Raw genomic sequence first — 56,559 nt, forward strand, 5'->3', positions numbered from 1 at the left:
GCCACGCTGCCGGTCATGCGGTACGCGATGCCGAACAGCCTCGGCCGGGCCGCCGCGAACACCGACTCGGCCTCGTCGAGCTGCTGCGTCATCAGCCACCCCTCTCCTCACGGCAACGTTAGCGCCGATCGGAGGGGGCGGTGATGTGGCGCCTCACACGGGTCTAAGCGCACGTCCAGCGCAGTGGCCCGTAGTAACCCGCGTCGCCGAAGAGGTTGTTGTCGTCACCCACCACGACCAGCTCGGAGACGTACGGGATGTCGGCGATGTGAGGCAGTTCGCCCAGGAAGGCCGTGTCCCGCCAGACCGACACCCGTCCGACCATTGTGGACCGTTCACCCGTGATCAGCCCGTTCGCGTTGATGGCGAACGCGGTGCCACCGTCTTCGATGTGCCGGACGGCGCCGTCGCGGTCCCACAGCAGGGCCTGCGACTCCGGCCACGTCCCGTCGACCTGGTAGCCGATCGCCTTGCCACCCCGGATCGCCTGCACGTAGGCGGGCTTGCCCTCGTCTGCCAGCAACGTCACCTTTCCGGACCGCCACAGGGCTCCCGGCTTGCCTTCGCGGCCGCGCAGCAGCACGGTGCCGTCGTCGTCCAGGTCCTGGGGCGTGCCGGCGGACGTGTCGACGATCTGCGGCGCGACCGCGATCGTGGACCACACGATCCCGACCTCCTGACCGTCCGAGATCCGCTCGCCGGACGCGAGCACGTCACCACGTTCGTTGATGGCGGTCGCGGCGGATAGGCGGTAACCCTCCGGAGCCGCGTACTCGGTGACCACGCCCGAAGGCGAGTAGGACGCGACCGCCCACCGCTCCTCGGCGACGATCCGGCCGCTGACCAGCACGGTGCCCGACGAGTTCTGGCCGGCCATCGACAACCACAGCAGGTGCCGCAGCTCGTGGACCACCCGCGGCACGCCGCCGGTCCAGATGATCAGGTCGTCGGTGTTCGCCGACATCCGCAACGAGGTGCCGGCGTAGCCGCCGTGGCTGTCCGTGCCCTTCACCCTGGTGAAAGTCGGTTCGTACCCGTCGGGTACCGCCACCTTGGACACGACCCAGGTGCAGGGCGCCGGGTCCGCCGCGGCCACCCCCGGCGCCGCCAGGACCGTGCCGGCCAAGCCGATCGCCGCGATGAAAGCGCGTCCGCGCATGATGATCCCCCCGAATCAGCTGAAGACGTCACGACCACGCGGGACCGCTGCCGCCGGTTGCCCGCGTCACCCGAACGGACCAGGGCAGACTGATCACGTGACCACCGAACGCCCCAGCCCTCCGATGCGCGGCGGCGAACGCGAGACCCTGCGCGCGTTCCTCGACTTCCACCGCGCCACCCTCGCGATGAAGTGCGACGGCCTGTCCGACGACGACCTGCGCCGCCGCTCGATGCCGCCGTCCACGCTCACGCTGCTCGGCCTCGTCCGGCACATGGCCGAGGTGGAGCGCACGTGGTTCCGCAAGGTCATCAACGGCGAGGACATCCCGCTCGTCTGGTCGGACGAGGGCGACTACCAGGTCGCCTACGACGCCTCGAGCTCGACGAGGTCCGAGGCGTTCGAAGCGTGGCAGGCGGAGGTCGGGCACTCGCGCCGGATCGAGCGCGAGGCCGAGTCGCTGGACGTCACGGGCTACCAGCCGCGCTGGGGCGAGCAGGTGTCGTTGCGGCTGGTGATGAACCACCTCTGCCACGAGTACGCGCGGCACAACGGCCACGCTGACTTCCTGCGCGAGGGCATCGATGGCGTCACCGGGGCCTGAGCCGTCGCTTCGATCGCGGCCGCTGCGGGTATTCCCCGTCACGGCGGCGCGAGGAGCCGCCGGCCACGCCGCTGCGCCACGGCGGCTACCTGCACCCGCCGGTCGGCCAGGGGCTCGAACTGGACCCCGCGGCCGTCGCGGCCTTCACCAGGAGGTGACCGTGCTCTTCCACGTGCGGATGGACGTTTCCCTGCCCCACGACATGGACCCCAACGACCGCGCCGAGTTGGTGCGCGCCCAGAAGGACCGCGAGCTGGAGCTGCAGAAACTGGGCGTCTGGCCCCACCTGTGGCGCGTCGTCGGACAGCACAGCGACATCAGCGTCTTCGACGTGCCGTCCAACGACGAGCTGCACGCGTTCCTGTCGTCGTTACCGCTGTGGGAGCACATGCGGGTGCAGGTGACGCCGCTGGCGACGCATCCCTCCGACCTCGCGGCCCAGCCATGACGATTTACCGCCGGCTAACCGGCCCGCGCCACCGTGGGGCATGCGCAAAGTGATGTTGTTCCTTCCCGCGGTGGCGCTGTCGGCACTGGCCTGCGTGGGCACGGCCCAGGCCGAGTCCGCGCCGGGATGCGCGAGCACCGAGCAGATCGGCTCCACGGGGTACGTGAAGAAGAACGGCACGATCATCGCCTCGGTCAAGCAGTTCAAGGGGTGCGGCAAGAACTGGGCCTACACCTACGTGTGGGACTCCTACGCCGCGCAGCCCGGTGGCTTCAGCTCCAGCGCCGCGATGGTCGTGAACGGCGACCGCGACTACGGCAGCAACGTCAACGGGCGCAACAAGCAGAACGTCTGGTCCAAGGGCACCAACACGCTCACCAAGTGCACTCGCGCGTACGGCGAGGTGTGGGGCGACGGCAACGTCTACTGGGGACAGACCGACGAGCGCTGCTAGGGCGTGTCCCGTAAGTCTCGTTCGCGATAGTCGCGGCCGAGGGCCCCGGAGGCGGCACCGCCGCAAAGCCCGAATACGCCCGGTATGAGGGCATTGCGGCGGCACCGCCTCCGGGTCTCTCGACCGTGACTCTCATCGAACGGACCTACGGGACACGCCCTAGTCCCCAGGCGTGGGAGACATGGGCCTGCGCTTGTCGGTGCTGGACACGTCTCCGATCGTGCGGGGTTCGACGCCGCGCGAGGCGTTGCGCAACACCACCGATCTCGCGGAGCTGGCGGAAGAGCTGGGGTTCCACCGGTACCGGGTACCGGAGCACCACGGCATTCGAGGGGTCGCCAGCTCCGCACCAGCCGTCCTCGTCGCCCATCTCGCGGCCGTCACCGAACGCCTGCGCGTCGGCGCGGGCGGCGTGTCGGGCACCTCGGCGCTGGCCGCCGAGCTGGGCGTGCGGTGCGCGTTCGCCCGGCACCTCCCGCCCACAACCGTGTCACCGGCCCCGATGAACTTCGTGGGCGTGATCGCCGCGGTCGCCCCGCCTATGAGTCTGCCCACTGCGCGGCCACCTCCGCCCGAGCGGTGCGGCCCTCCGCCCGGTTCAGCTCCTGCGGCGTTCAGCCGGGTCGTTCGCGAGCAGGAACTCCCGCAATCCTGCGAGGTCGTCGGTGTTGATGTGGTCGACGCCGGCCGCGAGCAGCTCACGCCACACCGCGTTCCGCGCCTCACCCGCCACGTCCGGGGTGGCCCAGAACCGCACCCGGTAGCCGGCGGCGTGTGCCTGCGACACGATGCGGCGCAGCTTCTCCCGCTCGGCCACGGGCATGGCACCGACTCCCTGCCACGTGAAGTTCTTCGTCCAGTTGTCGCTGACGAGCGGCATGAACGTGGCGGGGACACCACTGCCCAGATCGCTCAGCCGTCCGTCGTACCCGGCCCGCCGGATCCGCTGGGCGAGCATGTCCTCACGCGGCCGGTTCCCGCTGATGACCACCTCGACCGCGCCACGTCGTTCGTGACCGTTGACCCACTGGGTGAGCATGGGACGGAACTCGCGCAGCGCCTCGTCCACGGCCTGGTAGGTCGCCGGACCATCGCTCTTGATGTCGACGAGCAGCTGGAAGGAACCGCGCCAGTGCGGGTAGACGCGACCCCCGTTCGCACGCACGACCTGCGCGAGCGGTTGGAGGTAGAGGCTGCTCAGCGTGCGGCCCGGCCGCGCGTCGACCAGGTCGTGCGCCACCCGGAGTTCGCCGTCCACCAGCCACACGTCGGCCTCCACCGACGTGAACCCGCGGTCGCGGGCGTCGGCCAGCGGGCGGTCGTGCTCGTAGTCGTTGTGCGCGTGCGCACGTTCGAGCGGCTGCACCCGGCCTGGCGCGGCAACGGCACCCGGCAGCGGGCTCGCCACGACGGTCACGAGCAATGCCAGCACAACGGACAACGTCGGTCGCTTCATCGGATCCCCTTCTCTGCGCTCACACGCGAACCCACGCCGGCGCGAGCGGTGGGCATGCACAGTGTCTAGCCGCTGCCGGTGGAAACAGTGCTTCTTCCGGGCGAACACCGCTCGACGCGGCGGCAACCAGCTCGCACACGTGTCAGAGGTGAGAACCGGGACCAGTCAGACGACCTCACCCCAGAACGGCACGCTGACGTCGGCCGGGGCCGCCTTCACGAGGAAGGCGGCCCCGGCTCTGCCGTCATGACGCCAGGGGTTTGTCCCCCTGCACGCCCCACGCGACGGTGAACTGGTTGCGCACGAACCACTGCCCGGTCGACGGACGCCAGACCGCCAGGTCACCCACCCCGTCGCCGTTGTAGTCGCCGGGCACCGGGATGTCGCCCTGCTGACCCCACTGCGTCGAGCTGACGCCGCGCACGTGCCACTCACCGGTCGACGGACGCCACACCGTCAGGTCGAACCCGCCGTTCCCGTTGTAGTCACCTACCACGGGAACGTCACCGCTCTGTCCCCATTGGACGGAGACGACGACGCCGAACGCGCCGATGTAGTGCCAGGTCCCGGTGGACGGACGCCACACGGCGGCCTGTGCCGCACCGTCACCGTCGTAGTCGGCGGGCACCGGGATGTCGCCCTGCTGGCCCCATTGCCGGGTGAACTGGTCGTGCACGAACCACTGGCCCGTCGACGGGCGCCACACCGCGACGTCGGTGATCTGGTCGCCGTTGTAGTCGCCCGGCACCGGGACGTCACCCTGCTGACCCCACGCGACGGTGAACTGGCCGTTCACGAACCACTGACCGGTGGACGGACGCCACACCGCCACGTCGGACACGCCGTCGCCGTTGTAGTCGCCCGGCACCGGGACATCGCCCTGCTGACCCCACGCGACGGTGAACTGGTTGCGCACGAACCACTGGCCCGTCGACGGACGCCACACAGTGGTGTCCGTGCGCTGGTCGTCGTTGTAGTCGCCGTCCGGCCCGCCGAAGGTGTAGCGGGAGTTGAGCAGCAGGTTCGGCGAGCCCGCGCCCGGGTTCACCACGACGTCCCTGGTGGCTTCGACGAACACCATCTCGAACCAGACGGTGGTCGGCGAGGCGTTCGCGTTGCGCTGCAGGTACAGCGCGGCGACACCGGCGACGTGCGGCGCGGCCATCGACGTTCCGCTGAGCGACCTGGTGGCGGTGTCGCTGGTGTTCGACAGCGAGGTGATGTCGTCGCCGGGGGCGAAGAGGTCCACGCAGCTGCCGAAGTTGCTGCCGCCGCTGCTCCAGTTCGTCGGTCGCACGTCGTTGCGGTCGGTGGCACCGACGGTGATCGCGTTCGGCGCGCGGGCCGGCGAGGTCTGGCAGGCGTCGCGGTTCGCGTTGCCCGCGGCGACCGCGTACGTGATGCCCGCGGCGATCGAGGCTTCGACAGCCGCGTCCAGCGTCGCGCTGGCGCCGCCACCGAGGCTCATGTTCGCCACGGCCGGGCGCACGGCGTTCTGGGTCACCCAGTTGACACCGCTGATGACACCGGCGGTGGTGCCCGAACCCGAGCAGTCGAGAACCTTCACCGCCACCAGCCGCACCGACTTCGCGACGCCGTGCGCGGTGCCGCCGATGGTGCCCGCCACGTGGGTGCCGTGGCCGTTGCAGTCGGTGTTGTTGTTGTCCCCGGTGGTGTTCGTACCCCAACTCGCGCGGCCGCCGAAGTCGGTGTGCGTCGTGCGAATGCCGGTGTCGATCACGTACGCGCGCACGTCGCGAGCACCGGAACCGGCGGAGACGTACTGGCCGTTGGACCGCCCGGTGATCTGGTCGAGCCGGTCGAGGCCCCACAACGCCGACGGCGTCGGCTGGTTGGCGTCCGCGGTGATCTCGGCGTCCTGTTCGACGTAGGCGACGCGTGGGTCCGCCGCGATCCGCCTGGCCGTGACCTCGTCGGCCCCGAGCGCGAAACCCTTGAGCGCGTGCCGCCAGGTCTCCCGCACCTCACCGCCACCGTTCTTGGTGACGATGTCGGCCGCGTCCGCGTTCTCCTTGAGCACCACGATGTATCGGCCCGCGATGGTCTTCGCCCCCGTGCCCACGCGGATCTCACCCTGTGCCGCCGTCGCGGGTGTGGCCAGCCCCGCGGAAGCGAGCGCCGCTACGGCGAGGGTGAGCACCACCCGTCTTGATGAGTACGACAATTCCGTCCTCCCCAACGAAATCCTGGACATGTCCCCCGACGTCCGGCACCGACGATGACTGCCAGGTCCGGGCGGAGGCCAGTTAATCCGCCGGAGTTTCCGGTGAACTTCCGCTACGGTCGGCCCGGTGTCCGCGTTCGCCGAACTGCTGTGCCGTCACCGGGCCGCCGCCGCGCTGAGCCAGGCGGAGCTCGCGCGGCTCAGCGGGATCAGCGACCGCGCGTTGCGGGACCTGGAGCGGGGCAGAAGGGTTCCGCGATCGCAGTCGGCGCGGCTGATGGCAACGGCGCTGAAGCTGACCGGTGACGATCTGACCGCGTTCCTCGCCGCGGCACGTCCTTCGACGCCGTCGGCCTCCTCGGTCCCTGCCGGCACGGACGGCCTGGTCGGGCGGAACGACGAGCTGCGGTCGTTGCTGGACCTGGTGCTGCGGGCACGGCACCGACTCGTCTCGATCACCGGCCCGGCGGGCGGCGGCAAGTCGCGCCTCGCCGCCGAACTGGCCGAGTTGCTCGGCGGGCGCACCGATCTGGTGGTGTGCACGCTCGACCTGTCCGCCGTCAGCGACGTGGCGCTGGTCGGTGATCTGCTGGCAGACGCGCTGGGCTGTGGTCCGTCCCGGCTGGCGCCGCCGGACCGGGTGGCCGCGCACCTGCGCGACCGGCGGGTGGTGCTGGTGGTCGACCGGTTCGAGCAACTGGTGGATGCCGCAGCGGAACTCGCCGCCCTGCCGCGCCGCTGCCCCGGCCTGACCGTCGTGGTCACGAGCCAACAGCCGCTGCGGGTGCGCGACGAACACGTGCTCGCGTTGAGCGGCTTGTCCCGTGAGGCGGCGGCAGCACTGTTCGTGCGACGAGCCGGGCTGCAGTTCGCCGACGACGCGGTGCACGCCATCTGCCAGAAGGTCGAACACCTGCCGCTGGCGATCGAACTGGCGGCGGGCTGGGTGCGGCTGATGAGCCCGGCGGACCTGGCCACGCGCCTCACGCACCGGCTGCGCTACCTCACCGACGGGCCGCGTGACCTGCCCGCCCGGCACCGTTCGCTGCGCGCGGCGATCGAGGCCACGCTGGACCTGGTGACCGCCGAAGCGCGCACCACGTTCCGCTTCCTGGGCGCTTTCCACGGCGGCGTCCGCCTGGAAGACCTCGAAACGCTGCTCGGACAACCGTTGCCGGAGCTGACCGAGCTGGTCGACCTCAACCTGGTCCGGCTCACCCCGGACGGCGACACCTCGCGCTACACGCTGCCGGACACCGTCGCCGAACTGGCCGCCGAGCAGCTCGACTCCCCCGACGCCCGCGCCCGGATCGCCACGCACTACCTCGACAGGTTGCGCGCCGGTTCGACGTTCGGTGCCCTCGACGCGGCCAACGTCCGTGCCGCGTTGCACTGGGCGGCGGCCGAGGACCCCGCACGGCTCGACGCGGCCGCGGCGATGGCGCTGACCCGGTTCTACGAGGCCACCGGACGGCTCGGCGAAGGCGCGGAGTTGCTCAGCCAGGTGGGCACGGGCGGGATCCCGCCGTTGCTGATCAGATCGGGTCAGCCGGGGGCGTTGCGCGGCGACCTGGACGCGGCGAGCGAGTCGGCGGAACCTGCGCCGGCCGTGGCGGCGGACGACGATCACAGCACGCGAACCGCCGGTCTGAGCCTGCTCGGCATGGCCGCGGCGGAGCGGGGCAACCCGGCGCCGCCCTGGCACACCTGCGCCAGGCGCCGGCCGTCGCCCGCCTCTCCGGCGACGACGCGACGCTCGGCCGCGTGCTGAACAACCTCTCATCGGTGCTGGCCGAGATCGGACGCCCGCGGCAGGCGATCCGTCAACTGGAGGCGTCACAGACGGGCCCATCGACGATCCGGCGCCACACCCCGTCCGCGGTACCGCTTCACCACCAAGCGCCAAAGCCACCGACCGGCCAGAATTCTCTCCAGGACACCGACCGGGTGACCGGTGCGGTTGAGGAGCGAGAATGGTGCGACCGGGCGAGCTGCGACGAGAACCGCTGATCACCGCAGCGGTGCTGTGGATGTCGGGAAGTGCCTGGTACCTGATCTCGGAGGCCGTCGCAGCGTCCGCATTCCCGAACTACAGCTATGCGCACAACTACATCAGCGATCTCGGCGCCGTACGAGAGGACGCTCTCGACGAGCGGCGGATCGACTCACCCTTGGCGGAGGTCATGAACCTCGGCTTCCTGCACCAGGGCCTGTTCTTCCTGCTCGGCGCGGTGTTCCTGGCCCGGGCCCTCCCCGCCGGCCGGGGGCGTTCGGCCTTTCTGGTCCTGGCAGTCGTGCACGCAGTCGGCAACGGCCTGGTCGGCACCTTCCACAGCGGACACGCCGACGACGTTGCCGCAGCCCTGCATCCCGTCGGAGCGGTGATGGCCATCCTCGGCGGCAACCTCGCGACCATCGCCGCGGCTCTCCTGCTCCGCGGCCACGCCGCAGCCCGCTTCGCCCGGATCGCGGGCTTCGCGTTGAGCGGCATCGGCCTCACCTCGCTGCTAGCACTCGGCTTCGCCACCGCCACCGGGACATCCCTGCTGCTCGACAACGGCACATGGGAACGCGGCTCCGTCTACGCCATCACCACCTGGCAGCTCGTCGCCGCGACGGTGATCCTCACCGCCAGGTGCTCCCGGACCGACGAGGTTCTCGCTCCCGCGAGATAGGCGGTCAGACCGTCTGCACCGACGGCCCGAACTCATGAGCGCACAGATCCAGTGAAGCGGAATCCGTACCGCAGGTTCCGGCCACACCCACCTCGGTCCCGAGTAGCGCCAGAGTCGCATGGGCCGGTCGTTGCCCCGGCCTACGAGTAGCAGTGTCACCGCGATCACATTCCGCCCTCATCGGTGACCGTCCAAGCATTTCCACTGAGCACGTCGGCCGCATCGCCCACTGCGCGGACGACCAGGGCACCCCGTTCGGCCTGCACGAACCGCAGGCCTGACCCCCGCCCGGCAAGGCGTGCCGAGTTCGTCCGTCCTCTTCGGACTCGGCCGCCGCCGGGTTAACATCGTCGCCATGCCAGACGTCGGCGTCCTTTCCGCGCACCTGCTCTCCGGGTTCCAGAAGGAACTCTTCACCCGCCTCGCCGAGGCGGGCCACGAGCACCTGCGTCCCCGCCACGGCGCCGTCATGGCCTACATCGCCCAGGACGGCACGCGCGCGAGCGAGCTGTCCGAACGCTCCGGCCAGCACAAGCAGGTCGTCGGCACGCTCATCGACGAGCTCGAACGCCTCGGCTACGTCGCCCGCCGGCCTGATCCCGCGGACCGCAGGGCGAAGCTGGTCGTGCCCACCGAACGCGGGCTCGACCAGATGGTCCAGGCCAGGAGGATCATCTCCGAGATCGAGGCCGGGCTCGCGGAACGCGTGGGCCAGGAACGGTTCGCCGAGTTCAAGAAGGTCTTCGCCGAGGTCTCGCGCGGCTACTAGCCGATCACGATGTCCTCGCGGTGCGCGGCGAGGAACTCCTTGAGCGTCAGCCACGCCGGCACGAGCTCACGGGTCTGCCCGGTGTCGCGGCGCGGCAGGATGTGCGTGTCGAACTCCGTGTAGTACTGGAGCATGTTCCCGATCTCCACCGCCTCGCGGAAGCCGAGCGCGCGGAAGTCGTTGTGCGACAGCGGCTCGTACCTGACGTCCTCACCGAGCACGTCGCTGAACGCCTGCGCGACCTCCTGGCCGGTCAGGTGCTCGACGCCGAGCCCGATCGTCTGCCCGATCGTCTTCTCCGGGTGCTTGAGCACGCTCACGATCGCCTTGCCGATGTCCTCGGCGGCGATTCCGGAGATCCGGCTCTCCCCCATCGGCAACGAGAGCACGAGCGACCCGTCGGCCGCCCGGTACGGGGCCATGCCACTCAGCAGGTTGTTCCAGTAGAACGACATCCGCACGTACGTCGTCGGAAGCCCCGCCTGCTCGAACAACGGGTCCGCCTCGCCGCCCTTCACGTCGAAGTGCGGCACCTTGTACTTCTCGTCGAGCGTGGGCATCCGGTCGTCGTCGAGCGAGATCACCTCGCGGGTGTCCTCCAGCGTCGACCACACGACGTGCTGCAGCCCCTTCGCGGCGGCTACGAGGTTCTTGACCTCTTCGAGTTCCTTGGCAGCCGACATGTGCGTGAAGAACGGCGTCACCAGGTAGGCGCCGTACGCCCCGTCGAACGCCTTCCGCAGGCTTTCGACGTCGTACAGGTCCGCCTGGACGACCTCGGCCCCCAGCGCGGCGACCTTCTGGGCCGCGGCCGACTCGGGGGTGCGAGCCAGGGCCCGCACCGCGAACTCGCCGTCGGCCAGCAACGCCCTGGCCACCGCGCCGCCCTGCTCGCCGGTCGCTCCCACCACAGCAATGATCTTCTTCTCGGTCATGCCCACACCATATAGTCACTTCTCAGTGACTATCAAGAAGAGTGACCAAAGCGACTGCGTGCCTCCTCGATCTCGCTCAGATACCGCGTCGTCCAGGCGCACATGGCGTCCACGGTCGCCCGCAACGCCTGCCCCGGCTCGGTGAGCGTGTAGTCGACCCGCGGCGGCACGGTCGGGTGCACGACGCGCGACACGAGGCCGTTGCGCTCCAGGAGCCGCAGGTTCTGGGTCAGCATCTTGTGGCTGATGCCGTCGACCTCCGTCTTCAGCTCGGTGAAGCGCTTCGTGGTGTCGCCGATGGTCTCGACTATCAGCAGCGCCCACTTGTTGGCGATGTCGGAGAAGATCTCGCGTGCCAGGGAATCCGCGCGGGCCAGATCGCCGCTGAGCTGCTTGCTCACCTCGTGGTGCCCCACTCTCGAAAAAGTGCGTTCTTCCAGGTTGGCTATCACTCTCCTACGGTGAGTGAGTAACCACAAGAGAGCCAACAGGAGAACCGCAATGGCCGTCACGCTCATCAACTCCGAAGAGCTGCCGCAGATCGACGTCTACCACCACGTGGCCGTCGCGAGCGGCGCGAAGACGATCTACCTGGCCGGGCAGGTCGCCTGGGACGCCGCGCCGGACCTCGCCACCCAGACCGAGCAGGCCTATGTGAACGTGCACACCGCACTGAAGGCCGCGGGGGCGTCGTTCGCGGACCTGGCCAGGGTCCGGGTGTACGTCGTGGACTGGACGCCCGACAAGATGCCGGCGCTCCTCGAGGGCCTCGAGAACGCCATGAAGGAGGTCGGTGAGACCGCGAAGCCGCCCGCCACGCTGATCGGCGTGGCCGCGCTGGACGTGCCCGAGCACCTGGTCGAGATCGAGGCCACGGCCGTGATCGACTGATCTGCCCACGGCTGCCGTCAGAACCGCTCGTTGGTGTCCGGCGCGATGAAGAACCCGTGTCCGGAGACGTCCTGCCTGCAACGGATGCCGGTCCGCTCAGCGCCGCAGGTGTAGCCGAGCGCGGTGAACGACGTGCCCGGCCGCAGGACGTCGCGTTCGTCCGGCGCACGGTCCGTCGGCGCGTACATGATGCCGCCGGCGCAGACGAAGTCGACCTTTCCTGTCGCATCGACGAACAGTCCGTTCCCCCAGCTCGGTCCGCCCTCCCGCGCACAGGTGGGCGGCGCGGGCGGCACCGGGTTCGTGCGTCCCTGGCACACGGCCTGGTCGCTGACGATCGCGCAGAGGTAGGTGCTGTCCGCCGAGGTGAAGAAGTAGAAGGGCGTGCCGCTGTACAGCTCGTGCCGGTACCGGTCCGCGGGCACGGCCGAGACGGTCGGGCTGGGCGGTGCGGTGACGCGTTCCGATCCCGGGTCGATCGTGGTGACCAGGCCCCAGTGGTCGGACTCGTGGCTCTTGATCTTCGCGGTGTCCCTGGTCTTCAGCCCGCGCGCGAGGATGTAGTCGATCCGGGCCGCGAACAGCTTCTTGAGCTCGTTGTTCGGCTGGCGGTTGCTCGTGGTTCCCAGGTCCTTGGCGACGTCGGTGTACCCGTACTTCTTCATGAACTCGGTCAGCGCGAAGACGGTGTCCGGCGACCGGCTCGGGACCGGGTACAGCTCGCCGGGGCTCTCCGGTTCGATCGACATCGAGTCGATCACCTGGTTGAAGTCGCCGGTGATGACCGCCGGGTTGGTGCGGGACTCGGTGAACCGCTGGAGGGCCTCGACGTCCTTCGCGCGGTCGGCGTCGCTGAAGTCCCGTTCCAGCGCCAGGTGGGTGTTGTAGACGTCGATCTTCCCGTGCTCGGTGGTGATCTCCGCGCCCTGGAACGACCGGCGGCCCTTGTCCGGCTTCGTCGTGGGCAACAGGATTCCCTGGTCCGGCTCCCCGTTGGGCAGCCCCTCGCCGTCGAGGGTGATCGGCCGTTGCGACCGGATCCCGGCACCGATGCGGATGAGCTGGGCGTTGCCGGCGGAGACGTCCCTCCAGATCGGTTCCTCGTTCTCCGCCTTGCCCTCGTAGTAGCTCGCCACGGTCGAGTGCGCCCAGTTCAGCTGCCACTCGGCCCCGGTCCGCTCGCTCAGCAGCGCGCGCAGGTCCCTGGCCGCGTTGACCGCCATCTCCTGCAGGTGCACCACGTCGGCGGGGTGCTTGAGGACGTCGTCCGCGAGCAGGCCGATGTCCTCGGGCGTGGCGTCCGTGCCGTCGGCGTTGCCCGGCTTCAGCTCGAACCCCATGGCGGCGTTCAGGTTCAGCACGGTCACGGACGTTTCGGCCGGTGGTGGCGCGGGTGGCGTGACCTCGTCCTTGCACCCGGCGACCAGTGCGACCGCGACGGCGAACGCCGCGTACTTCCTCGACCCCATGGCGGAACCCCCTCTGCGGGGCATGGTGCCATTCGGCGGAGGCCTCCCGCAGCCGATTGGAGGCCGGTCACTCATCTGCGCAGGCTGATCAACAACGCCAGCGCGGCCGACAACGCGATGAGCGTGCCGACGACCAGTTGGTTGAGCCAGACAGCCGCGCTGCCACCGTCCGTGCGCACCAACGCGACGACGATGAGGCACAACGCCAGCGTGATCGTCACGGGCCGGATGAGCGGCACGTCCAACGGGGCCATCGCGCGCACCATGCCGAGCAGCATGATCACGACGGCGATGCCCATGGACACCCAGTACGGGCGAAAGGCGTGCAGCGACGCGCCGAAGTGCAGGACCGGCGGTGCGGCGATCAGCCACACCCCCGCCAGGAAGGCGGTGACACCGGCCCTGCTCTCGACGGTTCGTCCGTGAAGGTCCCCCACGCGAGCAATTCTCACCTCTCGACGCGGTTCTGGGAACACCCACTATTCGTTCCGGTACGCCTTCATGTTGCGCAGCAACAGATAGGTGTCCTGCAGTTGCGCGGAGTCGTTGACGCTCCGGTAGATGCCCCACTTCGGATGCGCCTGGTCACCGCCCAGCCACGTGTCGAAACCGGAGCGCGAGGCGTTGACGATGGTCGTGCCGCCGTCCTTCAGCGAGTATCGCAGGCTGCCGGAGTCGGCGACCTTGATCTCGATCTCGACGTCGATCCACCGGTTGCGCAACGGCGCCAGCGGCGTGCTGCCGAGTTTCGCCTGGCCCGCGCCGAACAGTCTCATCTCGACGGTCTCCAGCGACCCCGAGCGGAACAACGACATGGTGACCACGGGTGAGTCCACGCCGGTGTGCTTGACCTGGAAGATGTGCGAGAAGCTGGTGGTGCCCTTCAACGAGGTCGGGATGTACATCTGGTAGTTGAAGCGCCAGGTCTCGCCCTTCTTCATGTCGTGCCGGGTGCCGCCGGTCTGGATCGCGCGCACCTCGTTGCGCTGCCGGTCGGCACCGTCCCGATCGGACTTGTGCATCACGAACCGGTACTGGTTGCTCTCGGCGAAGATGTGCGTGGCGGAGGGGTGCGAGTTCGAGCGGTCGTCCTCGATGCCGGCGAACGCGCCGAGGCCCGCCGAACCGGGGTTCGGGGCCCACTTCTGCACGAACGCCATCGCACCCACATCGGCTGATGCCACACCCGCGGCCAGTGGCGTGGCCGCGATGGCGAGCATCGCGGTGCGGCGGTTGAACAACTCCATCGGTGTTCCTCCTCGAACCAGGGCGGCGATTCGAGGCAGCGGTAGGCACACGATCTGCGACGGGCCTCCGGCGTGTCAAGGGCTCACGTCTGTGGAGAAATGGTGCAGATCCGGTGAAGGTGTTGCCGGGAAACGGGAGATGCCTCGGCGATCGGATCTAGCGTCGGCTGCATGGACACCGTGGACGTGCTCGTCGTCGGCGCCGGGCTGGCCGGCCTCAACACCGCGCGCCTGCTCGCCGAAGCAGGCCTCGACGTGGCCGTTTGTGAACGCAGGACCAGTCTGGAGACCGGCATCCGCACGACCGGGATCTTCGTCCGGCGCACCCTGGACGACTACGAGCTCCCGCACCTGGGCCCGGCGGTCCGGCGCGTGCTGCTCTACCCGCCGTCCGGCGAAAATCCGGTGGAGCTCCTGAGCCCGCGCGACGAGTTCCGCGTCGGTGACATGGAAGGCATCTACGCCACCGCGGTCGAGGAAGCCGAACGGGCGGGCGCGCGCGTCAGCCTGAACGCGAGCTACCCCGCGAAGTCCACGAAGGCCCGCTTCACGATCGGCGCGGACGGCGCCCGGTCCACCGTCGCCAAGAGCCTCGGCCTCGACGTCAACCGGCAGCTGATCACGGGCATCGAGGAGGTCTACCCGGTCCGCACCGGTGCGACGCCGACGTTCCACTGCGTGGTCGACCCGCGGCTCGCACCCGGTTACATCGCCTGGGTCATCGACGACGGCGAGCACGCGCACGTCGGGCTGGCGGGCCGCCCCGACCGGTTCACCGCGCCGCTCCCCCAGCTGCTGCGGCGGTTCCGCGACAGCTTCCCGACACCGGAGCCCACCGGCCCGGTGAAGCGCAGGGGCGGGCCGATCCCGGTCGGCGGGCTGCTGCGCCGGATCGTGTCACCACAGGGGTTGCTGGTCGGCGACGCGGCGGGTGCGGTCTCGCCGCTCACGGCGGGCGGGCTCGACCCGTGCATGCGGATGTCCGAGCTCGCGGCCTCGGTCACGTCCGACTACCTGCGCAGCGGCAACAGGTACGTGCTGGAGCACTACGACGGCGCGGCGATGCGGCGCCGTTACCTGCTGAGGTCCCAGCTGCGGCGCGGTCTGTCGCTCGTCCGCGGTCCGGGCCTCGCCGAGTTCGCGTTCACACTGCTGCGCACGCCGCCCGGGAAGGCCGTCGCCAAGAAGATCATGTTCAACTAGGAGATCCACCGGGACGCGCGTCGAGTGCGCGTCCCGGTGGACCGATCAGGCGGTCAGCAGAGTCAGCCCGTACGTGCGCAGGATCTCGTTGACGGGCTGGAACCAGGTGCGGCCACCACTTCCGCAGTTGCCGTAACCGCCGGACGTCACGCCCTGCGCCTGGTCACCGGTGATGAACGAGCCGCCGGAGTCGCCGCCCTCGGCGCACACGCTCGTCCCGACCATCTCGTAGACCGCGCCCTGCTGGTAGTTCACGGTCTCGTTGCGGCCCTGGATCACGCCGCAGTGCCAGTGCGTGGTCGAGCCCGAACGGCACACCGAGGTGCCGGGCGGGGCCTCCCACGAACCGCGCACCAGCGCGTCGCTCGTCTGGCCCCAGCCGAGCACGACCGGCACGTTCCACCAGCCGCCGCCGGTGCGCACCCAGCCGTAGTCGTTGGCGGGGAACGAAGAGCCGACGAACTCGCCCTGCCACGAACGGTCCCAGCCGTAGACGTTCCAGGCACCGACGTTGCAGTGGCCGGCGGTGACGTAGCCGCCGTGCACCGAGAAACCGATCGAGCAGCGGACGTTGCCCGTGTAGAACGGGTCACCGCCCACGGTGCCGGCCGCGAAGGTCTGCGGCCGCTGGACACCGGTCGTGTTGACGACGACGTCCTCGGGCAGCGCCGAGACGTCGGCACCCGGCAGGGCGTCGACGACCACGGCACCGCGCTGGACGTCGACCCGCCAGCCGGCGATGTCCTTCGACACCGCACCGGCCTTGGACAGTCCGTCGATGCCGGTCTTCACCGCGTTCAGGGACGCGAGGGACTTCGTCCGCAACACCGGCTTGGCACCGGTGGCGCGGACCGCATCGGCACGGGCCGGATCGGTGACGGCCACCTGGAGCTCGCCGTCGGCGTACCAGCTGCCGCCGTACGCCTCGGCGGCGGCCTGCTCGGCCGCCGGCGCGATCTTCAGCGCGACCTTCTCCTGGCGGATCCTGGTCAGCGCCTGCGCCTGGGTGATCCCGAGGTCGCGGCTCATGGCGTCGACGACGTCCGCCGACGCCGTCACAGCAGGGATGGTGATCGTGCTCAGCACGATCGCGGACACGGAAACCATGCGTAGCAGCATGTTCACTCCTACGGTGCCCAAGGTGAGCTCACGGCCCAGCTCACGTCTTGGTTGTACGAGGCAGGGTTGTCGTACACGTGCGCGCCGCCGTTCGAGGCGACCCAGACCTCCTCCTGGTAGTGCCGGATGTTGGTGCCGAGCTCGTTGACCGACTCCAGCCGCACACCGCCACTCCCCTGCTGCGCGCAGAAGGTCGCGTCGCGGCGGAACAGGTCGGTGTTGTCGTTGGCGCCGAGCCGCACGCGGAAGTCCGCGTGCCGCAGGAACTGCCCGGAGATGTTCCTGGCCTCGAACGAGTAGCAGGTCGGGTCGGCGAGACCACGGCGGACGACGAACGTCGCGTCCGACTTCAGCAGTGCGGCGCTGGAGGCGTTGACGACGTCCGTGCGCGCCAGGCCTTCACGGTGCCGCAGGTAGCGATCCGTGAAGCCGGGCGAGGTCACGCGGAACGAGCGGGCCTGGTCCAGCGGCAGGTCCGCACCGCTGCGCCACAACCCGGTGCCGATCGCCCAGGTGGAGTCCGCCGCGAAGGAACTCGCCGTGTCCCAGGGGTTCGGGCCGCCCGAGCGCGCCAGGTAGACGCCCTCGTTGAAGTGCCGCACGAAGGAACCGCGCACGTTGAACGACTCCAGCGCGGTGCCGCCCGAGCCTTCCCGCGCGCAGAACGTGGCATCGGCCGCGATCGTGCCGTTGTTCACGTCCGTGCGGATGCGTCCGTTGCTGTGCCTGAGGAACTGGCCGGGGAAGTTCCGCGACTCGAACGAGAGGCAGGCCGCGTCGGCGAGTCCGGGACGCGGGTGGAACGTGGCGTCCAGCCTGGCCAGGTCCGTGCTGATGACGTCGGTGCGGGCCAGTGAGTCCTGGTGGCGCAGGTAGCGGTTGGTGTAGCCGGTCGTGGTGACGCGCAACGACACCACGTCGTCCGGGCTGACCGCCGTGCCGCGGGCGACCGCGAGCACCCTCTGGTTGACGTCCCGCACCCGCGACTCGGTCATCTTCAGCACGCGCCGGTCGTAGGTGTAGAAGCCGTTGACCTCGTTCTCCACGTCGTAGGGCTCGGTGTAGACCATCGCGGACAACCCGCGTGTGTGGACGAGCCGCTGTACCTGCTTGATGACCTCCTCGTACCGCTTGGTGAGCGACTGCTCGTCCGGGTACAGGGCTCCGTAGGCGAATCCGGCGCCCGGCTGGTACTCGTGGCCGGCGACCCTGCGGCCGAGGCCGCCGAACTCGCCGAGCATCGCGACCCGGTTGCTGTCGGGCAGGCGGGTGTTGGCCGAGATCTGGTAGTGGTGGTCGTCGATCACGTCGCCGTTGCCGGGGTCGGGATCCGAGACGCAGCAGTTGGAACCCGAGTTGTGGTTGATGAGCCGGGTGTTGTCGATCGAGCGGACCAGGTTCACGATCCGGCCCGCGTCGTACTCGCCCCAGCCCTCGTTGAACGGCACCCACTGCACGATCGACGTGATGCCCTTGAGCTGGTCGATCATCCGGCGCAGCTCGGACTCGAAGTTCGCGTGCGAGTTCGGCGCCTCGTCGATCGAGTCGACGGACGGCATGTCCTGCCAGACCATCAGGCCGAGCCGGTCGGCGTGGTAGAACCAGCGTGCCGGTTCGACCTTGATGTGCTTGCGGACCATGTTGAACCCCAGCGCCTTCTGGCGTTCGAGGTCGAAGCGCAGCGCCTCGTCGGTCGGCGCGGTGTAGATGCCGTCCGGCCAGTAGCCCTGGTCCAGCGTGCCGCTCTGGAAGACGAACTTCCCGTTCAGCAACGGCCGCATGACGCCGCCGACCATCGCCTTGCCGAGCGAGCGCATGCCGAAGTAGCCCGTCACGGCGTCCCCGCCGGCCAGCGTCACGCGCAGGTCGTAGAGGAACGGGTCGTCGGGCGACCACAGCCGGGCGTTCGGCACCGGCACCCGCAGCGAGCTACCGGTCGTGCCGGTCTGCCTGCCGACCACCTGACCGCCGCTGAGCACCTCGGCGGTGACCGGCTGGCCCGCGGTGCCCTGCACGACCAGGTCGAGCGCGCCCGCACCGACGTTCGGGGTGGTGTCGAGACGCGTGATGTTCGCGGCCCGCACCGGTTCCAGCCAGACCGTCTGCCAGATGCCGGACGCCGCGGTGTAGAAGATCCCGCTCGGGTCGCGACGCTGCTTGCCGATCGGGTAGCGGCTGCCGTCGACCGTCGAGGTGACGCCGACGACGATCTCGTTCGTGCCGGCCGCCAGCGCCGAGGTGATGTCGAACGAGAACGCGTCGAAGCCGCCGGTGTGCGTGCCGACCTGCCTGCCGTTGACCCAGACCCGCGTCTCCCAGGTCACCGCACCGAAGTTGAGCTTCACCTGACGACCGTTCCAAGAGGACGGAACGGTGAAGGTGCGGCGGTAGAACATGTTGTCCTCGTGCCGCTTGATCCCCGACAGCGCGGACTCGATCGGGTACGGCACGAGCACGCCCTCGGCCAGTGGCCGGCCGATGGGCGGGTTGCTCAGGTTCGGTGCCCCGGCGAACTCCCAGACACCGTTGAGGTTCTGCCACTCCGGGCGCTGGAGCTGCGGTCGCGGGTACTCGGGCAGGGCGTTGGCCGGCGACACCTGGGAGGTCCAGGGTGTCGAGAGCGGAGGGACTTTCGGTACCCACTCCGCGGCGTGCGCTGTGGGTGTCAGGAAGGTTGCTGTGATCAGGATCGAGACCATCACGCCCAGGACGCGTCTGGTCATGGCTCTCCTATCTTCGCAATATTCGCTGCAGGACGACGACGATGAGCAAGAACACGCCGCTGACCACCGACTGGTAGTTGCTGTCGAGCGTGCCGATCTGGTTGATGACGTTCTGGATGACCTTGATCAGGCCGACGCCGATCACGGTGCCGAGGATCGTGCCCATGCCACCGGTCAGCAGGGTTCCGCCGATGACGACGACCGCGATGGCGTCCAGTTCGAGGCCGACGCCGATGACCGTGACGCCCGACTGCAGATAAGCGGCGGTCAAGGCGCCGGCGAGACCCGCCAGCGTGCCGCTCATCGTGTAGACGAGGACCTTGGTCTTCGCGACGGGCACGCCCAGCAGGACCGCCGACTGCTCGGCGCCGCCGGTCGCGAACACGTTCTGGCCGAAGTTGGTGCGGTTGAGGACCATGCCGCCCAGGACGGCGAGCACGGCCGCGACGAAGATCGGGTAGCCGAAGCCGAAGACCGTGCCGCGGCCCAGTTCGACGAACGCGCTGTCCGCCGGGATCTGGTAGGTGTTGGCGCCCTCGTCGGTGATCGCCAGCAGGAGGCCGCGGGCGAACAGCAGCGACGCCAGCGTGACGATGAACGGCGCCATGTTCGTTCGGGCGATCAGCAGGCCGTTGATCAGGCCGATCAACCCGCACACCACCAGTGGCAGTGCCAGCGCGGCCAGGAACCCGTACTGAGAGCCCCAGGCCGCGAGCACGCCGCCGAGGGCGTAGAGCGAGCCGACGGACAGGTCGATGCCGCCCGTGATGATCACGAACGTCATCCCGATCGCGATCACCACGAGGAACGAGCCCTGCAGGGCGAGGTCGCGCAGGTTGTCGAGGCTGCCGAAGCGCGGGAAGACCAGCCAGGACACCGCGACCATCAGCACGAGGGCCACGGCGGCGCCCTGGCGTTGCAGGACCTTCGTCCTGGTCGCCTTGGGCAACACCGCCCCGTGCTGCCTACTCGTTTCAGACACAGTCATCGGCGCTCCCGTGCCACGTACACGGCGGCGATGATGATCGCGGCCTGGATCATCTGCGCGATCGAGTCCGGCAGGTTGTGCTTGATCAGGGTGGCCCGGACGAGCTGCATGAGGATCACGCCGAACACCGTGCCGAGCACGCGGACCTTGCCCCCGGTGAGCGGGGTGCCGCCGACGACCACCGCGGTGATCGCGGACAGCTCCATCAGCAGCCCCATGTCCGCCGGGTCGCTGGCGGCGAGCCGGGAGGTGGCCAGCACGCCCGCGATCGCCGCGAGCACGCCGGTGATCGCGTAGACGCCGATCAGCACCCGGTTGACCGGCAGTCCCGCGAGCGTGGCCGCCTTGCGGTTGCCGCCGATCGCGACGAGCTGGCGCCCGAACGTGGTGCGGTTCGTGAGGCCCGCGACGACGAGTGCGAGCAGACCCGCGATCAGCACGCTGATCGGGATGCCGGCCACGTCACCGGTGCCGAGCTCCAGGAACGTCTCGTCGTGCAGCTGCACGAGCTGCCCGTCCGCGATGACCAGCGCCAGGCCCCGTCCGCCGACCAGCAACGCCAGTGTGGCGACGATCGGCTGGATGCCGACCCTGGCGACGAGGAACCCGTTGAACGCTCCCGCCAGCACGCCGACGACGAGCGCCATCACGATGGCCACGAGCGGCCCGGCGCCGAGGTAGAGCGGGATGACCGCGGCGGCCAGCGCCATCACCGCGCCGACGCTCAGGTCGACGCCCTCGGTGCCGATCACCAGCGCCATGCCGAGCGCGACGATCAGCACGGGCGCGGCCTGCACGAGCTGGGTCGTGAAGTTGCCCAGCGTCAGGAAGTTGGCCGTGAAAAGGGCGTTGAACAGCAGCAGCACGGCGACGGCGACGTAGACACCGTTGTCCTGCAACCAGCGCGTCCGCGCCGCGGTGGTGCTAGCGGCTGTCCTGGTGGCTGCCTGCGTGGTCTCCTGAGTCATCCATCACCTCCGCCGCGATGGCCGCGAGCACGTGTTCACGGGTGAGCTGGTCTCCTTCGAGTTCGCCCGCGACGGAGCCGTCGCGCAGCACGACGAGCCGGTCGGCGCCGTCGAGCAGTTCGTCCAGTTCGGAGCTGATCAGCAGCACCGCCAGGCCTTCCCCAGCGAGTTCGTCGATCAGCTCCTGCACCTCGGCCTTGGCGCCGACGTCGATGCCGCGCGTCGGTTCGTCGAGGAGCAGGATCTTGGGTTCAGTGCACAACCACCTGGCGAGCAGCACCTTCTGCTGGTTGCCGCCGGACAGTTCCGCGACCTTCTGCTCCGGGCTCGACACCTTGATGCGCAGGCGCTTGATGAAGGTGTCGACGATCCGGTCCTGCCTGGACCTGCTGGTCACGCCGAATCGGCTGAGCCTCGGCAGTGCCGCCAGCACGATGTTCTCGCGCACGGACAGGTTCGGGATGATCCCCTCGGTCTTGCGGTCCTCCGCGAGCATGCTGATGCCCGCCCTCATCGACGCCTTCACGTTGTGCGCCACCGGCTTGCCCGCCACGAGCACGGTGCCGCGGTCGAGCGGGAGCGCGCCGATGATCGCCTTCGCGGTCTCGGTGCGGCCCGATCCGAGCAGACCGGCGAGGCCGACGACCTCACCGGGCCGGATCGACACGCCGACGCCACCGATGCGTGGCTTGCTCGTGAGGTCTCGAGCTTCCAGCACCGGCTGCGTGTCGGCCTGGTGACCTTCGCCGAACGCCGTGGTGCCGTGTTTCTCGATCTCCTTGACCGACCTGCCGAGCATCAGCGAGACCAGTTCGATGCGCGGAAGTTCTTCGAGCGGGCCGCTGTGAACGTTCACACCGTCTCGGAGGACCGTGACGGTGTCGCAGATCCGGTAGAGCTCGTCCATGCGGTGGCTGACGTAGATGATCGCGATGCCCGCCTCGTGGAGCTTCCGCACGACGCCGAGCAGCGTCTCGACCTCGCGCGGTTCCAGCGACGACGTGGGCTCGTCCATGATCACGACGTCCGCGTCCGCCGCGACCGCCCTGGCCAGCGCGACCATCTGCTGCTCACCGACCGCGAGCGTCCCGAGCGGACTGCTCACGTCCGCCGTGATGCCGTAGCCCCGCAGGAGCTCCGCGGCGTCGGCGTCGCGGCGGGCTCGGTCGATCAGCCCGAACCGGTTGCGCGGCTCGCGGCCGAGGAACAGGTTGGCGGACACGCTCATCAGCGGGACGAGGTTCACCTCCTGGTAGATCGTGGAGATGTGCCCGTTGCGGGTGACGGAGCCGGCATCCGGGGTGTGGATGCCGGTCAGCACCTTGATCAGCGTCGACTTGCCGGCTCCGTTCTCCCCTACCAGCGCGTGGATCTCGCCGCGCTGGAGCGTGAAGTCCACGTCGCCGAGTGCCCGGACGCCGGCGAACGTCTTCGTCACGCCGGCGACCTCGATCACCGGATCAGTAGGCATTGCCGAGCTTCTGCGCCGCGTTCGCCGAGTCGTACTCGTCGTCGGAGATCACGATGTTCTGCGGGATCTCGTCGCCCTTGCCGAACTTCTCCAGCGTGTCGAACGCGAGCGGGCCGAAGCGCGGGTTGGACTCGACCACGGCGGTGTAGCTGCCGTCCGCGATGAGCTGCACGGCGTTGCGCGTGCCGTCGACGGACACGATCTTGATGTCCTTGCCCGGCTGCTTGCCGGCGGCCTTGAGAGCGGTGACGGCGCCGATGCCCATCTCGTCGTTCTCGGCGTAGACGGCGGTGATGTCCGGGTTGCTCTGGATCAGCTGTTCCATCACGGCCTGGCCCTTGGACCTGTCGAACTCGCCGGTCTGCTCGGCGACGACGGTGAGGCCGGGGGTGCCGGCGATGCCGTCCTTGAAGCCCTTGGTGCGGTCGACCGTGACGTTGTTGCCCGAGGCACCGAGCAGGATCGCGACCTTGCCCGTGCCGCCGGTCGCCTTGATCATCTGCTGGGCGGCGCGCTTGCCCTGTTCGACGAAGTCGGAGCCGATGAACGTGAGGTAGTCGGTGCAGGGCTTCGACGTGACCTTGCGGTCGATCGTGATGACCGGCACCTGCTTGGCCTTGGCCGCGTCGAACGCGGGCTGCAGGCCGTCGGAGTTGAGCGGCGCGACGATCAGCAGCTTCGCCCCGCGGTCGATCATCGACTTGATGTCGCTGATCTGCTTGTTCAGGTCGCTCTGCGCGTTCGTGTAGAGCAGTTCGGCTCCCCGCTTCGCGGCCTCGTCCCTGATCGACGCGGTCTCCGCGGTGCGGAACGGGTTGGCTTCCTTCTCCGACTGGGAGAAGCCGACCACCGCGCCCTTGACGTCGACCTGCGGGTAGCCGGTCGTGCTCCGCGCACAGCCGGGGCCGGCACTCTGGTTCTGCGCGGCAGACGCGGCGGGCCCTCCACTGGTCGCGGTCGTCGGGGTTTCCCTGCTGGTGCACCCCGTCACGAGCAAGGCTGCGACGGCGATGAGCAACATGCGAGACATCGTTGGCTCCTACACGGCGGGCTATGCGTGGACGCGCTCTCAGGCGCTAGATTTGCATCGTTGTTCCAACGTTGTAAAGACTGGGGACTTCCCGGTACTTTTCCCGGTACTTCTTTGGAGGCTGTGTTGGCCACGCTCAAGGACGTCGCTCGGCTGGCGGGCGTCTCGGTGAAGACCGTGTCGAACGTGGTCAACGGCTACTCGTTCGTGAAACCGGACAACCGCCGCCGCGTCGAGGAGGCGCTGGAGGCGACCGGCTACCGCCCGAACCTGGGCGCCCGCAATCTGCGCCGCGGCCGCACCGGTTTCATCGCCCTGGTCCTGCCCGAGCTCTCGATCCCGTACTTCGCCGAGCTCGCCGGTCTCGTCATCGCCGCCGCCCAGGACCACGAGTGGAACGTGCTGATCGAGCAGACGTTCGGCACCCTGGCAGGCGAACGCTCCGCACTGGCCTCCCTGGGCCCGCACCTGGTGGACGCCGCGATCCTCAGCCCGGAGGCCCTGCAGGTGGACGACTTCCAGCTGCCCGTCCCCGCCGTCCTGCTGGGCGAGCACGCCGTCGACGTCCCGATCTCCCGCGTGGGCATCGACAACGTGGCCGCGGCCCAGGCCGCCGTCCGCCACCTGATCTCGCTGGGCCACCAGCGCATCGCCGCGATCGGCGCCCACCCCCACCGAGGCACAGCCGCCCTGCGCCTGGAGGGCTACCGCCGAGCCCTGGCCGAAGCCTCACTGCCGTTCGTCGACGAACTCGTGGTCCCCGCGCTGAACTACCACCGAGCGGACGGCGCCGCCGCGATGAGGTCGTTGCTGGACCTGCGCAACCCCCCGGACGCCGTGTTCTGCTTCAACGACCTCCTGGCCATCGGCGCCATGCGAGCGGCCGGCGAACGTTTCGTGCGCGTCCCCCAGGACCTCGCCGTCGTCGGCTTCGACAACAACGAGGAAAGCGTTTACAGCTCCCCGTCGCTCACGTCCGTCGCCCCCGACAAGGCCGCCATCGCCCAGGCCGCCGTCGACCTGCTGCACCGGCGCGTCGAGTCCGGCGACGCCCTCGAGAACGTGGAGACGCCGTTCTCCTTGCAGGTGAGGGAAAGCACCGTGGCCCGGTGAAGGTCGCCCGGGCCACGTCGTGATGGCTGCAGCAGGATCACGACAACGGGCAGGTGGCCACGTCGGCCGGCCGAGGCAAGGTCGCCGACCGAGGCGGCTCCACCCCGTCCAGCCACCGCTCCAGAGCCACGAACGCCGCCCGATGACAAGGCGCAAGGGGCCGCAACCGATCCGGATGGGCGTCGACCAGCCCATCCACGTGCGTCCCCTGCTCCACCCGGTAGTACCGGTGCAACCGGGCAGGCGTCATACCCGCGTACACGTCCGAGTCCTGACTGATTGGCAACAGCACGTCATAGGTCCCGTGCACAGTCAGCAAAGGCCGCTTAACCTTCCCGGTCAACGCAACCTTCGACACCGCAGGCCCAGCAACACGACGCCGCGCCGCGTACGAGTAGTCCGCATCGCAGGCAGGTGCACCGGGAGCGCAGAAAGGCACGCCGGCCAGCAGATCCCCGTCGAACCCGGGATCGAACTCCTCGCGGTAGATCCGCTGCGTCAGGTCCCAGTAGTAGCGGTAGTGGTAGTCCCACAGGAACTCCGTGCCGGCTGGAAAGCCCGCCGCGACCATGGCCTCGTGCGCGCCCGGTTCGCCCGCCAGGTAGGCCGGGTAGGCGCGGAGCACGGGTGGCAGGAACGTCAGCGGGTTCGGGCCCTTGACCGTCCACAGCGTCCCCTCCCAGTCGACGCCGCCGTCGTAGAGGTGCGGGCGGTTCTCCAGTTGCCAGCGGACCAGGTAGCCGCCGTTGGAGATGCCGGTGGCGATGGTTCGGCGCGGGGTTCGGCCGTAGCGTTGCGAGACAACGGACTTCGCCGCGATGGTGAGCTGGGTGAAGCGGTGGTTCCACTCCTCCATGGCGCGGCCGTCGCGGTAGAACTGGGCTCCGGTGTTGCCCTTGTCGGTGGAGGCGAAGGCGTAGCCGCGGGACAGGACCCAGTCGGAGATCGCGCGGTCGTTGGCGTACTGCTCGCGGACGCCCGGGGCGCCGGTGACGACCAGACCGCCGTTCCAGTGGTCGGGCAGTCTGACCACGAACTGGGAGTCGTGCCAGCCGTGGTTGGTGTTGGTGCGCGAGGTGTCCGGGAAGTAGCCGTCGATCTGGATGCCAGGAACCGCGGCGGGGACGGGCAGGGCGGTGCTCGTGAGGCCCGCCCAGTCCGCCGGGTCGGTGTGGCCGGTGGCCGTGAGGCCGGTCGTGGTGAGGTCGGCGAGACGGGCGAGTCGCTGGTGCTCGGCGCCGGGGACCGTCATCACGGACGTCGGCGGGGTCAGTGCGAGCACCAGTACCAGCGGGAGCAACATAGCTGGTCAAGCTAGTGGTGAGGGGGCGGCGGCGACATGGTCGTCTCCCACACAAGACCTGCTTTGAAAGTGGTGAAGCCGAACAGGTCCAGCACGCGGCGGACCTGCGGCTGGGTGTGGTGCACTGTGAACGACTTGCCGTTGTGGTGGGCCGCGCAGAGCAGGAGCAGCAACGTGCGCAGGCCGCCCGCGGACAGGAACGTCACCTCGGCCAGGTCGATCGCGACGCGGTCTGTGGTCGTGTCCGTGATGCCGGGCAGCACGGCCGCGAAGAACACGTCACAAGTTGTCATGTCCATCTCGCCCTGACAGGTGGCCACGAAGCGGGTTCCGGAGCGTTCTGTCCGCACGGTGAACGGACTGGTCTCGCAGGCGGTCATGAACCACTTCACCGCACTGCGAGCGCGGACGATAGCAGCGGAAACGAAGTCCGGAACCGGAAAACGAAGCGCCTCAACCTGACCGCAGGGTCTTCGACGGCGACACGTCGTACGCGGCACGGTAGTGCGCGGCGAAGACACTCGGACGGGCGTAACCCCATCTGGCCGCGATCTCGGTGACAGAACCGTTGCCCGCCCTCAGGTCTTCATGGGCGCACGACAGACGCACACCCCGCAGATAGGCCATCGGTGTCGTGGCGAGGTGGCGGCGGAAAGCGAGTTGCAGCGCACGGATGGACACGCGAGCCGCACGCGCTATGTCGGCGGCCGAGATGTCCGTCTCGGCGTTGTCCTCGATGAACGTGACCGCACGACGCAGGCTTCTCGGGTGCGCGTCACGCCGGTCACCAGGTGTCGGCGCGGCGTGTGCGGTGTTCGGAAACGCGGCGAGGGTGGTGCTCACCAGCAGGCGGATCGCGTTCGCCGTCACCAGTGGGTTGTCGACGAAGTGCGGCAGCACCTCGTCGCGCAGGTGCGCGCAGGTGGACCACCACAGTGCCGCGTCCTGGGCCGAGGCCGGGCGGAAACCGTCGAACCGAACACCGTCGGCCACCTCGTCGATCAGCGACTGGGTGAGCGTGACCGTCGACAGCCACGGGTTGCGGATCGCCCCGATGAAGGGACTTTCGGGTGGTGCGCACAGGAACGCGTCACCGGACATCCAGAAGCGGTCCTCGCCACCCGAACGGTAGTAGACCATCCCGGCGCCCAAGTGCCCGAAGACGAAGTTGTTCATCGGGTCGACGCTGACCTCCAGCGCGATGCGCCCGTGCAGCTCGTCGAAGCGGACGTGCCCGTGTATTCGCGACGACATCCACATGTGGGGGTTCTCGATGCCGGCGTTGAGACGCATCTGGCCGTAAGCCGCGTTCAACACCTCGTGCGCCGCGTCCAAGTCCGCCACCTCGACGACCCGTTCCACGTGCTGCACGATCCTCGCCCGTCCCCCCGGTGTCCATCGCCAAGACGGTTGCTTCCGCTCACCCGCTGGGAGGGCGGAAGCAACCGTCATCTGACTAGGCCCGGACGAGCGAGGCCAATGCGGTCTGGCCCTGCTGGTTCGGGTGGAAGACGGCCTCCGGCCCCTCCTGACCCGGTGCCAGCGCGTCGAATCCGCGCAGGAACGGCGTGCCCGACTCGCACAGCGCGTGGCCTTCGAACGTGTCCGGGCGGGAGAACGGGCTCACGAACGTGGCGTTGACGCCCTTGTGCGCCGCCTTGGCCACGGCGGTGCGCAGGGTGGCGTCGATGCCGTCGGCCACCTGGTTGCCCTCGCTGCGCTCCGCGGTGGTCATGATGCCCTCGCCGCAGATCGGGTCGAGCGTGGCGCCGGGCGGGTTGTCCGAAGCGGACACCTGGCGGCCGTAGCCCACGACGACCACTCGCGCGTACGGGCTGCGCTTGCGGATCTCGGTGAGCAGGGCGGTGACGTTGCTGCCCATCTGCGGCAACCTGGCCAGGATCGCCTCGGTCGGGGCGCCCGTGCAGTCCGCCTGGATGCAGGTGCCGCCGTACGTCGAGTAGTCGACGTCGTTGGTGCCGACGGTGAGCAGCACCAGGTCGGTGCCGCGCCGCAGGGCGTCCAGCTGGGCCGGACGGTCCTTGAACGGGCGGGAGAAGTCCGCGGTGGCGGCGCCACTGCAGCTCACGTTGGTGAACGAGCCGAGCCGGCCGGCCGCGCGCAGGCCGGCGGCCACCTGCTCGCCGTAGGAGTTGTTGCTGCGCCAGCAGTTGCCGGCGGTTCCGTCCTGGTAGGACCCCGCACCGGTGCCGGAGGCGTACGAGTCACCGAGCACCACGAGCGAGGTGGAGCGGGCCGCGTTGGCCGTGGGAGCGATCCCAAGCGCAGCCAGAACAGCTGTGAGGACGACGATCGTTCTTTTCACAGGACCCCCGAAGTCGATGTCATCGCCACTCCATGGTGCCCGAACCACCACGTCGTGCGCCGCCAAACGAGATACCGGGACGTTCAGCCGACCGACGACAGGACGTTCGCGATCTCCTTCAGCAGCGGCGTCTTGCGGTCGTTCGGCAGGAACGAGGCCAGCACGGCGTTCTCCGCCAGCCTCGCGATCTCCGCGTGTCCGAGGCCGAGCGCGGTGGCCACCGCCAGGTACTCGCCTTCCAGCGTCGCGCCGAAGAACGGCGGGTCGTCGGTGTTCAGCGTGACCACCACACCGGCGTCGAGCACCTGCCGCACGGGATGCGCCTCGATGGACACCACCTGTCGAGTGCGGACGTTGGACGTCGGGCACACCTCCAACGGAATCCCCTTCAGCGCCAGGTGTTCCAGCAACGCCGGGTCCTGGTGGCAGCTCGTGCCGTGGCCGATGCGCTCGGCCCGGAGGTCGAGCACCGCCGACCAGACGGTCTCCGGGCCGGTGGTCTCCCCCGCGTGCGGCACGCTGTGCAGACCTGCTTCCCTTGCCGCGTCGAAGAAGGGCGCGAACTGGGCACGGCCGATGCCTTCCTCCGGCCCGCCGAGACCGAAGGAGACGAGACCGTCGGGGCGTTCGGACAGCGCGAACGCCAGCGTCTCCCGGCCGGCCACCAGGCCCTTCTCGCCCGGGATGTCGAAGCACCAGGCCAGGTCGACCCCCAGCGCCGAGGCTTCCGCGCGACCGGACTCGAGTCCCGTGAGGAGTTCGTCGCCGGACATGCCGTCCGTCAGGTGGTTGTGCGGTGTCACGGTGACCTCGGCGTACCGGACTTTCTGCCGTGCCAGTTCACGGGCCAGGCCTACGACGAGGGTGTGGACGTCGGCGCGGTCCTTCAGCATCGACTGCACCGCCCAGAAGACCTTCAGGAAGTGGTCGAAGTCGCGGAACGTGTAGAAGCGCTCCAGTTCGGCGCGGTCGGTGGGCACACCCGCCTCGGGGTGGCGCCGGGCGAGTTCCAGGACGGTGCCGAGGCCGGCCGAGCCGACGAGGTGGACGTGCAGTTCGACCTTGGGCAGTGCGTGGATGAACGAACGCATGGCAAAGCTCCCCGTGCGAGGCGAAGATGAGAGAGGTGGCGGAGGAACGGGACGACTCAGGGAGCGAGGTCGCCGCGTTCGGTGTCAGCGCCGTAGAGCGGCAGCTTGAAGTCCGGCACGACCTCCAAGCTAGCAGCACCGCCACGAATGCGGTGGCGCCGTTCCCGCCTCAGTTGCACGATGTGGCGTGTGACCGGTGAGGACGTGCTCGCGATCTTGGCAGCGTTGCGGGACTTCGACATCTGCACAGGGGGTGGATGGGGTATCGATGCGCTGGCCGGTGAACAGACCCGGCCGCACGGCGACCTCGACCTCATGCACCGCGAGGAGCAGGAACCTCAGGTCGTCGCCGCGCTCGCCGCGCGCGGGTTCGCGGAAACCCTGTCGTGGCGGCCGGTCCGGTTCGTGCTCACCGGTCCAGACGGGCGCGAGATCGACCTGCACCCGTTGCGGTTCGCGGACGACGGCAGTGCCGAGCAGTCCTCGCTGACGCCGGGCGAGCCGTTCCGCTACCCGGCCGAGTGCTTCGTCACCGGCACGATCCTCGGCACGCCCGTGCGCTGCCTGTCGGTCGAACAGCAGCTGCTCTTCCACCAGGGTTACGAGCCGCGGGACGAGGACCTGCACGACCTGGCCTTGCTGCGCTCACTTCCCGCGGCCAAAACTCGGTAGCGCCGACGGCTAGCGTGGGGTGGGTGAAGGGATTCAACCCGAGTTTCAGTCCCGAAACGGCCAAGAACTACGACAACTCACCCCGCGGCGACGAGGCCGAGACCGTCCGCTTCCTCGCCGCGTTCGGCGGGAGTGCCCTGGAGTTCGCGATCGGCACGGGCCGCATCGCGTTGCCCCTCAAGGAGTCCGGTGTCGAGGTGGACGGCGTCGAGCTCTCCCCCGACATGGTCGCGCGCATGCGGGAGAAAGCCGGTGGCGCCGACGTCGAAGTGGTCATGGGCGACATGTCCAGAGCCGGCACCGGCCGCACGTATCCGTTGGTGTACCTGGTCTACAACACGATCACGAACCTGCTCACCCAGGACGACCAGGTGCGGTGCTTCGAGAACGCCGCACGCCACCTCACCCCGGACGGCGTGTTCGTGGTCGAGTGCGGGGTGCCGAGCTGGGCGGCGCGGCAACGCAACCAGTTCATCGACGTGGAGGCCGTCGAGGTCGACCACGTCGAGCTCGATGTCAACCGCTACGACCCGGTCACCCAGATGCTCGACGAGAACCACGTGCACATCGGCGCGGACGGCATCCGGTTCGGCGCGATCCGGCAGCGGCTGTCCTACCCGTCCGAGTTCGACCTCATGGCGCGCATCGCGGGTCTGCGGCTGCGCGAGCGGCACGCCGGCTGGAACGGCGAGCCGTTCGTCGCGGACAGCAAGCGGCACGTGAGCGTGTACGAAAGAGCCGCCTGACGGTCTGCGTCAGGAGTTGAACGCTTCCAGCGCCTCGGCCTTGATCTGCTCGAACTGGGCGGCCATCGCCTCGGACAGGGCCTGGGCGCCGGACAGCGGGCGCACCATGACGGTGAACTCGTCGATCAGCCCGTCGGCGTTGAGGTGCAGGAAGTCGCAGCCCTGGATCTCCTTGCCGCCCACCTCGGTGCGGAACACCAGCGCGTGGTTCGGGCCGTCGATGATCTCGCGTTCGTAGCGGAAGTTCTCGAACACCCGCATCACGCCGCGCAGGATCGCCGCGGTGATCGGCTTGCCGGGGTAGGGCGTGAACGCGACGGGACTGGTGAACACGACGTCGTCGGCCAGGCACGCCGCCATCGCCTCGGTGTCCCGTGCTTCGACCGCTTTGCGGAATGCGTTCACAGCGACGCCCTCACATACTCAACTTGTTGACTAGGTCGATGCACCGTAACCTGCTGCTATGTCGCTGCGCAACGCCGTGATGGCGGCCCTGCTCGACGGGGAGTCGTCCGGCTACGACCTGGCCAAGGCGTTCGACGCGTCGGTGGCGAACTTCTGGATCTGCACGCCGCAGCAGCTCTACCGGGAGCTGGACCGCATGGAGGCGGACGGGCTGATCGTCGCCAGGACGGTCGAGCAGGAACGCCGGCCGAACAAGCGCCTGTTCTCGCTCACCGAACTGGGCCGCGAGGAGCTGACGTCGTTCACGGCCGGGCCGCACAAGCCCACCGCGATCCGGGACGAGCTGCTGGTGGCGGTGCTGGCGGCGGACTCCGGCGACACCGAGGGAGTGCTGGCCTCGGTCCGCGAACGCAAGCAGTGGGCCGAGGCGAAGGTCGCGCGCTACGAACGACTCAGGGCCAAGCTGCTCGACGGCCGTTCGGAGGAGGACTTCCTGGCCACCGCAGAACGGGTCGGGCCGTACCTGACGTTGTTGCGCGGCTTGTCGTTCGAGCGGGACAACGTGCGGTGGTGTGCCAGGAGCCTCACCGTGCTGGAGCGGCGTGGTGCCCGGCTCGACGCGCCGGGGTGAGGTTGAATCGGGTCCATGAACGGCATTTCGCTCTTGCAGGAGGCACTCAGCGCGCCCGCGGCAGAGGCGCGCAACCGGTTCGCGGGGCGGCTCAACGGCTACCTCGACGGGTCCGACGTCGTGCACGCCGTGCGGTTGCAGGGCTGGCTGGGCCTGGAGGTGCCGGGCCCCGGCTGCCACGTCGGCACCGGCAGCTGGGACTTCACCCGCTTCAAGGCGACCACGTCCCCGGTGACGTGCGGGCGCTGCCGCTCCGCCGGGCTGCTCACCAGCTCGTTCACCGGGGGCCCGCACCAGCAGACCCTGGACCTCGAGGGCATCTAGATGGCGGAGCGGTTGCGCAGCCCCATTCCGGTCAGCGCGGTCATGCCCAGGCGCTCGTAGTACGGACGCAACGCGTCGTCGCACGTGAGGTCCACGGAGTACAGGTGCGCGGCCTCGGCCACGATGCGGCGCATCAGCTCCGTGCCGATGCCCTGGCCCTGGAACTCCGGCCGCACCTCCAGCCACGGGACGAACGCGGTCAGCACGCCGTCGCTGATCATGTTCACGAAGCCGACGACGTCGTCCCCTGAACGCGCGATCACCACGCGATAGCTCCCGCGCAGCACGGCGAGGTGCTGGGCGGGTGACGGCGGCTTGGGCCAGCCCACGAAGAACCCGGCGAGTTCGGACTCGGTCAGGCCGTGGAGATCGGTGCGGTAAGAGATCACCGCCGCATTGAACCGTTCTCGCCGGACATCCGTAGGGTGGTTTCTCCCAATTCTGCCGCTAAGCTGCTGGTCGTGCCCCTGCCGACTGTTCCGCTGCGCCGTGCGCGCTGTGCTGCCGTCGGCATCGTCAACGGGACGCTCGCGGTTCTCGCGCACTCCAGCGCGGACGGGCAGTTGCCCGACGCCGGGCTGGTCTTCTCGCTCGTCGCACTGCTCACGTGGGCGACGTCCGGGTTCGCCCGGCACGAGCTGACCTGGCGCAAGCTGCTCCTGCTGATCGGCGGCGGGCAGCTCGCGATGCACGTCCTGGTGTCCCTCGCGGCGTTCCGGCACGCACACGAAGCCGAACCGGCGCGCATGATCGCCTCCCACGTCGTGGCCACGGCACTGACGGTCGTCGTGCTCGCCGCCGCGGAACGGTCCGTGCTCGCGCTCGCCCGCGCGGTCACGGCCGCGCTGCCCCGCAGGCTCGCCGTCCTGCCCGCCACCGCACCCCTGGTCGTCGCCACGCCTTCGCTCGCGCCGACCGCGATCGTCTTCCTGGACGTGCTGTCGTGGCGCGGTCCTCCGGCTGAACAGGTCTGAATCCCCTTCACAGGGCCGCTCACCGAGCGGTCCTGCCCCTGTTCACGCCCATTGGGAGCACCATGACCACCACAGCCGCTCCGTCACGCACGTCGTTCGCGTGGCGGGGACTCTTCCTGCGCCTGCACTTCTACGCCGGCGTGCTCGTCGGCCCGTTCATCCTCATCGCCGCGCTGACCGGCGTGCTGTACGCCCTGACGCCGCAACTGGAGTCCTGGGTCTACTCCGATCAGCTCCGCGTTCCCGCGACCGCGCAACAACTCCCGCTGTCCAAGCAGGTCGACGCCGCGCTCGCGACGTCACCCCAGGGCGAGCTCGTCGCGGTCCGGCCCGCACCCGAACCCGGTGACACGACCCGCGTCCTGTTCTCCGAGAAGGGCTTGGGCGAGTCCGAACGCCGCGCGGTCTTCGTCGACCCCGGCACCGGACGAGTCACCGGTGATCTCGTGGTCTACGGGTCGAGCGGCGTGCTGCCGCTGCGCACGACGCTGGACCAGTTGCACCGCAACCTGATGCTCGGTGAACCCGGTCGCCTCTACAGCGAGCTCGCCGCCTCCTGGCTGTGGGTCGTCGCGCTGGGCGGCCTGGTCCTGTGGGTCTCCCGGGCACGCAACAGCAAGCGCATCCGGACGCACGGGCTGATCGGCGTGTGGGTGCTGGCCGGTGCGTTGTTCCTGTCCGCCACCGGTCTCACGTGGTCGGCCTACGCGGGCGAGAACGTCGCCATGCTCCGCACCGCGGTCGGCTGGTCCACGCCGGCACTGGAGATGCCCGGTGCCGGGGAGAGCCACGGCGACCACGGTTCGAGCACCTCGTCCGCCGGTGGGCACGGCGAGATCGACACCGTGTCCAGCGCCGCGAAGCTGTCCGGCATCGACGCGAAGGCGGTCGAGATCAGCCTGCCCACCACCCCCGACGGCGCCTGGAAGGTGGCCGAGATCGAGAAGGGCCTGCCGTCCCAGGGAGACGCCGTCGCGGTGCACGGCGGCGAGGTGGTCAGTTCGCTCAAGTTCGACGAGTTCCCGCTGGGCGCGAAGCTGACGCGGTGGGGCATCGACGCGCACATGGGTGTGCTGTTCGGCTGGCCCAACCAGTTGCTGCTGTTGCTCATCGGCGGCGGACTGGTCGCTTCGGTCGTGCTCGGGTACCGCATGTGGTGGAAGCGCAGGCCCACGAACGGTTTCGGCCGCCCGACCCCGCGTGGTCAGTGGCGCAAGGCCCCGCGCGGAGCGTTGATCGCGCTCGGCCTCGGCACACTGCTCGCAGGGTGGTTCGTGCCGCTGCTCGGCGTCACCCTGGTGGTCTTCCTGGCCGTCGACGTGCTGCTCGGGAGGCGGGCGAAAACGGCGGCGTCCTGATCGTCCACAGTGGACGAGGCTTGCCTGATCTGGACATTTACGGCATATTAACGGGAAGGTGAGCCGGGAAGTCTGGTCGGCCCGCTCGTCACACCCAGGTGGCGGCGGAGAGCTGACGAGGGGCGCCCACATGACGCTGATCCCCCACGCCATCCCTTTGATCAACGATCCCCAGGTCGTCCACGCGCTCGCTGCCCGGTGGCGTCGTACCAGGACGCTGCTGCTGCTCTCGGTCGGTGTCCTGCCCGTCGCCATCGGCATCGTGTGCATCGTGCTCGCCGGCATGACGTCGGCCGGGCAGCGCATCATGCCGTGGTGGTCGGCGATTCCGGCGGTCGCCGCGGCGGCGTGCGCGTGGGCGTTGCTGTCCTGGTTGCGGCGCAACGGTTTGAGTGATCCGCACTCGTGGCTGCCCGCCACCACCCTGATGACGGGCGCGCAGCTCGTGCTCGGCGTGCTGCCGGGCTCGGGCATCGCGTTGCGGCTCAGCCCCGGCGCGGCGATCGCGGTGAAGGCGTTGTGCGCGGCCGGAGTGCTCGGTGCCGGATCCGCCAGCGCACTCGCCCGGCTGGCCCACCGTTCGCTGCTCTCGGCTCCGATCCTCGAACTCGGGTCGACCGCGTTCCCGCTCGTGCTCGACAGCAGCGGCGCCCGCGTGGTGATCGGCACGGACCGCGTCGACTGGACCACGCGGCACGGTTCGCGGGTCGACGCCGGGGTCTCGTTCGCCCGCATCCTCCGCGTGACGGCGCATTCGCACGCGATCATGCTGCACACCGCGTCCGGTTCGTGGACGGTTCCCGTGGCGGATCCGGCGACCGCGCAGGCGTTGCTGCGCCGCCGGATCATGTGGTGGGAGGAGCGCCGTGACGCGGCCGCCGAACGCGAGCAGCGCCGTTACCTCGACCTGGTCACGTTGCTCGCGGCCGTCAGCGGTGAGGCCACGCGCGGCGGCATCAGCGTGACGGTCGACTCGAACGGCCTCACGACGGGCATCGCGCTGAGCCCCGAGGTGCGCGAGCTCGAACCGGACCTGCTCGCGGCGCAGCTGATGGCGTGCGTGCAGAAGGCGAGGGTGGACGCGCGCAAGCAGGTTCAGGACCTGGTGCTCGACCACGCCGGCGACCAGATGGCGAAAGCCAGCCACTAAGGCCTGTATCGAAGTCCAGTCCGCGATAGCCGGGCCCGAGGCGGCCCCTGGCGGCACGGCTGAATGGCCCACATACAACACCGGTATGCGGGCCATTCGGCCGCACCACCAGGAACCACCTCAAGCGCGACTCTCATCGAACCAAACTTCGATACATGCCTTCGTCGCTTGTCCCGCGCCCGCCGTCCTGCCTACGTTCGCCCGGAGAACTTCGGGAGATTGGGGGACGACTTGCGCAGACGTGACTTCTTCGCGGCGGCGGCCGGGGTGGCCGCCGTCGTGGCCAACCCCGCGAGCGCGCTCGCGGCCGGCGAGCAGCGGCCGGGCGCCTCGCACCTGCCGGACCTCGACCTCGGCGACTTCCCCGTCGTGGCAAGGGTCCGCGCGCGCAACGCGCTCGAACACCTCAAGGTCCTGAGCGACCGGATCGGGCCGCGCATCGGCGGCACCGCGTCGGAGCACCGGGCGCGCGACTTCCTCGTCCGCGAACTCAAGGCGTTGCGGTACCAGGTGACGACGCAGCCGTTCACCGTGCCGGACAAGTACCTCGCCGACGTCAACGGCGGCTGGCAGGCCGGCGCCTCGCGCTCCGGCTCGCTCGGCGTCACCGTCAAGGCCCCGTTCGTCGAGGTCACCGACGGCGTGTTGCCCGATCTCACCGGCAAGATCGCGTTCTACGTCAACGCCCCCGCCGGCTCCGCGCCGACGCACGCGGCGATCGAACGCGGTGCGGTGGCGGTGGTCCTCGGCCGGATCTCCGCGACGGCGAACAAGTCCAGCGCCTTCTCCCCCACGCTCGACCGCGACGTCACCGTGCCGGTCATCGGCCTCGCCCAGGTGCACACCGAGAAGCTGCGCGCGCAGGGCTCCGGCGAGCTGACGATCAGCACGGTCCACCACCCGAACCTCACGTCCTACAACGTGATCGCGGACCGGCCGGCGACGTTCCCGTGGCGGGACAACGGGGTCGTCATGGTCACCGCGCACTACGACACGGTGCCGGGCTCACCGGGCGCAAACGACGACGGCAGCGGCACGGTCCTCTGCCTCGAACTGGCCCGCGTCCTGCGGTACCTGCCCACGCACAAGGCGCTGCGGTTCGCGTTGTGGGGCTCGGAGGAACAGGGACTGCTCGGGTCGCGGCATTACGTCTCGCAGCTCCCGCCCGAGGAGATCGCGCGGATCAAGGGCGTGTTCCAGAACGACATGGTCGCCACCAGCCACGACCCGGCCACGGCGTACTGGCTGCTGTCCGTGGACGGCGCCGACAACGCCACGACGGCCGGGGTCCGCGCCGCCGCGCAGAGGCTCGGCTACGACCCGAGGGTGCACGGACCGGTGGCGCGCGGGTCGAGCGACCACGTGCCGTTCCACGAGAAGGGAATGGCGTCGGCGAACTTCAGCTGGCGCGGCGAGGGCGGGCCGGCGCAACTGGAGCCGATCTACCACACCCCGGAGGACACGATCCGCGACAACATCAGCCTGGAACGGCTGCAGGTGTCGCTGGAGCTGATCGGCTCGGCGGCGTACCGGCTCGCCGGCCAGAAGTAGTGCGGCTCACGAGCTGACGTCGAGCACCGCCTTGGTGAACGCCCGCGGGTCCTCCTGCGGGACGTTGTGGCCGATGCCGTCGAGGACGCGGTGCTCGTAACGGCCGCTGAACTGCCCGCGGTAGGCCATGCCGTCCTTGTTGGGGCCGTCGAAGTCGCTCGCGATCGTGATCGTGGGCACGCTGATCACCGGCTTGGCCTGCAGCTCGCGCTCGAGCCCGTCGTAGCGGTGCTCGCCCTGCGCGAGCTGCAGGCGCCAGCGGTAGTTGTGGATGACGATCGCGACGTGGTCGGGGTTCTTCCACGCCACCGCGCTCCGGGCGTAGGTGGCCTCGTCGAAGTTCCACTGGGGCGAGGCGAGCTTCCAGATGAGCTTGTTGAACTCGTAGGAGTTCTGCTCGTAGCCCTTCACTCCACGGTCCGTCGCGAAGTAGTACTGGTACCACCAGCCGAGTTCGGCCTGCGGTGACAGCGGTTCCTGGTTCTGCCGCAGGTTCACGACCAGGTAGCCGCTGACCGAGATGAGCGCCCGGACGCGTTCCGGCCAGAGCGCCGCGGTGATGCAGGCCGTCCGCGCGCCCCAGTCGAACCCGGCGACGGTCGCCTTGCGGATCTTCAGGGCGTCCAGGAACGCGATGACGTCACTGGCCAGCGCGGACTGCTGGCCGTTGCGCTTCGTGTGCGCGTGCAGGAACCGCGTGGGCCCGTAGCCGCGGAGGTACGGGATGAGGACGCGCTGTCCTTGCGCCGCCAGTGCCGGTGCCACGTCGGCGAAGCTGTGGATGTCGTACGGCCAGCCGTGCAGCAGGACGGTGACCGGGCCGTCCGCCGGGCCCATCTCCGCGTAACCGATGTCGAGCAGGCCGGCCCTGACCTGCTTGATCGGGCCCCAGGACGGCGGGGAGGCGTGGGCGGTCGCGGTGACGAGGGGTGCCGCGAGGCCGGCCACGGCCACTGCCTGGGAGAACTGTCGCCTGCTGATCATGGGATCGACGGTAGGACGCGCGCGTGGCGGGTCGCGAGCGTCAGGTGACGGTGGCGCGGTACGTCATCCGGAGTCCGCCAGCGCCTGCCGCAGCTCCGCCCTCGCCGTGACGCCGAGCTTGGGGAAGATCCGGTGCAGGTGGGTGCTGACCGTCCGGTGCGACAGGTGCAGCCGCTCCCCGATCTCCTTGTTGGTCAGGCCGTCCGCCGCCAGCCGGGCGATGGTCAGTTCGTGTTCGGTCAGCTCGCCGTTGCCGCCCCGCGACTCGCCCGACGCCCGCAGTTCCTCGCGGGCCCGTTCCGCCCAGTCCGCGGTGCCGAACGCCTCGAACGCCTCCGCGGCCGCCTTGAGGTGCGGGCGGGCGTGGGCCGCGCGGCGCTGCCTGCGCAGCCACCCGCCGAACGCCAGCTGCACGCGGGCCCGGTCCCAGGGCGAGCTGTCCGCGTCGAGCGCCGCCTCGAACAACGCCTCGGCCTCGTCGTCCGCCGCCAGGAGGGCGTGCGCGTACCTCAGGCCGGACGCCAGCGCGGGCGACCGGGTGGTGGTGTCGAGCTCCTCCACGAGCTTGCGGGCCTCGTCGGCGTTGCCGCTGCGGGCCGCGGACTCGACCAGCTCGGGCAGCACGTAGCGGCGCAGGGCCAGCTGGTGTGCGGGATCGGCCGGGTCGTGGACGCGGCGGACGGCGGCGAACGCGTCGGCGTAACGGCCCTCGCCCAGTGCGGCGAGGCTCCTGGCCAGCTGGACGGTGGCCAAGACCGGGCGTGCGCCCGCCGCCAGGCCGGCGCGTTCGGCTTCGGCGGACCGTTCGGCGGACCGTTCGTACTCTCCGCGCAGGGCGGCGATCTCGGCCTGGACGGCGGCGGCCAGGCCACGCATGTAGGGCTGGCCGGTCTCCTCGGCGAGGCGGGCGGCTTCCCGGGCCACCGGTTCGGCGGCGGCGATGTCCCCCAGGCGGGTACGGCTCCACGCCTCCACGGCCAGAGCCCTGGCGAGGAGTCCGAACTGGCCCTGCGCCCGGAAACCCGGTTGGGCGGCGACGGAGAAGCGCACGGAGTCGGCGAACGCGCCGACCTGGAGCGCGGCGCTGCCGAGCAGGCGGAGGGTGGCGGGGTCGTCGGTCACCGCACGGCCGCGCAGCCCGGCCACCACCGCGTCACCCTGCTGCACCGGACACACGTAGGCGGTCATCGCGAGCATGCGCGGATCGTGCGGGTCGATCGGCAGCCGGCGCGCGACAGCGGCGATCCGCTCCCTGACGGCGGCCCCCGGTTCGACCCAGAAACACCGCATCGCGACGCTCCAGAAGATCCGCAGGCCCAGCTCGACGTCGCCGTCGGACACCACCGACTCGGCCAGCCCGACCAGTTCGCCGGGCCCCGCCACGCCCTCGCCCACACCATCGTCGAACGCCGTGGGCAGCCACGTCACGAGCGCGCGCTCCCGTGCCGTGAGGTCCAAGCCGCGCACGTCCAGCAGGATGCGCTCGACGTCGTCGCGCCGTCCCGCCTCCGCAGCCAGTTCGGCCGCCCGCAACAACCGCCGGGCCCGTTCGCCGTCGTCACCCAGCTCCGCGGCCCGCTCCAGCGCGCTCACCGCGGCCGCCGCGCCACCGCGCCGCAGCGCCCGGTCCGCCGTCTTCTCCAGCAGGCAGGCCACGTTCTCGTCGGCACCGGTCGTGGCACCGGCCAGGTGCCACGCGCGCCGGTCCGGTTCCTCGGTCGCGAAGGCGAGGCGGCGGTGGGTGTCGCGGAGTTCTGAGGCACCGGCCGCGCGGACGACCGCCGCCCTGATCAACGGGTGCCGGAACGCGCCGGCGGAGTCGACCAGCCTCGCCTCGACGGCAGGCGTCAGGTCCGTGCCGCACGCACCGCCGAGGGCCAGCACGAGCAACGCCGACCGCACCTCCGCGGGCAACGCCGAGGCACGCGCGGCGAACGTCTCCTCCAGGGAGTCGCCACCGAACGGGAGTTCGGTGAGCGCCAGCGGGTTCCCGGCCGCCTGCGCGAGCACCCACGAGCGGCGTCCGGCGTCCAGGCCGGGCGCCACGGCGTCGACGACCGCGGCAGCCTCCGGGGCGGCCAGCGGTTCCAGGACCAGCGTGGGCACGCCCGCGAACACCGGCGTCCGGGCGGCCACGACCAGGGCGGCGCCGGACAGCCGGCGGGCCACGAACCCGAGGACGTCCTGGCTCGCCCGGTCCAGCCAGTGCGCGTCGTCGACCAGCACGACGGACCGCGCCGCGCTCAGCACGTCCAGCGCGGCGAGCCCGACGAGGTGCACGGGCGGCGGCGCGCCCTCGGACAGTCCGAAGACGACTTCCAGCGCCGCACGCCGCGCGCCGGGCAAAGAGGGCAGGTCGAGGAACGGGTGCAGGACCTGGTGCAGTCCGGCGTAGGGCAGGTCCTGTTCGGCCTCGACCCCGACTACCAGGTGACCGTCGAGCGAGGCGAGCAGCGCCGACTTGCCTGCGCCGGGCTCACCGGTGACCAGCAACGACCCGCCGGAGGCCGTCAGCGCGGCCAGCCGCTCCCGTTCCCGATCCCGCCCGACCAGCGACACCCGCCGACACCCCGTTCGTTGATCCGTGTGGACCAGGGTGTCAGAAAGTCCAGACCGCCCGCTTGCCCGGACCCACCACCAGCGTGGACGTGCCGAGCTCCTCGACGTGCCTCGCGACCGGGCGGTTGAGCGCGAACTCGACGCGCTTGAGCCCGATCCGCGTCGGCGGCGCCTCGTCGAACCGCATCGTGGTGCCGCCGCGCGTGGCCACGACCGAGCCTGGCTCGGTCCGCAGCGAGAAGCCGCCGGCGCGCAGCAACGGCACGGTGTCCGCCAGGTCCGAGGCGGTGACGGCGAGACGGACGAGCGTGACGTCGCGCATCATCTTGTCCTCGTACACGTCCGGGAGGTAGCGCTGACGCGTCACGTCGCCCGGGAACCGCGCGGGCCCGACCTTGCTGCGCGGGTCGTCCATGTACTCGTCGCGGTACTCCATGGCCCAGGCGCCGAACCTCTCGTACTCCTCGATCAGGAACAGCGAGTCGAACCACGGCACCGGCTTGCCGTCGCCGAAGTCGCGGGTCTGCAGGAAGTCGATCGGCTTCTCGCCCGCGGCGAGCAGCCTGGCCTTGAGCTTCTCGATGTCACCGTCGTGCTCGGTGGAGAGCCCCAGACCGGCGGACCCCGGTTCACCGTCCTTGCCCGGCACGTCACCCGGCCCGAAGATCTCCATGTAGGTCTCGCGGCCGCGCAGGTAACGCCCCGTCCAGACCTTGCCGTCCGCTCCGGTCGTCGTGCGCACCTCGAGATCCGCGAAGTCCTTGAGGTAGCGCGAGTGCTCGACCGCGTCCGCGGTGGCTCGGTCGAGCGTTCCCCATGCGTGGTTGTAGTACAACAACTGCCGCGCTCCCGCCTGTGCCGGTCCCGCACCCGACACGACCAGAACAACGGCCAAGATAATGCAAGACATTCGTCGGATCCCCATGCATTCGATCGTAAAACGGACACGCTCAAGCCAGACTCAAGCCAGACGAGGGGAACCCTGTGTTCGACACCGCCCGGTGGACGGTTCTAGCCCCGTTGCTGCAGGCCGCCACGGCCGGACGCGACCTGCTGGACGACACGATCCGCAGGCTCACGCCCGAGGCCGTCACCGCCGAGGTCCTGCGGGAGACCGGCGAGCACGCCGTCCGCCTGGACCTGAACTTCGACGGCCGCACCACCGCCCACCTGTGCCCGGACGCCGAAGTGGTGATCACGCTCGACCTGGCCGACGCCGTCAGGGGCCTCTACGGCACCGGCGCCCGGCCCTGGCCGAGCCTCGCCGTCACCACCCCGGACCCCGATCTCGACGAACGCGGCATCGCCGGGTGGTTCCAGGACCGCAAGGGCGTCGCGCGGTCCGTCCAGGAGCTCCTGTCCGCGCTCAAGCCGGGCGACCGGGACCTGGGCGAGCTGGCCGTGGAGCACGGTTCGGACAAGTGGGGCGACCTGCACTGGTACACGCAGCACTACGAACGCCACTTCGCCCGTCTGCGCGACGAGCCCGTGCGGGTGCTGGAGATCGGTATCGGCGGCTACGACGACCCGGACCGCGGCGGCGGCTCGCTGCGGATGTGGCAGCGGTACTTCCGGCGCGGCCTCGTGCACGGCCTCGACATCGCGCGCAAGAACGTCAGCGGCCCGCGGATCATGACCGTGCTGGGCGACCAGTCCGATGCCGCGTTCCTCGACCGCCTGGGCCGCGAACTCGGACCGTTCGACGTGGTCATCGACGACGGCAGCCACCTCAACGAGCACGTGCGGACCTCGTTCCATGCGCTGTTCCCGCACGTCCGCGCGGGCGGCCTCTACGTCGTGGAGGACCTGCAGACCGCGTACTGGCCGAGCTGGGGCGGCCACCCCGAGGCGACCGCCGGCACGTCGATGGGGATGCTCAAGTCCTTTGTAGATGGACTGAACCGGGCCGAGGTGCGTGATCCGCGTGGCGAGGGCTCCTACCTGGAACGCAACATCAGCGGGATCTCGTTCCACCACAACATCGCGTTCGTCGAGAAAGGGCTGAACGCCGAGGAGGGCGGGCCGGCCTTCCTGCGCACGCTGTTCTAGGCACGTCCTGAAGCCGGTCAGAGTGTCCGGCTCAGCGCGGCCATCCGGTCCCAGGCCGGTGACGAGGCACCGGCCGCCGCCATGGCCAGCGCGCTGACCTCCGGATCCGCCGCCGGCATCGCGGGCCGCCGCTCCAGCCAGACGGCGGCCCGCCGTGCCAGCGCGGGCAGCCGCGGATCTTCCGCCGGGAAGCCGAAGGCCTCGTCGTAGGCCAGGTAGATCCGCTGGAACTCGGGGTCGGCGAGCGACTCGGTCTTGTCCGCGAGCCAGACCGCCGCCTCGTCCGGGGCGACGGCCTGCATGAGCACCCAGACCTCGCGTTCCATCCGGACGCCCCGCTCGCTGACTCCCAGCTCCCGCAACAGGTCCAGCATCGCGGCGGCTTCCGTGCTCACGAACAGCGCGTCGCCCGCCCGAAGCCGCGCCACCCGTTCGCGGGCCTGCCGGACCTCCTCCTCACGGCGGTGCAGCGCCTCGTCGATCTCGGTGATCGACGAGGCGAACTCCTCCTCCCCCGCCGCGAGCAGTTCCTTCACACGGGCGAGCGGCACGCCGGCCTCGGCGAGCGTGCGGATCTTGACCAGGCCGACCGCGTCCCTGGCGGTGTAGCGCCGGTAGCCGGAGTGGTCGCGCTCGGGTTCCGGCAGCAGCCCGACCTTGTGGTAGTGCCGCACCGCCTTGATCGTCACGCCCGCGTACCGGGCGAGCTGACCGATCGTGATCATGGCGCCATCATCGCACCCGGCCGAACGTCCGACCGGCGAGATCGACGCCGGTGACCTCACCGGAAGCGTTGCGGCTGAAGAACCCCCGCTGCCCGGCGAACGCGCCGTCCGTGATCACGTACTCGTCGCGCGGCAGCAGCCCCATCGGGAACGGCGCGTGGTCGGCCGGCAGTTCCACTTCGGCGGACGCCCGGATCTCCGGCCGGATCAGCACCTCCAGCACCAGCCCGGACCCGGTGTCGTCGATGGTCATCACCATCGAGTCGTTGCCGTAGCCACCTGCAACTTCGGCGGCCTTCGAAGCGTTGTACGGCAACGGTTCCGGGTCGCGGTCCACGACGCCGAGGTGGTCCTCCAGCGCCCGCCGCACCACCGCCTGGTTGAACGGGATGCCGTCCGGCCCCTGGTTCGCGACCGACACCACCGCGAAGCCGCGCTCGGGAACGATCAGCAGCTCGGCGAACTGCCCGTTGGACGAGCCACCGTGCCCGATCGTCCGCACGCCGTCGATCTCGCGCAGGAACCAGCCGACCCCGATGGCGTCACCCAGGTTGCTGCCGCGCAACGACGCCGTGGGCTTCCGCATCTCCGTGAAGTCGATTCCGTCACCGTCGCTGAGGTGGAAACGGGCCCACGCGAGGAGATCCGCCACAGAGGCCGCGATCCCGCCGCCGGGGTTGCCGGCCCGCCAGTGCCGCCACGGCCGCGCGATCTCACCCTTCTCGTGACCGACGGCGAACCGGCGGGTCATCACCGCGTCCCGGTCGAAGTGCGTGTTGCCGAGCCCGAGCGGCTCCAGCAGCAACGACGTGACCGCCTGCTCGTACGTCTGCCCGGTGACGTTCTCGATGATGCGCCCGGCCAGGTTGAACCCGGACTGGCTGTACGACGGCCGCTCCCCCGCCGCCCCGACCAGCTTCAGGGTCGCGAGCTCACCGACGTGGCGGGCCAGAGCGTCGTCGCCCTCGCCGGTGTCCACCAGCGTGCCCCAGTCGAGCCCGGACGTGTGGTTCAGCAGCTGCCGGACGGTGAACGACCGGCCGTCCACCAGACGCAGCTCCGGCACGTACTCGTGCACCGGCGCGTCCAGGGACACCCGCTCCTGGGCCACCAGCCGCATGATCGCGGTGGCCGTGTAGGTCTTGGTGACCGAGCCGAGGAGGAAGAGCGTGTCCTCGTTGACCGGCAACGGGTTCTCGACGCTGGTCACGCCGTGGCTGAGGTAGTGCTCCCGCCCCTCGTGGAAGACGGCGACGGCGGCGCCGGGGATGGCGAAGCGGGCGGCGGTCCGGGCGATGAAGTCGTTGTCCATGCCCCTACCCTCGAACCTTGACCCCGGGTCAAGGTCAACCCCTTTCGGGGAAACCGCCCTGCCGCCGCGTTCAGCGCGGCGGCAGGGCGGAGGGGTCACGGGATCCAGTGGTTGCCGGACACCGTGATCATCACCTGGAGCTGGATGCTCGCGCCGAAGTACGTGTTCGTGTCGACCGGCGTGTTCAGCATCTTGTTCCACAACGCGTCCAGCCACGCCTGGCTGCCCGCGTCCGTCGTGGCCGCGACCGCGAACGGCGCGAAGAACGCCGCGTCGCTGCCGCTCTCGATCTGGGTGCCGCCGAGGGAGTAGCCGACCGCGATCTTGTTGGGGTCACCGCCGGTCTTGCCCTTGATCCACGAGTTCATCTTGCGGGCCGCCGCCAGCGACTTGGTGTCACCGGTCAGTGCGGCGTCCGCGCCGATGCGCCACGGGTCGCGGCACGCGTTGTACCAGTACTTGCCGTCGGTGTCGGCCCGTTCGAGCATCTCGCCGACCGCGGGCTTCACCGTGGAGTTGGTGTCCTGCACGAAGTCCGGCAGCAGTCCGGTGCTCGGCGCGTACTTCGACTGCAGCGTGGCGATCACGTCCTGGTGCTTGGTGCGGATCGTGTCCCACGCCGAGTCGCCGGTCGCCTTCCGGAACGCCCGGAAGTGGTCGGACATCCAGTCGGAGGAGCGGGAGCCGTAGTACTGCCTGCTGCTGCCCGAGGTGGACCAGTCGCCCATCAGCAGCAGGTTCGTGTTCGGGTTGACCAGGCTCTTCTTGATCGCGTTGACGTTCCTGACGGCGAGCTGCCGGTAGTTGTACGTGCCGCTGCTGCCCCACTGCCGGTCGGCCAGCAGCAGGCCGTAGGCGGTGTCCATGTCGCCGTCGGTCGCGCTGTCGCTGCCGCTGACGCTCTTGCAGGAGCTGTCCTGCTCGGCGGCCAGCAGGTCGGGGTTGTTGACCGACGGGTGGGCGAGCTTGTACTTCAGCAGACCGTCGAAGATCTTCTTCGCGTCCGGGTCGGCGCCGGCCATCTGCGCGGTGATCACCATGCCGTAACCCTGCGCCTCGGCGACGTACGGGTGGTCGGCGTCCGGCGAGATGATCTCGTACCAGCCGTTGCCGCAGTTCTGCTTGACGAACGCGGCCTTCCACCTCTTGTAGTACTCGACGATCTGGGCGTCCAAAGTGGACGTGCTGCCCGACGGGCGCAGGATGCCGGCCGCGTACGGGGTCTGCCTGCTGCCGAACGGGTAGCCGAGGCCGTTCGAAGGCGGCGTCGTCGTGGTCGTCGGCGGCGTCGTGGTCGTCGGCGGGGTGCCACCGCCCACGCCGTAGACCTCGAACTCCCACAAGGAGTAGCCGTACGCCGTGCCGCGAGCAGTGCCGTAAATGCGCACGTACCGGCCGGAACCGGACAGCGTCAAGTCGTCGGTGCCGCCGTCACCGGTGCTGGTCGAGTACACGTCGGTCCAGGCGGAGCCGTCAGGAGAGGTCTGCACGCGGTACGACCTGGCGTACGCGGCCTCCCAGTTCAGCTTCACCCTGCTGATCGTGTGCGCCGAGCCGAGGTCGACCCGGAGCCATTCGGGGTCGTGCCCCTCCACGGAGGCCCAGCGGGTCGCGGTGCTGCCGTCGACCGCCTTGCCCGCCTCGAACCCCGGCCCCTCGACGGAGGAGGCCGTCACCGCCTTGTCGCGGGAGACCAGTGGGTCCGCCGCCGATGCGATGGTCGTTCCCGCGACGAGGAGGCCGAGCACGAGCCCGGCCGCCCCGAACGCCGTCGTTCTGCCGCCCACGACCGCCTCCAGCAATTAGTTAATAAAGCTGTCAATGCGAGTGGTTGGCGACGGTATGCAGGTCAGAGCACCTCGACAAGAGGTACCGACCAGTTGTTGCGCGATCGGACAGTGCAGGTCAGGGCACCCAGTGGTTGCCCGTGACCGTGATCATCACCTGCAACTGGATGCTCGCGGAGAAGTAGCTGCCGCCGTCGATCGGCGTCTGCAGCATCCTGTTCCACAACGCGTCCAGCCACGCCTGGCTACCCGGATCGGTCGCCGCCGCCACCGCGAACGGCGCGAAGAACGCCGCCGCGCTGCCACCGGAGAGCTGCGTGCCGTTGAGCTGGTAGCCGATCGCGATGTTCGCCGGGTTGCCGCCCGCCTTGGACTTCACCCACGTGTTGAGCTTGCGCGACGCCGCGAGCGACTGGGAGTCACCGCTGGTCACCGCGTCCGCGCCGATGCGCCACGGCACGCGGCAGGCGTTCCAGTAGTACTTGCCGTCGTTCACGCTCTCCAGCACCTGCCCGGCGGGCGGGCGCGGGGAGGAGTTCGTGTTCTCCACGAAGTCCGGCAGCAGACCGGTGCTCGGCGCGTAGTTCTGCTGCAGCTGCCCGATCAGGTTCTGGTGCGCGGCGCGGATCGTGTCCCACGCCCCGTCCCCCGTCGCCTTCCGGAACGCCCGGAAGTGGTCGGTCATCCAGTCCGACGACCGTGAGAGGTAGTAGTACTGGTCGCCCGCGCTGGACCAGTCGCCCAGCTTGAGCAGGTTCGTCGACGGGTTGACCTCGCTGGCCTTGATCGCGTTGACGTGCCTGATCGCCAGCTGCTTGTAGTCGTACGTGCCGGTGCTGCCCCACTGCCGGTCGGCGAGCAGCAGCCCGTAGGCCACGTCCATGTCGCCGTCCGTGGCGCCGTCACCGCCGTTAACGCTGCGGCAGTTCACGTCCTGCTCGGCCGCGAGGAGATCGCGGTTGATGGAGGACGGGTGGTCGATCTTCCACTTCACCAGGCCGTCGAAGATCTTCCGCGCGTCCGGGTCGGCCCCGGCCATCTGCGCGGTGATCACCATGCCGTAGCCCTGCGCCTCGGCGACGTACGGGTGGTCGGCATCGGGCGAGATCACCTGGTACCAGCCGTTGCCGCAGTTCTGCCGCACGAACGCGGACTTCCAGCGCTGGTAGTAGTCCACCACCGCGGCGTCCAGAGTGGACGTCGCGCCGGAGGGCCGCAGGATGCCCGCCGCGTAGGGCGTCTTCCTGCTGCCGAACGCGTAGCCGAGTCCGTTCGAGGGCGGGGTCGTCGTCGTCGTGGTGGTCGTCGGCGGGGTGCCGCCGGCCACGCCGTAGACCTCGAGCTCCCACAGCGAGTAACCCCACTGCGTGCCACGAGCCGTGCCGAGGACGCGCAAATACCGCCCGGTGCCGGACACCGTCAAGTCGTCGACGCCACCGTCACCGGTGCCAGTCGAGAACACGTCCGTCCACGCCGAGTCGTCCGGAGAGGTCTGCACGCGGTAGCCCCTGGCGTACGCGGCCTCCCAGTTCAGCCGCACACGGCTGACCGCGTGCGCCGAGCCGAGGTCGACCCGCAGCCACTCGGAGTCACTGCCCTCCGCCGAGGCCCACCGGGTCGTCGTGCTGCCGTCCACGGCCTTCGCCGCCTCCAGCCCGGCACCCTCGACAGAGGACGCCGTGACCGCCTTGCCCTGCGACACCAGCGGGTCCGCGGCCGTCGCACTGGTCGTCCCCGCCACCAGGAGACCAATCACGAGCCCGGCCGCGCTCACCGCCGCCAACGCCGATCGTCTGTCCACAACCACCTCCAACCAATGGTTAACAAACCTGCCTAAAAGGGCGATCGCGGCGACCATAGGCGGGCCGGTCAACTTCGGACAAGAGGTGCGGACCAGTCATCTGAGCCGGAACCGGTTGCGGAGCTACTCCCAGACCTCGCGCACGGCCTGCGCGATCGAGACGGCCTGGGCGTACCCCGCCTCCGCGGCGGGCTTGCGCCGGGCCGGGTCCAGCAGGTTCGTGCCGATCGCGGCCAGCGCGGCACGGTCCGGGCTGATCACGATCGACGGCACCCCGAGCTTCGCCGCCTGCGCGCCCGGCGTCGCGGCAGGACTCGCCGACCGCGTCAACGGCGCGACGACCACCACCCGCGAGTACCCGGCGGCGAGGTCGACGTTCGCCACGGAGCGCATGCCGCCGTCCATGTACCGGCTGCCGTTGATGCTGACCGGTGGCCACACCAGCGGCACCGCGCAGCTCGACGCGACCGCCTTCACCAGCGGCACCCCGCTGTCCCGGTCGAACGCCACGAACTTCCCGCTCGCGGCGTCCACGGCGGTGACCTTGAGCGGGCGCTCCGGCCAGTCCTTCGTGGACAGCCGGGAGTCGAACACCGCCAGCCTGGACTCCTCGGACGGCGTGCGGGCCTTGAGCGCGGCACGTCCGAGGCGGGCCCGCTTGCGCGCCGGCGTTCCCGGCATCACGTAGGAAAGCGCGTACCTGACGATCATCCACGAAGTGAGACGGGCCGGGATCTCGCCGTCGGGCGGCACCAACTGGCCCGCGTAGAGGTCCGCGAGCAGGGCACCTCCCGCCAGTTCCGCCGCCACCACGGACCCGGCGGACGTCCCGACGAACAGGTCGGCACCCGTCAGGTCGACGCCCTGCTCCGCCAGTCCGTGCAGAACCCCTGTCTCCCAGGCGATTCCGGTGACGCCACCGCCGCCCAGCACCAACGCTCGTTCTCCAGTCACAGCGGCCATCCTATGGAGTGGGACGGGTTCCTGGTCCATGGTCGTGGTTGGTAACCTTGACGGCGAAGCCGAGAAGCGCTGCAACGGGCCTCGCGCCTGCCACGCTCGGCCTCGTACCACCACGTGACAAGGGCGCTTCCGACTACTCGGGAGCGCGCGTGGCTGGTCTCAGGTCTCTGTTGAACTCTCGCATCGCCGTGCTCGACGGCGCGTGGGGCACGATGTTCCAGCAGGCCAAGCTCTCGCCAGCCGACTACTACGGCACCGAGTTCGGCGACCACCGCCTCGACGTCGCGGGCGACCCGGACCTGCTCAACCTCACCCGTCCCGACCTGGTGCTCGACGTGCACCGGCAGTACCTCGCGGCGGGCGCGGACATCACGACCACCAACACGTTCACCGCCACCTCGATCGGCCAGGCCGACTACGGGCTCGAGGACCGGGTCCGCGAGATGAACATCGCCGGCGCGCGGCTCGCCCGGCAGGCCGCGGACGAGTTCGGCGGCCGGTTCGTCGCCGGATCGGTCGGCCCGCTCAACGTCACCCTGTCCCTGTCGCCCAAGGTCGAGGACCCGGCGTACCGCGCCGTCACGTTCGAGCAGGTCAAGGCCTCCTACGCGGAGCAGATCTCGGCACTGCGCGAGGGCGGCGTCGACCTGCTGCTGATCGAGACCATCTTCGACACGCTGAACTGCAAGGCCGCCATCGCCGCGGCCCGCGAGGTGGCGCCCGACCTGCCGCTGTGGATCTCGGTGACGATCGTCGACCTGTCCGGCCGCACGCTGTCCGGCCAGACCGTCGAGGCGTTCTGGGACTCGATCGCGCACGCCGAACCGCTGGTCGTCGGCGTGAACTGCTCGCTGGGCGCCGAGGAGATGCGCCCGCACGTCGCCGACCTGGCGCGGCTCGCGAACACCTACGTCGCCTGCCACCCGAACGCGGGCCTGCCCAACGCGTTCGGCGGCTACGACGAGACCCCCGACGAGACCGCGGCCCTGCTGAGGGACTTCGCGGGCAACGGCATCGTCAACGTCGTCGGCGGCTGCTGCGGCACCACCCCCGAGCACATCAAGGCCATCGCCGACGCCGTGCGCGGCATCGACGCTCGCGAGGTCGTCAAGCCCCGGCACACCACCCGCTACAGCGGCCTGGAGACGTTCGAGATCGGCCCCGACACCGGGTTCGTGATGATCGGCGAGCGCACCAACGTCACCGGCTCCGCCAAGTTCCGCAGGCTGATCGAGGCCGACGACCACAACGCCGCGCTCACCGTGGCGCTGGACCAGGTCCGCGGCGGCGCGAACCTGCTGGACGTCAACATGGACGCCGACCTGCTCGACGGCGAGCAGGCGATGACGACGTTCCTGAACCTCATCGCGACCGAACCGGAGATCGCCCGCATCCCGGTGATGATCGACAGCTCCCGCTGGACCGTGCTGGAGGCCGGGCTGCGGTGCGTGCAGGGCAAGGGCGTGGTCAACTCGATCAGCCTCAAGGAGGGCGAGGAGCCGTTCCTGCGGCAGGCCCGCACGATCCGCGACTACGGCGCCGGTGTCGTCGTGATGGCATTCGACGAACAGGGCCAGGCCGACACGACCGACCGCAAGGTCGAGATCTGCGGCCGCGCCTACGACCTGCTCACGCAGAAGGCCGGGTTCCCGGCCGAGGACATCATCTTCGACCCGAACGTGCTCGCGGTCGCGACCGGCATCGAGGAGCACAACGGCTACGCCAAGGCGTTCATCGACGCCCTGCCGCGGATCAAGGAACGCTGTCCCGGCGTCCGCATCAGCGGCGGCATCTCGAACCTGTCGTTCTCGTTCCGCGGCAACGACGTCGTCCGCGAGGCCATGCACTCGGCGTTCCTGTTCCACGCCGTCAAGGCCGGGCTCGACATGGGCATCGTCAACGCAGGCCAGCTCGTCGTCTACCAGGACATCAAGGCCGACCTGCTGGAACTGGTCGAGGACGTCATCTTCGACCGCCGCGAGGACGCGACCGACCGCCTCGTCACGCACGCCGAGACCGTCAAGGGTCCCGGCCAGAAGCGCGTCGTCGACCTGTCGTGGCGCGAGGCCCCGGTCGGCAAGCGCCTGGAGCACGCCATCCTGCACGGCGTCGTCGATTTCATCGAGGAGGACACCGAGGAGGCCCGCCAGGCCCTGCCGCGTCCGCTCGATGTCATCGAGGGCCCGCTGATGGACGGCATGAAGGTCGTCGGCGACCTGTTCGGGGCGGGCAAGATGTTCCTGCCCCAGGTCGTGAAGAGCGCCCGCGTGATGAAGCGCGCGGTCGCCTACCTCGAGCCGTTCATGGACGCCGAGCCGAAGGCCACGGCGGGCGGCAACGGCAAGGTGGTGCTGGCCACCGTCAAGGGCGACGTCCACGACATCGGCAAGAACATCGTCGGCGTCGTGCTGGGCTGCAACAACTACGAGGTGATCGACCTCGGCGTGATGGTGCCGGCCGCGAAGATCCTCGACACCGCGATCAAGGAGCACGCCGACGTCATCGGCCTGTCCGGGCTGATCACCCCGTCGCTGGACGAGATGGTCTCGGTCGCCGAGGAGATGCAGCGGCGCGGCATGAAGCTGCCGTTGCTCATCGGCGGCGCCACGACGTCGAAGCAGCACAACGCCGTGAAGATCGCCCCCGTCTACGACGAGCCGGTCGTGCACGTGCTCGACGCCTCACGGGTCGTCGGCGTCGTCTCCGACCTTCTGGACGGCCAGCGCGCCCACGAGCTGAACATCACCAACCGCGCTGAGCAGGCCCGGTTGCGCGAGCAGCACGCGAACCGCAAGTCGGTGCCGTTGCTCAAGCTCGAAGAGGCGCGCGCGAATCGGGAAGAAGTCGATTTCTCCGAATTGCCGACCCCGGAATTCACCGGTACCCGCGTGCTGAGCCCCTCTCTGGGTGAACTGCGCGAGTTCATCGACTGGACGTTCCTGTTCCTCGCCTGGGAGCTCAAAGGCAAGTTCCCCGCGATCCTCGACCAGCCGGTGGCCCGCGAACTCTACGAGGACGCGACCACGTTGCTGGACGAAATCGTCGCCGGCGAATTGTTCGAGGCGAAGGGTGTGTACGGCTACTGGCCCGCGCATTCCGAAGGCGACGACATCCTGCTCGACAACGGCGTGCGAATCCCGATGCTGCGCCAGCAGACCAAGAAGCCGTTGTCACGCCCGAATCGCTGCCTCTCCGACTACGTGGCACCCGAAGGCGACCACATCGGCGGATTCGCGGTGACGATCCTCGGCGCCGGAAAGCTGGCCGCGAAGTACGAGGCCCAGAACGACGACTACCGCGCCATCATGGTGAAGGCGCTGGCGGACAGGCTCGCCGAGGCGTTCGCCGAATGGATCCACCTGCGGGCGCGACGCGACTGGTTCGAGCCGGACGCCCAGCCGGAACTCGCCGACCTGCACGCCGAGAAGTTCCGCGGCATCCGGCCCGCACTGGGTTACCCGGCCTGCCCCGACCACACCGTGAAGCGCGAACTGTTCGACCTGCTCGCTGCCGAAGAGGAAATCGGGATCTCGCTCACCGAATCGTTCGCGATGAACCCCGCCGCGAGCGTGAGCGGCCTGATCTTCCAGCACCCTGAGGCGAAGTACTTCACCGTCGGCAGGCTCGGCCGCGACCAGGTGCAGGACTACGCGACGCGGTACGGCAAGCCGCTCGCGGAGGTCGAGCAGTGGCTGCGCCCCAACCTCGGTTACGAGCCCGCCTGACCGGTTTCGGGACGTGAAAGCGCTTGCCGGTAACGGCAGGCGTTGTCCCGGTTTGGCACCATCCGATGTAGCATCGGCCGCTCTGGAGATCAATCACCCCGTAGGTCGAGCGAGCCCGAGGTCATCCATGCGAGCTGCGGCGCTGGTGCTGGGTCTGGTGCTGTTATCGGGCTGCGGCGGCGCCGCGGAGTCGCAGGCGTTGCCGCACGTGGGTTTCGTGGTGAAGCGCACCGGTGGTTCCTTCGCACAGGAGATGACCAGCGGCTTTCACGAGGGTGTCGGCCGCATCGGCGGGGTCAGCGCGACGGTGACCGGTCCTCCCGGACAGGACGGGCACAAGGAAGTCGAGTTGTTCCGGGATTTGGCGATGGCCGCGAAGGGCGGAATAGCCGTGGCGACGTCGGAGCCTTCGCTGATGGCGCCGTCGATCGGTGAGGCATTGGCCCAGCACGTCGCGGTGGTCGGCGTGGACATGCGGCTCACAGCGAGTTCGGGTGTGAAACTCCACGTCGGTAACGACAACTACGAACTCGGCGAAAAGCTGGCTGACGAGTTGATGCGCCGAATGCCCCCGGACGCGACGGGGACGGTGGTGCTGGGAAACACCGCACCGGGCCTTGCCGGGTTCGACGACCGGGCAGAGGGAATCCGGGGGCGGTTCGCCGAAAAGCTACCGGGGGTAGTGGTGCTGGGCCCGTTCGACACGCAACGTGACGACGCCGCGAATCGCGACGCGTGGAAACGTCTCGTGGCGGCGAACCCGAACGCCCTCGCGTTCGTTGGTACGGGCGACTGCGACGGCGTCAACCTCGCCGCGTTGAAGACCGAGAAGTCGGCGAGGTGGCTGGTGGGCGGGTTCGGGGTCGACCCGAGAACGTTGCAGGCGGTGCGGGACGGCGCGATGGTGGCGTCGATCTCTCCCGAGCACTACCTCAAGGGCGCTGTGGCAGGCTGGCTGCTCGCAAGGCATGCGAAGGGCGGCGCGGCGCTGCCGGAGGGCTGGATCGAGACGCCGGGACTCACGGTGACGACGACGAACCTGGACCAGGTCCTGCACCGGCAGGAGTCCGAGAAGGCTCGCAGGGAGTTCTTCCAGCCTCAGATCGACAGCTTCGTCGAGGATCCGGCGAGCTGGGTGCGACCGTTGGAGCAGGCACGGTGAGCTTTTGGGAGGGCCGCGCCACCGCGAGGGTGGCGACGGTCGGGCTGACGTTCGGGCTGCTGGTCCTGGCGGGGCTGGCGCTGTGGAGCAGCATCAGCGCGCAGGCCACGACAGCGCACGTGCGCGAGCTCAACGAGACCAGCGAGCGGTGGGCCCGCGTGCTGGAGCACATCAACGTCGCCGACAACGCGTTGCGCGACCTGCAGGTCGCGCGGACCGAGCAGACCGTGGAGCCGCTGCGGAACTCCGTCGGTTCCGCGCGCGCCGAACTGGAGTGGCTGCGCGCCAACGGCATGCCGTCCGACGCGGCGGAGGCCGGCAAGGTGCTGGCCCTGTACGACCAGAGCACGGACATGCTGCGCGCGGTCGTCGCCGGCACCGACCCGTTGCAGGCGGACCAGGCGGATCTCGCGCATTCCTCGTTGCGACGCCAGATCTCCTCGACGATCGGGGTCAAGCGCCTCGACACCACCGAGTACCTGCGGTCGGCCGACGAGAAGAACGCGCGGCTGCGGATCGCGCAGATCGTGGTGTTCGTGCTGGACGCGGCCCTGGTCGCGTTGTTCGGCATGGTGCTGCTCGGGCAGCGCCGCATGATCCTGCGCCAGGCCGCGAAGAACGAGCACGAGGCCCACCACGACGCCCTGACCGGCCTCGCGAACCGGACGCTGCTCGCGCGGCGGATGGAACAGGCCGTCGACAAGGCGCGCAAGAAGGACGAGCCGCTGGCGTTGCTGATCGTGGACCTCGACAGGTTCAAGGAGGTCAACGACTCGCTCGGGCACCACACTGGTGACCTGCTGCTGCGCCAGGTGGCGAACCGCCTGTCGTGGGCGGTGCGCGACACGGACCTGGTGGCGCGGCTGGGCGGCGACGAGTTCGCCGTGCTGCTGCCCGGCGTCGGCTCGGCGGAGAACGCGAGCATGGTCGGCGACAAGATCCTCCAGGCCCTGGCCATGCCGGTCACGCTGGAGGGCCTGGAGCTGGAGATAGCGGCCAGCGTCGGTGTGGCGCTGTGCCCGTCGGACTCGGGCGACGGCCACGAACTGCTGCGGCACGCCGACATCGCGATGTACGCGGCGAAGCGCGAGAAGTCCGGTGTCGCCGTCTACGACGCCCGCCTGCACGAACGCGGCGCCGCGCACCTGACGGCCGTGACGGAGCTCCGGCACGCGATCGACCGCGGCGAGCTGTTCCTGCACTACCAGCCGAAGGCGCTGGCCGACACGGGTGCGGTGTGCGGGGTCGAGGCCCTGGCGCGCTGGCAGCACCCGACGCGCGGCCTGGTGCGCCCGGACGAGTTCATCCCGATCGCCGAGGAGAACGGGCTCATCGAGCCGCTGACCCGGTACGTGATCGACGCGGCCCTGCGCCAATGCCGTTCGTGGTCGGACGCGGGCTGGGAGGTGCCGGTCTCGGTGAACGTGGGCGCGGCCTGCCTGCACCACACCGAGTTCCCCGGCGACGTGGCCGATCTGATCAAACGGCACGGGCTGCCCGCCCGGCTGCTGACGCTGGAGATCACCGAGTCCGCGATCATCTCGGACCCGGACCGCGCGGTGGAGGTGTTGCGCGGCCTGACCGAACTGGGCGTGCGGCTGTCCATCGACGACTTCGGCACCGGCTACTCGTCGATCTCGTACCTGCGCAGCATGCGGGTGCACGAGATGAAGCTCGACCGGTCGTTCGTGACGCACATGTGCACGGACGCCGGCGACAGCGCGATCGTGCACGCCCTGGTGGCGCTGGCCCGGAACTTCGGGCTGCAGGCCGTCGCGGAGGGCGTGGAGGACCAGGACACGTGGACGGCTCTGGCCGAGGCCGGGTGCGACGTGGTGCAGGGGTATTTCCTCAGCGAGCCGCTGCCCGCTGAGGAAATCGTTGCCTGGCTTGGCGATCGGGCCGCCGCTCACGCGTAAGCGCGGTGACCACTGACCTTTGCCGCGTCTTTCGCCCCTCAGACGGGTGCATCGCCCTGCTGAGCGGTGAAAGACGTGGTGAAGATCGTGGTCACCGCGCGTAGGAGTCGGTGTCCCGCCACTGGTTGATGAACG

General features: G+C 69.7%; 53 protein-coding genes and 1 pseudogene (2 of these 54 only partly in view). 23 read left to right on the forward strand and 31 right to left on the reverse strand.

Features of this window, described 5'->3' with window-relative positions; genetic code table 11:
- Together DFR72_RS23225 and DFR72_RS23230 are read right to left on the reverse strand one after the other, a co-directional pair.
- Positions 1-92 carry the 5' portion of an RNA polymerase sigma-70 factor gene (locus tag DFR72_RS23225; protein ID WP_090064843.1) on the reverse strand. It extends 775 nt beyond the left edge of the window, so 92 of the gene's 867 nt are visible here — the first part of the coding sequence; the start codon lies at positions 90-92; the stop codon falls past the left edge of the window.
- Positions 93-163: 71 nt separating this feature from the next.
- Positions 164-1,159: a hypothetical protein gene (locus tag DFR72_RS23230; protein ID WP_090064844.1), complete on the reverse strand. Its 996-nt coding sequence runs from the start codon at positions 1,157-1,159 to the stop codon at positions 164-166.
- Between the two features lie 97 nt (positions 1,160-1,256).
- Here DFR72_RS23230 and DFR72_RS23235 point away from each other — a divergent pair, with 97 nt between their 5' ends.
- The 4 genes and pseudogenes from DFR72_RS23235 to DFR72_RS23250 all read left to right on the forward strand — a co-directional run.
- A complete protein-coding gene (locus DFR72_RS23235) occupies positions 1,257-1,763 on the forward strand; it encodes a DinB family protein (RefSeq protein ID WP_090064845.1) in 507 nt (168 codons plus the stop codon).
- 160 nt (positions 1,764-1,923) lie between these two features.
- Positions 1,924-2,211 carry a muconolactone Delta-isomerase gene (locus DFR72_RS23240; RefSeq protein WP_090065231.1) on the forward strand — a complete coding sequence of 96 codons (288 nt, stop codon included), beginning with the start codon at positions 1,924-1,926 and terminating at the stop codon, positions 2,209-2,211.
- A 40-nt stretch (positions 2,212-2,251) separates the two neighbouring features.
- A complete protein-coding gene (locus DFR72_RS23245; protein WP_090064846.1) occupies positions 2,252-2,665 on the forward strand; it encodes a hypothetical protein in 414 nt (137 codons plus the stop codon).
- 181 nt (positions 2,666-2,846) lie between these two features.
- Positions 2,847-3,026: pseudogene (locus tag DFR72_RS23250) on the forward strand (LLM class flavin-dependent oxidoreductase); the annotation flags it as partial.
- Positions 3,027-3,263: 237 nt separating this feature from the next.
- On the opposite strand, the gene DFR72_RS23255 reads toward DFR72_RS23250, so the two are convergent.
- Together DFR72_RS23255 and DFR72_RS23260 are read right to left on the reverse strand one after the other, a co-directional pair.
- Entirely contained in the window at positions 3,264-4,121 is an 858-nt protein-coding gene (locus DFR72_RS23255) for a phosphatidylinositol-specific phospholipase C/glycerophosphodiester phosphodiesterase family protein (protein WP_090064847.1), read from the reverse strand.
- Between the two features lie 244 nt (positions 4,122-4,365).
- Complete coding sequence (locus DFR72_RS23260) at positions 4,366-6,306, reverse strand: S8 family serine peptidase (protein WP_245983386.1); 1,941 nt, start codon at positions 6,304-6,306, stop codon at positions 4,366-4,368.
- A 127-nt stretch (positions 6,307-6,433) separates the two neighbouring features.
- Here DFR72_RS23260 and DFR72_RS23265 point away from each other — a divergent pair, with 127 nt between their 5' ends.
- From DFR72_RS23265 to DFR72_RS23275, 4 genes are all read left to right on the forward strand, one after another.
- Positions 6,434-8,077 (forward strand): ATP-binding protein, encoded by a 1,644-nt coding sequence (locus DFR72_RS23265; RefSeq protein ID WP_090064849.1) that lies wholly within the window; start codon positions 6,434-6,436, stop codon positions 8,075-8,077.
- Positions 8,071-8,316, forward strand: a complete 246-nt coding sequence (locus DFR72_RS45025; protein WP_143086678.1) for a hypothetical protein — start codon at positions 8,071-8,073, stop codon at positions 8,314-8,316. The genes DFR72_RS23265 and DFR72_RS45025 overlap by 7 nt, the downstream gene beginning before the upstream one ends.
- Positions 8,280-8,981 carry a DUF998 domain-containing protein gene (locus tag DFR72_RS23270; protein ID WP_090064850.1) on the forward strand — a complete coding sequence of 234 codons (702 nt, stop codon included), beginning with the start codon at positions 8,280-8,282 and terminating at the stop codon, positions 8,979-8,981. Before DFR72_RS45025 ends, DFR72_RS23270 begins: the two co-directional genes overlap by 37 nt.
- 355 nt (positions 8,982-9,336) lie before the next feature.
- Positions 9,337-9,750: a MarR family winged helix-turn-helix transcriptional regulator gene (locus tag DFR72_RS23275; RefSeq protein ID WP_090065232.1), complete on the forward strand. Its 414-nt coding sequence runs from the start codon at positions 9,337-9,339 to the stop codon at positions 9,748-9,750.
- Here DFR72_RS23275 and DFR72_RS23280 read toward each other — a convergent pair.
- Both DFR72_RS23280 and DFR72_RS23285 read right to left on the reverse strand, forming a co-directional pair.
- Positions 9,747-10,685, reverse strand: coding sequence for an NmrA/HSCARG family protein (locus DFR72_RS23280; RefSeq protein WP_090064851.1), 939 nt, complete (start codon positions 10,683-10,685; stop codon positions 9,747-9,749). The two genes, DFR72_RS23275 and DFR72_RS23280, sit on opposite strands and share 4 nt — an antisense overlap.
- Positions 10,686-10,717: 32 nt before the next feature.
- Entirely contained in the window at positions 10,718-11,101 is a 384-nt protein-coding gene (locus DFR72_RS23285) for a winged helix-turn-helix transcriptional regulator (protein ID WP_245983388.1), read from the reverse strand.
- Positions 11,102-11,186: 85 nt separating this feature from the next.
- Between DFR72_RS23285 and DFR72_RS23290 the strand changes: the two genes are divergently transcribed.
- Positions 11,187-11,576 carry a RidA family protein gene (locus DFR72_RS23290; protein WP_090064853.1) on the forward strand — a complete coding sequence of 130 codons (390 nt, stop codon included), beginning with the start codon at positions 11,187-11,189 and terminating at the stop codon, positions 11,574-11,576.
- A gap of 17 nt (positions 11,577-11,593) precedes the next feature.
- Here the strand turns inward: DFR72_RS23290 and DFR72_RS23295 are convergent, their stop codons facing one another.
- The 3 genes from DFR72_RS23295 to DFR72_RS23305 form a co-directional block, all read right to left on the reverse strand.
- Positions 11,594-13,045 carry an endonuclease/exonuclease/phosphatase family protein gene (locus DFR72_RS23295; RefSeq protein ID WP_170176362.1) on the reverse strand — a complete coding sequence of 484 codons (1,452 nt, stop codon included), beginning with the start codon at positions 13,043-13,045 and terminating at the stop codon, positions 11,594-11,596.
- 71 nt (positions 13,046-13,116) lie between these two features.
- The gene (locus DFR72_RS23300; protein WP_090064855.1) at positions 13,117-13,482 is read right to left on the reverse strand and encodes a hypothetical protein; all 366 of its coding nucleotides are present in this window, start codon (positions 13,480-13,482) and stop codon (positions 13,117-13,119) included.
- A gap of 42 nt (positions 13,483-13,524) precedes the next feature.
- Positions 13,525-14,292: a heparin lyase I family protein gene (locus DFR72_RS23305; protein ID WP_090064856.1), complete on the reverse strand. Its 768-nt coding sequence runs from the start codon at positions 14,290-14,292 to the stop codon at positions 13,525-13,527.
- Positions 14,293-14,463: 171 nt separating this feature from the next.
- On the opposite strand from DFR72_RS23305, the gene DFR72_RS23310 reads away from it, so the two are divergent.
- Positions 14,464-15,495, forward strand: a complete 1,032-nt coding sequence (locus DFR72_RS23310) for an FAD-dependent oxidoreductase (RefSeq protein ID WP_090064857.1) — start codon at positions 14,464-14,466, stop codon at positions 15,493-15,495.
- Between the two features lie 45 nt (positions 15,496-15,540).
- On the opposite strand, the gene DFR72_RS23315 is transcribed toward DFR72_RS23310, so the two are convergent.
- The 6 genes from DFR72_RS23315 to DFR72_RS23340 are packed head-to-tail and all read right to left on the reverse strand — an operon-like array spanning position 15,541 to position 23,794.
- The gene (locus DFR72_RS23315; protein WP_090065233.1) at positions 15,541-16,614 is read right to left on the reverse strand and encodes a S1 family peptidase; all 1,074 of its coding nucleotides are present in this window, start codon (positions 16,612-16,614) and stop codon (positions 15,541-15,543) included.
- Between the two features lie 8 nt (positions 16,615-16,622).
- On the reverse strand, positions 16,623-19,337 hold the full coding sequence (locus tag DFR72_RS23320; RefSeq protein ID WP_090064858.1) for an AbfB domain-containing protein: 2,715 nt from the start codon (positions 19,335-19,337) through the stop codon (positions 16,623-16,625).
- 7 nt (positions 19,338-19,344) lie between these two features.
- The gene (locus DFR72_RS23325; RefSeq protein WP_090064859.1) at positions 19,345-20,325 is read right to left on the reverse strand and encodes an ABC transporter permease; all 981 of its coding nucleotides are present in this window, start codon (positions 20,323-20,325) and stop codon (positions 19,345-19,347) included.
- Positions 20,322-21,293, reverse strand: coding sequence for an ABC transporter permease (locus tag DFR72_RS23330; protein ID WP_090064860.1), 972 nt, complete (start codon positions 21,291-21,293; stop codon positions 20,322-20,324). Before DFR72_RS23330 ends, DFR72_RS23325 begins: the two co-directional genes overlap by 4 nt.
- Positions 21,250-22,764 carry a sugar ABC transporter ATP-binding protein gene (locus tag DFR72_RS23335; protein WP_090064861.1) on the reverse strand — a complete coding sequence of 505 codons (1,515 nt, stop codon included), beginning with the start codon at positions 22,762-22,764 and terminating at the stop codon, positions 21,250-21,252. Before DFR72_RS23335 ends, DFR72_RS23330 begins: the two co-directional genes overlap by 44 nt.
- Positions 22,754-23,794: an ABC transporter substrate-binding protein gene (locus DFR72_RS23340; protein ID WP_090064862.1), complete on the reverse strand. Its 1,041-nt coding sequence runs from the start codon at positions 23,792-23,794 to the stop codon at positions 22,754-22,756. The genes DFR72_RS23335 and DFR72_RS23340 overlap by 11 nt, the downstream gene beginning before the upstream one ends.
- A 123-nt stretch (positions 23,795-23,917) precedes the next feature.
- Between DFR72_RS23340 and DFR72_RS23345 the strand changes: the two genes are divergently transcribed.
- A complete protein-coding gene (locus DFR72_RS23345; protein WP_090064863.1) occupies positions 23,918-24,907 on the forward strand; it encodes a LacI family DNA-binding transcriptional regulator in 990 nt (329 codons plus the stop codon).
- A gap of 37 nt (positions 24,908-24,944) precedes the next feature.
- Here the strand turns inward: DFR72_RS23345 and DFR72_RS23350 are convergent, their stop codons facing one another.
- The 5 genes from DFR72_RS23350 to add form a co-directional block, all read right to left on the reverse strand.
- Positions 24,945-26,210 (reverse strand): tannase/feruloyl esterase family alpha/beta hydrolase, encoded by a 1,266-nt coding sequence (locus DFR72_RS23350; protein WP_090064864.1) that lies wholly within the window; start codon positions 26,208-26,210, stop codon positions 24,945-24,947.
- A gap of 11 nt (positions 26,211-26,221) precedes the next feature.
- Positions 26,222-26,590 carry an STAS domain-containing protein gene (locus DFR72_RS23355; protein ID WP_114773737.1) on the reverse strand — a complete coding sequence of 123 codons (369 nt, stop codon included), beginning with the start codon at positions 26,588-26,590 and terminating at the stop codon, positions 26,222-26,224.
- A gap of 73 nt (positions 26,591-26,663) precedes the next feature.
- Positions 26,664-27,572: a helix-turn-helix transcriptional regulator gene (locus tag DFR72_RS23360; protein ID WP_170176364.1), complete on the reverse strand. Its 909-nt coding sequence runs from the start codon at positions 27,570-27,572 to the stop codon at positions 26,664-26,666.
- 94 nt (positions 27,573-27,666) lie between these two features.
- Positions 27,667-28,536, reverse strand: coding sequence for an SGNH/GDSL hydrolase family protein (locus DFR72_RS23365; protein ID WP_170176365.1), 870 nt, complete (start codon positions 28,534-28,536; stop codon positions 27,667-27,669).
- An 83-nt stretch (positions 28,537-28,619) separates the two neighbouring features.
- Positions 28,620-29,627 (reverse strand): adenosine deaminase, encoded by a 1,008-nt coding sequence (gene add / locus DFR72_RS23370; RefSeq protein ID WP_090064868.1) that lies wholly within the window; start codon positions 29,625-29,627, stop codon positions 28,620-28,622.
- A 189-nt stretch (positions 29,628-29,816) separates the two neighbouring features.
- Here add and DFR72_RS23375 point away from each other — a divergent pair, with 189 nt between their 5' ends.
- A complete protein-coding gene (locus DFR72_RS23375; RefSeq protein WP_177224527.1) occupies positions 29,817-30,299 on the forward strand; it encodes a nucleotidyltransferase domain-containing protein in 483 nt (160 codons plus the stop codon).
- A 23-nt stretch (positions 30,300-30,322) separates the two neighbouring features.
- Positions 30,323-31,045 (forward strand): class I SAM-dependent DNA methyltransferase, encoded by a 723-nt coding sequence (locus DFR72_RS23380; protein WP_090064870.1) that lies wholly within the window; start codon positions 30,323-30,325, stop codon positions 31,043-31,045.
- 9 nt (positions 31,046-31,054) lie between these two features.
- Here DFR72_RS23380 and DFR72_RS23385 read toward each other — a convergent pair whose 3' ends face one another.
- Complete coding sequence (locus DFR72_RS23385; RefSeq protein ID WP_090064871.1) at positions 31,055-31,450, reverse strand: nuclear transport factor 2 family protein; 396 nt, start codon at positions 31,448-31,450, stop codon at positions 31,055-31,057.
- A gap of 58 nt (positions 31,451-31,508) precedes the next feature.
- On the opposite strand from DFR72_RS23385, the gene DFR72_RS23390 reads away from it, so the two are divergent.
- Positions 31,509-32,081 (forward strand): PadR family transcriptional regulator, encoded by a 573-nt coding sequence (locus DFR72_RS23390; protein ID WP_090064872.1) that lies wholly within the window; start codon positions 31,509-31,511, stop codon positions 32,079-32,081.
- A 15-nt stretch (positions 32,082-32,096) separates the two neighbouring features.
- Complete coding sequence (locus DFR72_RS23395) at positions 32,097-32,405, forward strand: hypothetical protein (protein ID WP_051770467.1); 309 nt, start codon at positions 32,097-32,099, stop codon at positions 32,403-32,405.
- On the opposite strand, the gene DFR72_RS23400 is transcribed toward DFR72_RS23395, so the two are convergent.
- Complete coding sequence (locus DFR72_RS23400) at positions 32,402-32,794, reverse strand: GNAT family N-acetyltransferase (protein WP_211335497.1); 393 nt, start codon at positions 32,792-32,794, stop codon at positions 32,402-32,404. The two genes, DFR72_RS23395 and DFR72_RS23400, sit on opposite strands and share 4 nt — an antisense overlap.
- 72 nt (positions 32,795-32,866) lie before the next feature.
- Between DFR72_RS23400 and DFR72_RS23405 the strand changes: the two genes are divergently transcribed.
- The 4 genes from DFR72_RS23405 to DFR72_RS23420 all read left to right on the forward strand — a co-directional run bounded on the left by DFR72_RS23405 (position 32,867) and on the right by DFR72_RS23420 (position 37,438).
- A complete protein-coding gene (locus tag DFR72_RS23405; RefSeq protein ID WP_090064873.1) occupies positions 32,867-33,379 on the forward strand; it encodes a hypothetical protein in 513 nt (170 codons plus the stop codon).
- Positions 33,380-33,441: 62 nt separating this feature from the next.
- Complete coding sequence (locus tag DFR72_RS23410; protein WP_177224528.1) at positions 33,442-34,737, forward strand: PepSY-associated TM helix domain-containing protein; 1,296 nt, start codon at positions 33,442-33,444, stop codon at positions 34,735-34,737.
- A 130-nt stretch (positions 34,738-34,867) separates the two neighbouring features.
- Entirely contained in the window at positions 34,868-35,887 is a 1,020-nt protein-coding gene (locus tag DFR72_RS23415; protein ID WP_090064875.1) for a YbaB/EbfC family nucleoid-associated protein, read from the forward strand.
- Positions 35,888-36,118: 231 nt separating this feature from the next.
- Positions 36,119-37,438 (forward strand): M28 family peptidase, encoded by a 1,320-nt coding sequence (locus DFR72_RS23420; RefSeq protein ID WP_245983391.1) that lies wholly within the window; start codon positions 36,119-36,121, stop codon positions 37,436-37,438.
- A 6-nt stretch (positions 37,439-37,444) separates the two neighbouring features.
- Here the strand turns inward: DFR72_RS23420 and DFR72_RS23425 are convergent, their stop codons facing one another.
- The 3 genes from DFR72_RS23425 to DFR72_RS23435 form a co-directional block, all read right to left on the reverse strand.
- The gene (locus tag DFR72_RS23425; RefSeq protein WP_090064877.1) at positions 37,445-38,422 is read right to left on the reverse strand and encodes an alpha/beta fold hydrolase; all 978 of its coding nucleotides are present in this window, start codon (positions 38,420-38,422) and stop codon (positions 37,445-37,447) included.
- Positions 38,423-38,485: 63 nt separating this feature from the next.
- Entirely contained in the window at positions 38,486-40,981 is a 2,496-nt protein-coding gene (locus DFR72_RS23430; RefSeq protein ID WP_090064878.1) for a helix-turn-helix transcriptional regulator, read from the reverse strand.
- Positions 40,982-41,021: 40 nt separating this feature from the next.
- Positions 41,022-41,876, reverse strand: coding sequence for a DUF5829 family protein (locus DFR72_RS23435; protein WP_245983392.1), 855 nt, complete (start codon positions 41,874-41,876; stop codon positions 41,022-41,024).
- An 89-nt stretch (positions 41,877-41,965) separates the two neighbouring features.
- Between DFR72_RS23435 and DFR72_RS23440 the strand changes: the two genes are divergently transcribed.
- The gene (locus tag DFR72_RS23440; RefSeq protein ID WP_090064880.1) at positions 41,966-43,030 is read left to right on the forward strand and encodes a class I SAM-dependent methyltransferase; all 1,065 of its coding nucleotides are present in this window, start codon (positions 41,966-41,968) and stop codon (positions 43,028-43,030) included.
- 17 nt (positions 43,031-43,047) lie between these two features.
- Here DFR72_RS23440 and DFR72_RS23445 read toward each other — a convergent pair whose 3' ends face one another.
- From DFR72_RS23445 to DFR72_RS23465, 5 genes are all read right to left on the reverse strand, one after another.
- A complete protein-coding gene (locus DFR72_RS23445; protein ID WP_090064881.1) occupies positions 43,048-43,755 on the reverse strand; it encodes a MerR family transcriptional regulator in 708 nt (235 codons plus the stop codon).
- Positions 43,756-43,762: 7 nt separating this feature from the next.
- Positions 43,763-45,067 (reverse strand): serine hydrolase domain-containing protein, encoded by a 1,305-nt coding sequence (locus DFR72_RS23450; protein WP_090064882.1) that lies wholly within the window; start codon positions 45,065-45,067, stop codon positions 43,763-43,765.
- A 95-nt stretch (positions 45,068-45,162) separates the two neighbouring features.
- Positions 45,163-46,854, reverse strand: coding sequence for a glycosyl hydrolase family 8 (locus DFR72_RS23455; RefSeq protein ID WP_090065235.1), 1,692 nt, complete (start codon positions 46,852-46,854; stop codon positions 45,163-45,165).
- A 118-nt stretch (positions 46,855-46,972) separates the two neighbouring features.
- Positions 46,973-48,655, reverse strand: a complete 1,683-nt coding sequence (locus tag DFR72_RS23460; RefSeq protein WP_211335500.1) for a glycosyl hydrolase family 8 — start codon at positions 48,653-48,655, stop codon at positions 46,973-46,975.
- A 123-nt stretch (positions 48,656-48,778) separates the two neighbouring features.
- Entirely contained in the window at positions 48,779-49,609 is an 831-nt protein-coding gene (locus DFR72_RS23465) for a patatin-like phospholipase family protein (protein WP_245983394.1), read from the reverse strand.
- Between the two features lie 158 nt (positions 49,610-49,767).
- Here DFR72_RS23465 and metH point away from each other — a divergent pair, with 158 nt between their 5' ends.
- From metH to DFR72_RS23480, 3 genes are all read left to right on the forward strand, one after another.
- Positions 49,768-53,343 (forward strand): methionine synthase, encoded by a 3,576-nt coding sequence (gene metH / locus DFR72_RS23470; RefSeq protein ID WP_090064885.1) that lies wholly within the window; start codon positions 49,768-49,770, stop codon positions 53,341-53,343.
- A gap of 127 nt (positions 53,344-53,470) precedes the next feature.
- Positions 53,471-54,505: a sugar ABC transporter substrate-binding protein gene (locus DFR72_RS23475; RefSeq protein ID WP_090064886.1), complete on the forward strand. Its 1,035-nt coding sequence runs from the start codon at positions 53,471-53,473 to the stop codon at positions 54,503-54,505.
- Positions 54,502-56,424 (forward strand): putative bifunctional diguanylate cyclase/phosphodiesterase, encoded by a 1,923-nt coding sequence (locus DFR72_RS23480; protein WP_143086679.1) that lies wholly within the window; start codon positions 54,502-54,504, stop codon positions 56,422-56,424. Before DFR72_RS23475 ends, DFR72_RS23480 begins: the two co-directional genes overlap by 4 nt.
- A gap of 91 nt (positions 56,425-56,515) precedes the next feature.
- On the opposite strand, the gene DFR72_RS23485 is transcribed toward DFR72_RS23480, so the two are convergent.
- On the reverse strand, positions 56,516-56,559 hold the 3' end of the coding sequence (locus tag DFR72_RS23485) for a phosphotransferase (protein WP_090064888.1). Its footprint extends 895 nt past the window's final position; only the last 44 of its 939 coding nucleotides appear in the window; its start codon lies off the right edge, out of view — the gene reads right to left on this strand; it ends in the stop codon at positions 56,516-56,518.

The sequence above is a fragment of the Lentzea flaviverrucosa genome (assembly GCF_003350445.1).
GTDB classification, from domain to species: domain Bacteria; phylum Actinomycetota; class Actinomycetes; order Mycobacteriales; family Pseudonocardiaceae; genus Lentzea; species Lentzea californiensis.

What these genes read in the sequence shown, in the direction of transcription:
- DFR72_RS23290 (WP_090064853.1), top strand. Translation starts at nt 11,187, where the DNA reads ATGGCCGTCACGCTCATCAACTCCGAAGAGCTGCCGCAGATCGACGTC.
- DFR72_RS23335 (WP_090064861.1), bottom strand. Translation starts at nt 22,764, where the DNA reads ATGCCTACTGATCCGGTGATCGAGGTCGCCGGCGTGACGAAGACGTTC.
- DFR72_RS23340 (WP_090064862.1), bottom strand. Translation starts at nt 23,794, where the DNA reads ATGTCTCGCATGTTGCTCATCGCCGTCGCAGCCTTGCTCGTGACGGGG.
- DFR72_RS23270 (WP_090064850.1), top strand. Translation starts at nt 8,280, where the DNA reads ATGGTGCGACCGGGCGAGCTGCGACGAGAACCGCTGATCACCGCAGCG.
- DFR72_RS23445 (WP_090064881.1), bottom strand. Translation starts at nt 43,755, where the DNA reads ATGATCACGATCGGTCAGCTCGCCCGGTACGCGGGCGTGACGATCAAG.
- DFR72_RS23230 (WP_090064844.1), bottom strand. Translation starts at nt 1,159, where the DNA reads ATGCGCGGACGCGCTTTCATCGCGGCGATCGGCTTGGCCGGCACGGTC.
- add (WP_090064868.1), bottom strand. Translation starts at nt 29,627, where the DNA reads ATGCGTTCGTTCATCCACGCACTGCCCAAGGTCGAACTGCACGTCCAC.
- DFR72_RS23330 (WP_090064860.1), bottom strand. Translation starts at nt 21,293, where the DNA reads ATGACTCAGGAGACCACGCAGGCAGCCACCAGGACAGCCGCTAGCACC.
- DFR72_RS23295 (WP_170176362.1), bottom strand. Translation starts at nt 13,045, where the DNA reads ATGGGGTCGAGGAAGTACGCGGCGTTCGCCGTCGCGGTCGCACTGGTC.
- DFR72_RS23325 (WP_090064859.1), bottom strand. Translation starts at nt 20,325, where the DNA reads ATGACTGTGTCTGAAACGAGTAGGCAGCACGGGGCGGTGTTGCCCAAG.
- DFR72_RS23355 (WP_114773737.1), bottom strand. Translation starts at nt 26,590, where the DNA reads ATGACCGCCTGCGAGACCAGTCCGTTCACCGTGCGGACAGAACGCTCC.
- DFR72_RS23255 (WP_090064847.1), bottom strand. Translation starts at nt 4,121, where the DNA reads ATGAAGCGACCGACGTTGTCCGTTGTGCTGGCATTGCTCGTGACCGTC.
- DFR72_RS23245 (WP_090064846.1), top strand. Translation starts at nt 2,252, where the DNA reads ATGCGCAAAGTGATGTTGTTCCTTCCCGCGGTGGCGCTGTCGGCACTG.
- DFR72_RS23450 (WP_090064882.1), bottom strand. Translation starts at nt 45,067, where the DNA reads ATGGACAACGACTTCATCGCCCGGACCGCCGCCCGCTTCGCCATCCCC.
- DFR72_RS23315 (WP_090065233.1), bottom strand. Translation starts at nt 16,614, where the DNA reads ATGCTGCTACGCATGGTTTCCGTGTCCGCGATCGTGCTGAGCACGATC.
- DFR72_RS23415 (WP_090064875.1), top strand. Translation starts at nt 34,868, where the DNA reads ATGACGCTGATCCCCCACGCCATCCCTTTGATCAACGATCCCCAGGTC.
- DFR72_RS23425 (WP_090064877.1), bottom strand. Translation starts at nt 38,422, where the DNA reads ATGATCAGCAGGCGACAGTTCTCCCAGGCAGTGGCCGTGGCCGGCCTC.
- DFR72_RS23475 (WP_090064886.1), top strand. Translation starts at nt 53,471, where the DNA reads ATGCGAGCTGCGGCGCTGGTGCTGGGTCTGGTGCTGTTATCGGGCTGC.
- DFR72_RS23275 (WP_090065232.1), top strand. Translation starts at nt 9,337, where the DNA reads ATGCCAGACGTCGGCGTCCTTTCCGCGCACCTGCTCTCCGGGTTCCAG.
- DFR72_RS23280 (WP_090064851.1), bottom strand. Translation starts at nt 10,685, where the DNA reads ATGACCGAGAAGAAGATCATTGCTGTGGTGGGAGCGACCGGCGAGCAG.
- DFR72_RS23390 (WP_090064872.1), top strand. Translation starts at nt 31,509, where the DNA reads ATGTCGCTGCGCAACGCCGTGATGGCGGCCCTGCTCGACGGGGAGTCG.
- DFR72_RS23350 (WP_090064864.1), bottom strand. Translation starts at nt 26,210, where the DNA reads ATGTTGCTCCCGCTGGTACTGGTGCTCGCACTGACCCCGCCGACGTCC.
- DFR72_RS23410 (WP_177224528.1), top strand. Translation starts at nt 33,442, where the DNA reads ATGACCACCACAGCCGCTCCGTCACGCACGTCGTTCGCGTGGCGGGGA.
- DFR72_RS23305 (WP_090064856.1), bottom strand. Translation starts at nt 14,292, where the DNA reads ATGGAGTTGTTCAACCGCCGCACCGCGATGCTCGCCATCGCGGCCACG.
- DFR72_RS23320 (WP_090064858.1), bottom strand. Translation starts at nt 19,337, where the DNA reads ATGACCAGACGCGTCCTGGGCGTGATGGTCTCGATCCTGATCACAGCA.
- DFR72_RS23395 (WP_051770467.1), top strand. Translation starts at nt 32,097, where the DNA reads ATGAACGGCATTTCGCTCTTGCAGGAGGCACTCAGCGCGCCCGCGGCA.
- DFR72_RS23310 (WP_090064857.1), top strand. Translation starts at nt 14,464, where the DNA reads ATGGACACCGTGGACGTGCTCGTCGTCGGCGCCGGGCTGGCCGGCCTC.